This window comes from Mesorhizobium sp. B3-1-8, from assembly GCF_006439495.1.
In the GTDB taxonomy this organism is placed as follows: Bacteria; Pseudomonadota; Alphaproteobacteria; order Rhizobiales; family Rhizobiaceae; genus Mesorhizobium.
Window position 1 is genome coordinate 168514 of record NZ_VFTK01000004.1, and the last position, 57671, is coordinate 226184.

General features: G+C 60.1%; 50 protein-coding genes and 4 pseudogenes (2 of these 54 only partly in view). 19 read left to right on the forward strand and 35 right to left on the reverse strand.

Annotation, left to right across the window (positions count from 1 at the left end):
* The 5 genes in view from FJ424_RS05540 to FJ424_RS05560 are tightly spaced (each overlapping or abutting the next) and all read right to left on the reverse strand, a layout consistent with a single transcriptional unit that may run on beyond the window.
* Positions 1-367, reverse strand: the 5' portion of a protein-coding gene (locus tag FJ424_RS05540; protein ID WP_140652663.1) for a cytochrome c. 176 nt of this gene lie to the left of the window's left edge; the window shows 367 of its 543 coding nt (coding positions 1-367); it begins with the start codon at positions 365-367; its stop codon lies beyond the left edge, outside the window.
* Positions 364-891 (reverse strand): DUF3341 domain-containing protein, encoded by a 528-nt coding sequence (locus FJ424_RS05545; RefSeq protein ID WP_140652661.1) that lies wholly within the window; start codon positions 889-891, stop codon positions 364-366. The genes FJ424_RS05540 and FJ424_RS05545 overlap by 4 nt, the downstream gene beginning before the upstream one ends.
* Positions 888-2246 carry an NrfD/PsrC family molybdoenzyme membrane anchor subunit gene (nrfD, locus tag FJ424_RS05550; protein ID WP_140652659.1) on the reverse strand — a complete coding sequence of 453 codons (1359 nt, stop codon included), beginning with the start codon at positions 2244-2246 and terminating at the stop codon, positions 888-890. Before nrfD ends, FJ424_RS05545 begins: the two co-directional genes overlap by 4 nt.
* A complete protein-coding gene (locus FJ424_RS05555; protein WP_140652657.1) occupies positions 2239-5229 on the reverse strand; it encodes a TAT-variant-translocated molybdopterin oxidoreductase in 2991 nt (996 codons plus the stop codon). Before FJ424_RS05555 ends, nrfD begins: the two co-directional genes overlap by 8 nt.
* Entirely contained in the window at positions 5213-5932 is a 720-nt protein-coding gene (locus FJ424_RS05560; RefSeq protein WP_140652655.1) for a cytochrome c3 family protein, read from the reverse strand. The genes FJ424_RS05555 and FJ424_RS05560 overlap by 17 nt, the downstream gene beginning before the upstream one ends.
* Before the next feature lie 133 nt (positions 5933-6065).
* Here FJ424_RS05560 and FJ424_RS05565 point away from each other — a divergent pair, with 133 nt between their 5' ends.
* On the forward strand, positions 6066-8519 hold the full coding sequence (locus FJ424_RS05565) for a membrane-bound PQQ-dependent dehydrogenase, glucose/quinate/shikimate family (protein WP_140652653.1): 2454 nt from the start codon (positions 6066-6068) through the stop codon (positions 8517-8519).
* A gap of 223 nt (positions 8520-8742) precedes the next feature.
* On the opposite strand, the gene FJ424_RS05570 is transcribed toward FJ424_RS05565, so the two are convergent.
* The 3 genes from FJ424_RS05570 to FJ424_RS05580 are packed head-to-tail and all read right to left on the reverse strand — an operon-like array spanning position 8743 to position 12618.
* Positions 8743-11022, reverse strand: a complete 2280-nt coding sequence (locus FJ424_RS05570; protein ID WP_140652651.1) for a xanthine dehydrogenase family protein molybdopterin-binding subunit — start codon at positions 11020-11022, stop codon at positions 8743-8745.
* Positions 11023-11024: 2 nt separating this feature from the next.
* Positions 11025-12047: a xanthine dehydrogenase family protein subunit M gene (locus FJ424_RS05575; protein ID WP_140652649.1), complete on the reverse strand. Its 1023-nt coding sequence runs from the start codon at positions 12045-12047 to the stop codon at positions 11025-11027.
* A 1-nt stretch (position 12048) separates the two neighbouring features.
* Entirely contained in the window at positions 12049-12618 is a 570-nt protein-coding gene (locus FJ424_RS05580) for a (2Fe-2S)-binding protein (protein WP_181175250.1), read from the reverse strand.
* Between the two features lie 258 nt (positions 12619-12876).
* Between FJ424_RS05580 and FJ424_RS05585 the strand changes: the two genes are divergently transcribed.
* From FJ424_RS05585 to FJ424_RS05595, 3 genes are read left to right on the forward strand one after another with little or no spacing between them, the layout of a single operon-like run.
* Positions 12877-13320, forward strand: a complete 444-nt coding sequence (locus FJ424_RS05585) for a PPC domain-containing DNA-binding protein (RefSeq protein ID WP_140652647.1) — start codon at positions 12877-12879, stop codon at positions 13318-13320.
* A 47-nt stretch (positions 13321-13367) separates the two neighbouring features.
* On the forward strand, positions 13368-13799 hold the full coding sequence (locus FJ424_RS05590; protein WP_140652645.1) for a GFA family protein: 432 nt from the start codon (positions 13368-13370) through the stop codon (positions 13797-13799).
* A complete protein-coding gene (locus FJ424_RS05595; RefSeq protein WP_140652643.1) occupies positions 13793-14806 on the forward strand; it encodes an ATP-dependent DNA ligase in 1014 nt (337 codons plus the stop codon). Before FJ424_RS05590 ends, FJ424_RS05595 begins: the two co-directional genes overlap by 7 nt.
* A 33-nt stretch (positions 14807-14839) precedes the next feature.
* Here the strand turns inward: FJ424_RS05595 and FJ424_RS05600 are convergent, their stop codons facing one another.
* A complete protein-coding gene (locus FJ424_RS05600) occupies positions 14840-16051 on the reverse strand; it encodes an FAD-binding oxidoreductase (protein ID WP_140652641.1) in 1212 nt (403 codons plus the stop codon).
* A 136-nt stretch (positions 16052-16187) separates the two neighbouring features.
* Here FJ424_RS05600 and FJ424_RS05605 point away from each other — a divergent pair, with 136 nt between their 5' ends.
* Positions 16188-16469 (forward strand): hypothetical protein, encoded by a 282-nt coding sequence (locus tag FJ424_RS05605; protein ID WP_140640590.1) that lies wholly within the window; start codon positions 16188-16190, stop codon positions 16467-16469.
* 18 nt (positions 16470-16487) lie between these two features.
* On the opposite strand, the gene FJ424_RS05610 is transcribed toward FJ424_RS05605, so the two are convergent.
* The 3 genes from FJ424_RS05610 to FJ424_RS33465 are packed head-to-tail and all read right to left on the reverse strand — an operon-like array spanning position 16488 to position 18197.
* Positions 16488-17237 carry a metallophosphoesterase gene (locus tag FJ424_RS05610; RefSeq protein ID WP_140652639.1) on the reverse strand — a complete coding sequence of 250 codons (750 nt, stop codon included), beginning with the start codon at positions 17235-17237 and terminating at the stop codon, positions 16488-16490.
* Complete coding sequence (locus tag FJ424_RS05615; RefSeq protein WP_140652637.1) at positions 17230-18036, reverse strand: nucleotidyltransferase family protein; 807 nt, start codon at positions 18034-18036, stop codon at positions 17230-17232. Before FJ424_RS05615 ends, FJ424_RS05610 begins: the two co-directional genes overlap by 8 nt.
* The gene (locus FJ424_RS33465) at positions 18036-18197 is read right to left on the reverse strand and encodes a hypothetical protein (RefSeq protein WP_181182008.1); all 162 of its coding nucleotides are present in this window, start codon (positions 18195-18197) and stop codon (positions 18036-18038) included. Before FJ424_RS33465 ends, FJ424_RS05615 begins: the two co-directional genes overlap by 1 nt.
* Between FJ424_RS33465 and FJ424_RS05620 the strand changes: the two genes are divergently transcribed.
* Entirely contained in the window at positions 18196-20502 is a 2307-nt protein-coding gene (locus tag FJ424_RS05620; RefSeq protein WP_140652635.1) for an FdhF/YdeP family oxidoreductase, read from the forward strand. The two genes, FJ424_RS33465 and FJ424_RS05620, sit on opposite strands and share 2 nt — an antisense overlap.
* A 242-nt stretch (positions 20503-20744) precedes the next feature.
* Here FJ424_RS05620 and FJ424_RS05625 read toward each other — a convergent pair whose 3' ends face one another.
* Both FJ424_RS05625 and FJ424_RS33915 read right to left on the reverse strand, forming a co-directional pair.
* Entirely contained in the window at positions 20745-21404 is a 660-nt protein-coding gene (locus FJ424_RS05625) for a DUF6766 family protein (RefSeq protein ID WP_140652896.1), read from the reverse strand.
* Between the two features lie 195 nt (positions 21405-21599).
* The gene (locus tag FJ424_RS33915; RefSeq protein ID WP_281405425.1) at positions 21600-22220 is read right to left on the reverse strand and encodes an isochorismatase family cysteine hydrolase; all 621 of its coding nucleotides are present in this window, start codon (positions 22218-22220) and stop codon (positions 21600-21602) included.
* A gap of 5 nt (positions 22221-22225) precedes the next feature.
* Here FJ424_RS33915 and FJ424_RS33920 point away from each other — a divergent pair, with 5 nt between their 5' ends.
* Positions 22226-22396: a hypothetical protein gene (locus FJ424_RS33920; protein WP_226892176.1), complete on the forward strand. Its 171-nt coding sequence runs from the start codon at positions 22226-22228 to the stop codon at positions 22394-22396.
* A gap of 206 nt (positions 22397-22602) precedes the next feature.
* Here the strand turns inward: FJ424_RS33920 and FJ424_RS05635 are convergent, their stop codons facing one another.
* Complete coding sequence (locus tag FJ424_RS05635; protein WP_226892236.1) at positions 22603-23169, reverse strand: sigma-70 family RNA polymerase sigma factor; 567 nt, start codon at positions 23167-23169, stop codon at positions 22603-22605.
* A gap of 370 nt (positions 23170-23539) precedes the next feature.
* Between FJ424_RS05635 and FJ424_RS34280 the strand changes: the two genes are divergently transcribed.
* The gene (locus tag FJ424_RS34280) at positions 23540-23671 is read left to right on the forward strand and encodes a hypothetical protein (protein WP_281405426.1); all 132 of its coding nucleotides are present in this window, start codon (positions 23540-23542) and stop codon (positions 23669-23671) included.
* 160 nt (positions 23672-23831) lie between these two features.
* On the opposite strand, the pseudogene FJ424_RS05640 reads toward FJ424_RS34280, so the two are convergent.
* From FJ424_RS05640 to FJ424_RS05655, 4 genes and pseudogenes are all read right to left on the reverse strand, one after another.
* Positions 23832-24339 (reverse strand): annotated as a pseudogene (locus FJ424_RS05640) (ferritin-like domain-containing protein).
* 483 nt (positions 24340-24822) lie between these two features.
* Positions 24823-26229 carry an aldehyde dehydrogenase family protein gene (locus tag FJ424_RS05645; protein WP_140652629.1) on the reverse strand — a complete coding sequence of 469 codons (1407 nt, stop codon included), beginning with the start codon at positions 26227-26229 and terminating at the stop codon, positions 24823-24825.
* A 30-nt stretch (positions 26230-26259) separates the two neighbouring features.
* Positions 26260-27756: a nuclear transport factor 2 family protein gene (locus tag FJ424_RS05650; protein WP_140652627.1), complete on the reverse strand. Its 1497-nt coding sequence runs from the start codon at positions 27754-27756 to the stop codon at positions 26260-26262.
* A gap of 47 nt (positions 27757-27803) precedes the next feature.
* Positions 27804-28211: a nuclear transport factor 2 family protein gene (locus FJ424_RS05655; RefSeq protein WP_140652625.1), complete on the reverse strand. Its 408-nt coding sequence runs from the start codon at positions 28209-28211 to the stop codon at positions 27804-27806.
* An 81-nt stretch (positions 28212-28292) separates the two neighbouring features.
* On the opposite strand from FJ424_RS05655, the gene FJ424_RS05660 reads away from it, so the two are divergent.
* Positions 28293-29246, forward strand: a complete 954-nt coding sequence (locus FJ424_RS05660; protein ID WP_181182007.1) for a helix-turn-helix transcriptional regulator — start codon at positions 28293-28295, stop codon at positions 29244-29246.
* A gap of 58 nt (positions 29247-29304) precedes the next feature.
* Here FJ424_RS05660 and FJ424_RS05665 read toward each other — a convergent pair whose 3' ends face one another.
* From FJ424_RS05665 to FJ424_RS05675, 3 genes are all read right to left on the reverse strand, one after another.
* Positions 29305-30129 (reverse strand): ABC transporter permease, encoded by an 825-nt coding sequence (locus FJ424_RS05665; RefSeq protein WP_181183239.1) that lies wholly within the window; start codon positions 30127-30129, stop codon positions 29305-29307.
* 191 nt (positions 30130-30320) lie between these two features.
* Positions 30321-31841, reverse strand: a complete 1521-nt coding sequence (locus tag FJ424_RS05670; protein WP_140652619.1) for a sugar ABC transporter ATP-binding protein — start codon at positions 31839-31841, stop codon at positions 30321-30323.
* Positions 31838-32953, reverse strand: coding sequence for a substrate-binding domain-containing protein (locus FJ424_RS05675; RefSeq protein WP_181182006.1), 1116 nt, complete (start codon positions 32951-32953; stop codon positions 31838-31840). The genes FJ424_RS05670 and FJ424_RS05675 overlap by 4 nt, the downstream gene beginning before the upstream one ends.
* Positions 32954-33291: 338 nt before the next feature.
* On the opposite strand from FJ424_RS05675, the gene FJ424_RS05680 reads away from it, so the two are divergent.
* The gene (locus FJ424_RS05680) at positions 33292-33909 is read left to right on the forward strand and encodes a TetR/AcrR family transcriptional regulator (protein WP_140652615.1); all 618 of its coding nucleotides are present in this window, start codon (positions 33292-33294) and stop codon (positions 33907-33909) included.
* Between the two features lie 1629 nt (positions 33910-35538).
* Here the strand turns inward: FJ424_RS05680 and FJ424_RS05690 are convergent.
* Positions 35539-36492: a LysR family transcriptional regulator gene (locus FJ424_RS05690; RefSeq protein WP_140786346.1), complete on the reverse strand. Its 954-nt coding sequence runs from the start codon at positions 36490-36492 to the stop codon at positions 35539-35541.
* A 220-nt stretch (positions 36493-36712) separates the two neighbouring features.
* Here FJ424_RS05690 and FJ424_RS05695 point away from each other — a divergent pair, with 220 nt between their 5' ends.
* Both FJ424_RS05695 and FJ424_RS05700 read left to right on the forward strand, forming a co-directional pair.
* Positions 36713-37033, forward strand: a complete 321-nt coding sequence (locus tag FJ424_RS05695; protein ID WP_246677153.1) for a YdhR family protein — start codon at positions 36713-36715, stop codon at positions 37031-37033.
* A gap of 180 nt (positions 37034-37213) precedes the next feature.
* Positions 37214-38358: pseudogene (locus tag FJ424_RS05700) on the forward strand (integrase core domain-containing protein).
* Positions 38359-38674: 316 nt separating this feature from the next.
* Here the strand turns inward: FJ424_RS05700 and FJ424_RS05705 are convergent.
* The gene (locus FJ424_RS05705; protein WP_181182188.1) at positions 38675-39304 is read right to left on the reverse strand and encodes an HAD family phosphatase; all 630 of its coding nucleotides are present in this window, start codon (positions 39302-39304) and stop codon (positions 38675-38677) included.
* A 535-nt stretch (positions 39305-39839) separates the two neighbouring features.
* Between FJ424_RS05705 and ugpC the strand changes: the two genes are divergently transcribed.
* Positions 39840-40937 (forward strand): sn-glycerol-3-phosphate ABC transporter ATP-binding protein UgpC, encoded by a 1098-nt coding sequence (gene ugpC, locus FJ424_RS05710; protein WP_140659035.1) that lies wholly within the window; start codon positions 39840-39842, stop codon positions 40935-40937.
* Positions 40933-41706: pseudogene (locus tag FJ424_RS05715) on the forward strand (IS110 family transposase); the annotation flags it as partial. The gene ugpC and the pseudogene FJ424_RS05715, both read left to right, overlap by 5 nt.
* A gap of 103 nt (positions 41707-41809) precedes the next feature.
* Here the strand turns inward: FJ424_RS05715 and FJ424_RS33810 are convergent.
* The 4 genes and pseudogenes from FJ424_RS33810 to FJ424_RS05735 all read right to left on the reverse strand — a co-directional run.
* Positions 41810-41929, reverse strand: a pseudogene (locus FJ424_RS33810) (ATP-binding protein); the annotation flags it as partial.
* Between the two features lie 63 nt (positions 41930-41992).
* Entirely contained in the window at positions 41993-42793 is an 801-nt protein-coding gene (locus tag FJ424_RS05725; RefSeq protein WP_210239390.1) for a carbohydrate ABC transporter permease, read from the reverse strand.
* Between the two features lie 35 nt (positions 42794-42828).
* Entirely contained in the window at positions 42829-43659 is an 831-nt protein-coding gene (locus FJ424_RS05730) for a sugar ABC transporter permease (protein WP_181182187.1), read from the reverse strand.
* Between the two features lie 145 nt (positions 43660-43804).
* A complete protein-coding gene (locus FJ424_RS05735; RefSeq protein ID WP_140659032.1) occupies positions 43805-45211 on the reverse strand; it encodes an extracellular solute-binding protein in 1407 nt (468 codons plus the stop codon).
* A gap of 1416 nt (positions 45212-46627) precedes the next feature.
* On the opposite strand from FJ424_RS05735, the gene FJ424_RS05740 reads away from it, so the two are divergent.
* Positions 46628-47518: a LysR family transcriptional regulator gene (locus tag FJ424_RS05740; RefSeq protein ID WP_140659031.1), complete on the forward strand. Its 891-nt coding sequence runs from the start codon at positions 46628-46630 to the stop codon at positions 47516-47518.
* A 76-nt stretch (positions 47519-47594) separates the two neighbouring features.
* Here the strand turns inward: FJ424_RS05740 and FJ424_RS05745 are convergent, their stop codons facing one another.
* From FJ424_RS05745 to FJ424_RS05765, 5 genes are all read right to left on the reverse strand, one after another.
* Entirely contained in the window at positions 47595-49097 is a 1503-nt protein-coding gene (locus tag FJ424_RS05745) for an FGGY family carbohydrate kinase (RefSeq protein WP_246677157.1), read from the reverse strand.
* 126 nt (positions 49098-49223) lie between these two features.
* Positions 49224-49721, reverse strand: coding sequence for a secondary thiamine-phosphate synthase enzyme YjbQ (locus tag FJ424_RS05750; protein WP_140659029.1), 498 nt, complete (start codon positions 49719-49721; stop codon positions 49224-49226).
* Positions 49722-49737: 16 nt separating this feature from the next.
* Complete coding sequence (locus FJ424_RS05755) at positions 49738-50448, reverse strand: triose-phosphate isomerase (RefSeq protein WP_140659028.1); 711 nt, start codon at positions 50446-50448, stop codon at positions 49738-49740.
* A 3-nt stretch (positions 50449-50451) separates the two neighbouring features.
* Complete coding sequence (locus FJ424_RS05760) at positions 50452-51225, reverse strand: sugar phosphate isomerase/epimerase (RefSeq protein ID WP_181182186.1); 774 nt, start codon at positions 51223-51225, stop codon at positions 50452-50454.
* An 82-nt stretch (positions 51226-51307) separates the two neighbouring features.
* A complete protein-coding gene (locus FJ424_RS05765) occupies positions 51308-52141 on the reverse strand; it encodes an SDR family oxidoreductase (protein WP_210239391.1) in 834 nt (277 codons plus the stop codon).
* Between the two features lie 992 nt (positions 52142-53133).
* On the opposite strand from FJ424_RS05765, the gene FJ424_RS05770 reads away from it, so the two are divergent.
* A complete protein-coding gene (locus tag FJ424_RS05770) occupies positions 53134-53589 on the forward strand; it encodes a hypothetical protein (protein ID WP_140659026.1) in 456 nt (151 codons plus the stop codon).
* Positions 53590-53734: 145 nt separating this feature from the next.
* Positions 53735-54133, forward strand: a complete 399-nt coding sequence (locus tag FJ424_RS05775; protein WP_140659025.1) for an IclR family transcriptional regulator C-terminal domain-containing protein — start codon at positions 53735-53737, stop codon at positions 54131-54133.
* 61 nt (positions 54134-54194) lie between these two features.
* Here FJ424_RS05775 and FJ424_RS05780 read toward each other — a convergent pair whose 3' ends face one another.
* Positions 54195-55124 carry a LysR family transcriptional regulator gene (locus tag FJ424_RS05780; RefSeq protein ID WP_140659024.1) on the reverse strand — a complete coding sequence of 310 codons (930 nt, stop codon included), beginning with the start codon at positions 55122-55124 and terminating at the stop codon, positions 54195-54197.
* A gap of 98 nt (positions 55125-55222) precedes the next feature.
* On the opposite strand from FJ424_RS05780, the gene FJ424_RS05785 reads away from it, so the two are divergent.
* Positions 55223-55798 carry an NAD(P)H-dependent oxidoreductase gene (locus tag FJ424_RS05785; RefSeq protein ID WP_140659023.1) on the forward strand — a complete coding sequence of 192 codons (576 nt, stop codon included), beginning with the start codon at positions 55223-55225 and terminating at the stop codon, positions 55796-55798.
* Positions 55799-55810: 12 nt separating this feature from the next.
* On the forward strand, positions 55811-56731 hold the full coding sequence (locus FJ424_RS05790) for a DMT family transporter (protein ID WP_140659022.1): 921 nt from the start codon (positions 55811-55813) through the stop codon (positions 56729-56731).
* A 636-nt stretch (positions 56732-57367) separates the two neighbouring features.
* Here FJ424_RS05790 and FJ424_RS05800 read toward each other — a convergent pair.
* Positions 57368-57671: the final stretch of an SMP-30/gluconolactonase/LRE family protein gene (locus tag FJ424_RS05800; protein ID WP_140659021.1), read on the reverse strand. Its footprint extends 620 nt past the window's final position; the window shows 304 of its 924 coding nt (coding positions 621-924); its start codon lies beyond the right edge, outside the window; the stop codon is at positions 57368-57370.

The following is a 57671-nucleotide window of genomic DNA, read 5'->3' on the forward strand; positions in this document are numbered from 1 at the left end:
AGAAGTGGCGGTCCGAGGCCTTGCGCAGCGCATCCTGATGGTAGCTTGGCGGCGCCGGAAAGCCGCGCTGGACGATCATGCCGTGGCCGTCGCCGGTGCGGCCGTGACAGGGCGAACAGAATATGTCGAAACGCTGCTGGCCGCGCTGTAGCAGCTCGGTCGTGATCGGATAGGGGATTTTGTCCGGGACAGGCGAAAGATCGGCGTCGCGTGTGACAGTGCCCGTGACCGGCGTGCGTGCCGACATGCCGTCGGCGAATTGGCTGCTCGCCTCCAGCGGATCGTAGCGGGGCTGGTCCTCCATGTCCTGCCGGCAGCCGGCGACAGCCAGCGCTCCGAGCAGAAGCGTTAGGCCGAGACGGCTCACGCTTCGACCTCCTCGACCGTCTCGGCACCGAGCCGCGTCAGTTGGCCCCGGGTCACGCCCTTGCGGTATTTCGGATCGGCCGCTTCGATCAGCAGATAGAACTTGCCGCCGCGCGCGTAGCTGAAGCTCTGGGCGTTGAAGACCGGATGATGGTAGCGGGGCAGACCGTTGGCCGCGAGCACACCCAGAAAGCCGGCGAAGGCTGCGCCGAGAATGCCGGCCTCGAAGGCGATGACGACGAAAGGCGGCCAGGAATGCAGCGGCCGGCCGCCGACATTGATGGGATAGTCGATCTCGACGGAGTACCAGATCAGCGCATAGACAAGAGCGGCACCGGCAATGCCGCCGGCGAGCACGGCCCAGGGCAGGCGCGTGGCGCGAATTTCCAGTATCTCATCCAATTCCTTCAGCGGAAACGGCGAGAACGCATCCATGCGCCGGTAGCCGCGCTCGCGCATGCCGCGGGCTGCCTCGACAAGCGCTTCGGGTGCGGCAAACGCAGCCACGAGACCGTAGAGGCTCATCTGAGCTTGCCCTCCTCCTCAGCCAGTTCCTCGACCTCGAAGATGGTGATCGCCGGCAGGATGCGGATGAACAGGAAGACCAGCGCGAAAAAGGTGCCGATCGAGCCGAACAGGATGCCGAAATCGAGCCAGGTCAGCGACTGCTCGCCCCAGGCCGACGGCAGGTAGTCGCGGCTCGGCCCCGTCACGACGATGATGTAGCGTTCAATCCACATGCCGATGTTGATGGCAATGGCGATCGCGAACAGCAGCGGCATGTTGCGGCGGATGCGTCTGAACCACAGCAACTGCAGCACGCCACAGTTCAGGCCGAGCATCGTCCAGAACAGCGGCGCATAGGGACCTAGCGCGCGCTGCGCCATCATGGCGCGTTCGTAGGGCTCGCCCGAATACCAGGCGAAGAATGCTTCGGAGACATAGCCATAGGCGACAACCATGCCGGCGGCGATCATCAGCTTGGCGGCATTGTCCATATGCCTGACCGTGATCAGGTCCTCGACCGAAAAAGCCCAGCGCAGCGGAATGGCGATGGTGAGCACCATGGCGAAGCCTGAGAGCAGCGCGCCGGCGACGAAATAGGGCGGGAAGATCGTCGAGTGGTAGCCGGGCGTGATCGCGAAGGTGAAGTCGAGCGAAACGATCGAGTGGACCGAAACGACCAGCGGCGTGGCCAGGGCGGCTAGCAGGAAATAGACGACCTGATAGCGCGACCAATGATAGGCCGAGCCGCGCCAGCCAAGCGCCAATATGCCGTAGAAGAGCTGCGCCGGCCTTGCTCTCGCGCGGTCGCGCAGCACCGCCAGATCCGGCAGCAGACTCATATACCAGAAGAGCAGCGAGACGGTCGCATAGGTCGCGATCGCCGCGAAATCCCAGACGAGCGGGCTGCGCCATTGCGGCCAGTGCATATGCGCATTGGGCAGCGGCAGCAGCCAGTAGAAGAACCACGGCCGGCCGAGATGCAGGATCGGAAACAATCCCGCCATGGCGACGGCGAACAGCGTCATGGCTTCGGCGAAGCGGTTGATCGAGGCGCGCCATGGTTGGCGTAGCAGCAGGAGCACCGCCGAGATCAGCGTACCGGCATGGCCGATGCCGATCCACCAGACGAAGTTGGAGATCATCGTGCCCCAGGCCACCGGAATGTCGATACCATAGGCGCCGACACCGACGGCGATCAGGTAAGTGATCGAATAGAGCAGCAGCAGGACGAGCAGGAAGCAAAGGAAGAACGCCGTCCAGAAATGACGCGGCAGGCGGCCGTTGAGCACGATCGAGCCGATGCGCCCACTGATCTCGGGAAAGTCGTGGCGGCCGCGCAGGACAGCCGAGCTGTTCGCGCCGGCTTCAGCCATCGGTCGCCTCGCTTGGTCTGGCAAGCCTGCCGTTCGGATTGGAGATTTTGCCGAGATAGGAGGTGCGCGGCCGTGTGTTCAGCTCCTCCAGCAGCGCGTAGTTCTGCGGCGCGCTTTTCTCCCGAACGACCTTTGCGTCTTTCCTGTTGCGATCACCGAAGGTGATGGCCTGGGTTGGGCAGGCCTGTTGGCAGGCGGTAACCACTTCGCCATCGGCGATGTCGCGATTTTCGATCTGCGCCTGGATGCGCTTGGCGCTGATGCGCTGGACGCAGTAGGTGCATTTCTCCATCACGCCGCGCGAGCGCACGCTGACGTTCGGATTGTGCACGCCCTGCTCCGGCCCAGCTTCGTCCTTGTCGAACGACTGGTGGTCGAGGAAGTTGAAGCGCCGCACCTTGTAGGGGCAGTTCTGCGAGCAATAGCGCGTGCCGATGCAGCGGTTGTAGACCTGCGCATTCAGCCCATCATGCGTATGCACGGTGGCGTTGACCGGGCACACCACTTCGCAGGGCGCCTTTTCGCAATGCATGCACGGCACCGGCTGGAAAAAGGTCTCGGGCGCATCGACTGGCCCGGCATAGTAGCGGTCCACGCGCAGCCAGTGCATCTCATGGCCGCGCTCGCATTCCTCCGGCCCGACCGGCGCAATGTTGTTCTCGGCCTGGCAGGCCGAAACGCAGGCCATGCAGCCGATGCAGGCGGATAGATCGATCGCCATCGCCCAGGCTTCCTGATCGTAGCGCCAATCGGGGTAGAGCGATTCCGCCGGTGACGGCGGCGCATCCTTGCGCACGAAATCCGGGTTCTGCCGGAACGCGTCGAGCGAAGCATGGCGCACGATGGCGCGGCCTTCCATCGCCTGGTGAAGCTGTGTGGTGATGACGCGCATGCTGTTCTTGCGGGGCGCGATGGCCGCGCCGGTCGCGAACCATTCCGAACCACGGCGCAAATGGAAGGCGTCGTAGCCTTCCGACAGCGCGGCAACGGAACCGATCTTTCGCCCGAAGCCAAAGGAAAGCGTTATCGTTTCGTCCGGATGGCCGGGCGCGATCCAGGCCGGCGCATCGACGTCCGCGCCATTTGAGGCGACATTGACGACATCGCCGTTTTCGATTTTCAGTCGCTCGGCAGTGGCGGGCGATATGAGCGCAGCATTGCCCCACACGATCTTGGTCAGCGGTCGCGGCAGCTCCTGCAGCCACGACGCATTGGCAAAGCGGCCGTCACGCAGCCACGGATCAGCGACGAAGCGGACCTCGATGCCATTGCCCGCGTTTGCCGCCGGCTTCAGTCCCGCCAGATCCGGCGGCACTGTAACGGATGCCGGCCTGGCGGCACTGCTCGCTATAACGCCGTCGCGCAGAGCCTTTGTCCACGTGTCATCATCGAGCTCTGCCCAATGCTGCCGGACAAGCGACAGCGGATCAGTCTGGAATTGGCCGCCAAGCACGGCGAGCAGCTCATGCCCGGTCTTGCCGTCGTAAAGCGGCCTGATCAGCGGCTGCACCAGCGAGGCCGTGCCGTCATGGGCTCGGATGTCGCTCCAGCTCTCGAGTTCATGCGCCGCAGGCACATGCCAATGCGCCAGGAATGCCGTCTCGTCGCGATAGAGCCCCTGATGGACAAGCAGCTTCAGGCCGGAAAAGGCTTTGCGCACATCGAGGACTGCCGGCGCGGTGTGCAGCGGATTTGCGACGAGCACGATGACCGCGTCGATCGCCCCGTGGCCAATCGCTTCGCACATCGCCTCCAGATCGCCATCGACCTGCAGCGCATCCGGTGCCGCGATAAACTCCATCGTATTGCCGAGCGCGCCAAGCCTCGCATTGGCGGCAAACGCGGCAGCGTGAACGAACGCGCTCTGATGCGCACCCGGCACGACCAGTGCGTTGGGGCCGGCTGCCTTCAGATCATCGACCAGCGCATTCATCCATGGCGCGTCGATCGGAGTCTGGTCGATTGGCGCTACGAGCGCCCCGGCTTGGCCTTCCAGCGTGGCGTGAAGCCCGGCAGCCACGGCTTCGACCTCACTCGGCCGTATCGCTATCCTATGATCGGCCGCCGCGCCGGTGATCGTCGGCGTCGATTCCACCGCATAGAGCCGGCTCATCCCGTCGTTCGGGCTGCGCACACGTCGCCGCGCGGCGAAGTCGTGCGCGTAAGCCAGCCGCCCCGGCCCCTCGCCCAGGAAATCGGCGTCGAGACTGACGATCGTTTCGGCACGATCGAAGCGGTAGACCGGCGTCAGCGCCGATCCGAACAGTGCATGTGACGCCTCCGCCGCCGCCGGTATCGCCATCGGGTCGTGACGATGGATTTTCAGTTTCGGATAGCGTGCCCGCAGCGCATCCAACTGCGCCGCAAGAGTCGGCGAGGTAGTCGCTTCAACCAGCAGGGCTCCGCCCTGTCCTTGTGAGGCCGTCCAGCGCGAGACGAGTGCCGCCATGTCCTTGAGGAAATCGCCATAGGATGCCGGCTGTCCATCCTTGAGCGGGGTGCGCGAGCGATCAGGGTCGAACAGCGTCAGCACTGCTGCTTGCATCACAGCGTCGGTTGCGCCGCGCGACGCCGGATGATCCGGATTGCCCTCGATCTTTGTCGGCCGCCCTTCATGGCTTTCGACGATCGCGCCGATGCCGAAGCCGTCGCTCGACAATGTTGTCGCGTAATAGGCCGGCTTGCCGGGGATCAGCATTTCCGGCTGGCGCACATAAGGCACGATGCCTTCCGCCCTGCTGCAGGCGGCCAGCCCGGCAAGCGACAGCGAAGCGCCCATCAGCTTCAGCAGCGTGCGCCGGTTCGGCCTGGCCGGCAGGCGCTCCGCGATTGCCGGAAATTCGGCTTCGACGAAGCGCCGGAATTCCACGGTGCCGGCAATCTCGTCGAGGCTGCGCCACATGTCGTGGCCGCTCGTCAGCCGTCGGCGCAACGCTGCGATGTCGATAGCGGGCCGCGCCTTTCCTTCAGCGATGGCAGACATAGCAATCCGTCATCGTCTCGGGATGGATGTCGAGCATGCCGATAAGCCGTCGCCTGATCTCGGCGATGTCCTCAGGTGGCTGCCAGTGCATCAGGAACACGTCCCGTGGCGGACGCAGATTGGGTCCGGGATTGCGATGACAGCCGAGGCACCATTCCATGCTCAGCGTATGCGCTCGCCTGGTCAGCGGCATCTGGTCGACCTCGCCATGGCAGGTCTCGCAGGCGACGCCCTTATTAACGTGTATGGCGTGATTGAAGAACACAAAGTCGGGTACGCTGTTGACGCGCTGCCATTCGATCGGTTTGCCGCTAGCCAGACTTGCGCGCACGGGCGCCAACATCTCGGCGTTGGTGAAAAGCTGCGAATGACAGGTCATGCAGACTTCGGTCGCCGGTAGACCCGCCGAAGACGAGGTCTCGACACCGTTGTGGCAATAGCGGCAGTCGATGCCGAGCTGGCCGACATGGTGCTTGTGACTGAACGGCACCGGCTGCGCCAATGGCTCACCTACTCCCGTTACCAGGTCCGAACGGGGAAGGATTGTCCCGATCGCGGCGGCGATCAGCAGAACTGCACAACTTCCCCAGATGACAAAGCGCGCAACGCCATTGGCGTTTTTCGAGAAGATCTGCGGCATCCCCTCGCCGATTCTGCTGAAGGCAAACTCAGAGTTGACGACACCTAACGGTGCTTTCGCCACGAAGGTTCCGAAGCCGCAAAAGGATCACAGAATGGTGACCGGCAGCGACGGCGGATCCCGAATTTAATCCGCAACCACAGCCGGCTGCATGCGTTCGCCAGATATCACGATCTGTTTCACGCTGGAAAATGCCATGACCGACGCCGCTGAAAACAACCCCCATCGTCCTCTGCGCCATCGCGGCGTCGCGTACTGGTGGAGAGCGCTGGTCGGCATCCTATTGGTCGTTCTCGGCCTGCTGATCGGCTGCGGTGGCGCCTGGCTCGTCGCGCTCGGCGGCTCCTGGTATTATCTGCCCGCCGGCATCGCATTGCTGCTCGCGGGCATTCTGCTGCTCGCAGAAAATATGGCCGGTGTCTGGCTTTACGTCCTGACATGGCTCGCAACGCTTGCCTGGGCCTATTGGGAGGTCGGTCTCGACGGCTGGGCGCTGATGCCGCGCGTCTTGGCTCCCACGATCATCCTCATCTTCGTCCTGCTTGCCGTTCCAGCCTTCCGCGACATCGGCAGCCGAGGCAGCAGGAACGCCGCCTATGTGACAAGCCTGCTGCTGCCGGTCATTGCGCTGGGCGCGTTCACCTTCCTGCACATCGATGCCTTGGCGCAGTCACCGGCGCAACAGCCGGCGCCTGCCGCGCAGCCCGCGCCGAACGGAACGCCGGCCTCGCCGGACACCGCGACCCATCAGGCCGGCAATGACTGGCCGGTCTATGGCGGATCGGAACTGGGGACGCGCTATTCGCCGCTGAACCAGATCACCGCGACCAATGTTTCCAAGCTCACCCGCGCCTGGTCCTTCCACACCGGCGACATGCCGAACGAAGCGACCAAGGACCTCTACTCGCCCGAAAACACGCCGCTCGCGATCGGCGGCCATCTCTATGCCTGCTCGGCCAAGGACATCATCATTTCCGCCGATGCCCGCAGCGGCAAGGAAGAATGGCGTTACGACCCGAAGGTCCCCGACGACGCCATACCCTATGGCGCGAGCTGTCGCGGTGTTGCCTATTTCGCCGTGCCGGGCGCCAAGGCGGATCAAGCCTGCGCGACAAGGATTCTCATCGGAACACTGGACGCGCGCCTGATCGCCATCGATGCCAAGACCGGCAAACCCTGCACGGACTTCGGCCAGCAGGGCATCGTCGACCTCACGCAAGGCATCGGCGAGACGGTACCCGGTTGGTATTCTGTCACCGCGCCGCCAACCATCGTGCGCGGCATCGCGGTCGTCGGTGCGCAGGTCAAGGATGGCCAGGCCGAGAACGCGCCTTCGGGCGTCGTCCGCGGCTATGACGCCACCACCGGCAAGCTCGCCTGGGCATGGGACATGGGACATCCCGATCGGGCGGGCGCGCCGCCTGCCGGCGATACCTACACGCGTGGCACCCCGAACATGTGGACCGTCGCGGCCGCCGATCCGCAACTCGGCTATGTCTACCTGCCGCTCGGCAATGCCGCCGTCGACTACTATGGTATTGATCGCAAGGATTTCGAGAACCAGTTCAACTCATCGATCGTCGCCATCGACGTCATGACCGGCAAGCCGGCCTGGCATTTTCAGACGGTGCACCACGATCTTTGGGACTACGACCTCGGCTCACAGCCGACGCTCGTCGATTTCCCGACCGTGACCGGCAAGATCGCCGCCATCATCGTGCCCAGCAAGCAGGGCCAGATCTACGTGCTCGACCGCAAGACCGGCAAGCCGCTCTTCCCGGTCGAGGAGCGCAATGTGCCCTCGGGCGGCGTCGAACCGGACAAGCTCTCCAAGACGCAGCCCTATTCGGGCTACGCGCATCTCGACCAACCGGTGCTGACCGAAAAGGACATGTGGGGCATGAGCCCGCTGGATCAGCTCTACTGCCGCATCCAGTTCCATCGCGCCTCCTATCAGGGCGAGTACACGCCGCCGACGGTCGACCGGCCCTTCATCGAATATCCCGGCTACAATGGCGGCTCGGACTGGGGCAGCATCGCCGTCGACACCGACAGCGGGGTGCTGATCGCCAATTACAACGACATGCCGAACTACAATCAGTTGATCCCGCGCGAGAAGGCCGACCAGATGGGCTTCAAGCCGATAGACAAGGGCGGCAGCCCGAAAAAGGTGAAGGACATCGGCGATCCGCAGGCCGGATCGCCATACGCCATTGCCGTCAATGCCGGCTGGCGCTTGCCAACGGGCCTGCTGTGCTCGAAGCCACCCTATGGTCATATCCGCGCGATCGATCTCAAGACCGGCAGGACGCTGTGGGACGAGCCGCTCGGCAGCGCCGACAACAACGGGCCCTTCGGCCTTCCTTCCATGCTGCCGCTGACCATCGGAACGCCGAACAATGGCGGTCCGCTGGTGACGGCCGGCGGCCTGATCTTCATCGCCGCGACCACCGACAACAAGCTGCGCGCCATCGATATCAAGACGGGCAAGGAAGTATGGCACGCCGACCTTCCCGCCGGCGGCCAGACGACGCCGATGACCTATGAGGTCGATGGCAGGCAATACATCGTCATCGCGCCCGGCGGGCATCATTTCATGGAGACGAAAGTCGGCGACGAAGTCATCGCCTATGCCCTGCCTGCGAGCTGAATAGGTTTGGGGCCAGGCTCTCAAGCCTTAGCTTTCCCCATCGTTGCTCCGCACCGTCGCCTGCGGCGGCTCGCTCCTGTTCCTCGCCAACCGTCGGCTTCGGCGCCTGGCGAGAAAGTACATCCAGATCAGAATGAGGATGAGAGGGATGCCCGCGACAGGCAGCATCCATATGCCAATGTGAAACATTGGTCTCTCCCGGGGAGATCTTCATCCGACATGGTCAGGCGAGCAGTTGCTCTATCCTGATCGGCAGGTCGCGGATGCGCTTGCCGGTCGCATGGTAGACCGCGCTCGCAACGGCCGCGGCCGTGCCGACATTGCCGAGCTCGCCGAGGCCTTTCACCCCGGCCGGATTGACGGCGTGATCGACCTCCGGCACCAGGATCACCTGCAGGTCCTTGATGTCGGCATTGACCGGGACGAGGTAGTCCTGCAGGTCGCGGTTCACATAGCGGGCATAGCGACTGTCGACTTCGGTCGCCTCGTGCAGCGCCTGGCCGATGCCCCAGATCATGCCGCCCATCAACTGGCTGCGCGCGGTGCGCGTGTTCATGATGCGGCCGGCGGCAAAGGCGCCGACGATGCGTGGCACGCGGATTTCCCTGGTATAGCGGTTGATGCGGACCTCGACGAATTCGGCGCCGAAGGCGTATTTGACGGAGTCCTCGTCCTGGTCCGCGCCATGGAACTCCGGCGTGCCGGCATAGAGCTTCTTCAGCGCCTCGGGCGTCGCGCCCTTCGGCGCAAACTCGACATATTCCTCGATGGCGCCGACCTGCATGGTCTTCAGGACGTCCTCGACCTTGGCCGACGCACTGCCCTTTGCCATGATCTTTCCGTCGGCGAGGTCGAATTCCTCGTTATGGGAACCGGCCAGCGGACCACCCTCGGCGGTCGCGGCGGCATAGAGCTTGGTGCGGATCGCGTCGCATGCCTTGAGCACCGCCGAGCAGACACTGGCCGTGGAGATCGACCCGCCCGAGACCGGAGCCGGAGGCAGGCTGCTGTCGCCCATTTCGACGCTGATCTTGTCGATGCCGACGCCGAGGCGCTCCGACGCCATCTGAGCGGCCACGGTGCGCACGCCGGTGCCGATCTCGTGCGAACCGCATTGCACCCGAACTTCGCCGTCAGCTGTGAGGCGCACGCGTGCCGCGCATGGCGCTACCGCTGTCGGATAGATGGCCGTGGCGCAGCCCATGCCGATCAGCCAGTCGCCGTCGCGCATCGCGCCGACCTTGGGATCTCGCTTGGCCCATCCGAACGCATCCGCCGCCTGATCGTAGCATTGGGTCAGCGAGCGGCTGGAGAACGGTTTCTTGCCGATCGGCTCCGTCTTCGGCTCATTGATGCGACGGAACTCGACCGGATCCATGCCGAGCGCCACCGCCATTTCGTCCATGGCGTTCTCCAACGCGTAGACGTACGGGGTTTCGGGTGGCGAGCGCATATAGCCAGGCGTGTTGCGGTCGGCCTGCACCAGCGAGACATGCGTCAGCACCGAACCGTAGTCATACATCCGGCCAGTCGCCGAGGTGCCGCCGACGACATAAAGGTCCGGCCGCGACGTAACCTCCCAGCCCTCATGCGCGAAAGCGGTGATGCGGCCGTCCTTGCCGGCGCCGATGCGGATGCGGTGCCGCGTTTCGGCCCGATAGGTCTGAATGCCGAAAGCCTGCATGCGGCTGGTCACGCAACGCACCGGACGTCCGAGCCGCTTGGCGGCAACGGCCACGATCGCGGTGCGAGGCGTCATCGGTCCCTTCGAGCCGAAGGCGCCGCCGATGAAAGGGCTGACGATGCGCACCTTGCCGGGATCGATCTTCAATTGCCGGGCGAGCTCGACTTTCCAGCCGGTGACGTTCTGCGAGGCCTCGTGCACGACAAGCTGGTCGCCCTCCCAGAACGCGGTCGTTGAAAACAACTCGATCGGATTGTGGTGCTGGGTAGGCGTCGAATAACGCTGGTCGATCTTGACCGCTGCGGCGGCGTAAGCCGCGTCGAAATCGCCTGCCTTGACGTCCTCCTTGAACAATGGGCTCTTGCCGGCCGCCGGGACGGTTTTCGTGCCGGGGCTGTCGAAGCTCGCGGTTGGCTTGTCGTCCTCATACTCGGCGCGGATCAGCTGCGCCGCCTCTTCAGCCGCTTCGAAAGTCTCGGCGACGGCAAGCGCGATGATCTGCCCGTCATGGAAGATCGTACGGTCGTGCAATGGGCCGATCGAGGTGGCGCCGGAATTGCCGAATTTCGGTTTATCGACCTTGTCCATGTCGCCATAGGTGACGATGTCGAGCAGGCCGGGCACCGCGCGGGCTTTGTCCAGATCGAGCTTCGTCACCTTGCCTTTGGCGATGCTGCTGGCGGCCAGCGCGCCATAGGCGATGTTGGCGGTGGGCAAGTCGGCGGGATAGTGCGCCTGCCCGGTGACTTTCAGGCGCGCATCGACCCGCGGCAGCGGTGCGCCCTGGTTCTCTTTGGGTCTTGGAGCAGCTGTGTCCATGGTCACACCTCCATGTCGCGGGCTTCAAGCAGCGCGCGCACCAGCGTTCGCTTGCCGAGTTCGATCTTGAATGCGTTGTGCTGGCGCGGTTGTGCTTCGGCGAAGGCGGCATCCGCCGCAACTCCTGCCGATGCCTCGTCCAGCTTCTTGCCTTGCAGGGCTTCTTCGGCCGCGCGGGCGCGCCAAGGCACCGTCGCCACGCCGCCCAACGCGATGCGCGCTTCACGAACATTGTCGCCGTCGAGGTCGAGCGCAATGGCGGCTGAAGCCAGCGCAAAGGCATAGGATTCGCGGTCGCGAATCTTCAGATAGAGCGAGCGCCGCGCCCATGGGATAGCGGGTACTTCGATGGCGCTGACGATCTCGTCTGCTGCAAGGTCGGTCTCGATATAAGGCGTGTCGCCGGGCTGCCGATGCAACTTCGCGAATGGTAGCTTTCGCGCCCCGCGCGAGCCTTCGGCATGAACGACGGCATCGAGCGCGATCAGCGCCTGGGCGAAATCGCCGTGATAGGTGGCGATGCAGGCGTCGCTCGCGCCGAGCACCGCGTGCTGCCGATTGAAACCTTCCATTGCCGCGCAACCCGAACCGGGCACGCGCTTGTTGCAGTGCCAGGACGTCTCGCGAAAATATTCGCAGCGCGTGCGCTGCAGGATATTGCCGGCGAGGCTCGCCATGTTGCGGATCTGGCCGCTCGCGGCCAGCCGCAGGCTGTCGGCAATGACCGGATAGCGGCGCTTGACCTCCGCATGGTCGGCGGCCTCGCCCATCCGCACCAGGGCGCCGAAGCGGATACCATTATCGGTGACCCGGATTTGCCTGAGACCAGGGTCGGCAAGCCGGTTGAGGTCGAGCAGCCGGTTCGGCTCGGCAACGCCGAGCTTCATATAGTCGGCAAGATTGGTGCCGCCGGCGATGAACTGCGCATTCGCGCGTGTCGGCTGGTCGTCGTTGGTGGTGAAGCGTGAGGCGATCGCGACCGCAGCGGAAATGTCGGTCGGCTGTTCGTAGACGAAGGGGTGCATGTCACGCTCCCTTCATCTGATCGCGTGCCTGCAGGACAGCGGCGACAATGTTGGGATAGGCGGCGCAGCGACAGATGTTGCCGCTCATATATTCGCGGATGTCATCCTCGGATTCCGCGTGACCCTCATTCACGCAGCCGATCGCCGACAGGATCTGTCCCGGCGTGCAATAGCCGCACTGGAAAGCATCATGGTCGATGAAGGCCTGCTGCATCGGATGCAACTTGCCATCGCTGGAGGCGAGCCCTTCGACCGTCGTGATGTCCTTGCCGTCGTTCATCACAGCGAAGCTCAGACAGGACAGCACGCGCTTGCCGTCGACCAGCACCGTGCACGCGCCGCATTGGCCATGGTCGCAGCCCTTCTTGGTGCCGGTCAGTCCGACATGGTCCCGCAACGCATCGAGCAGGCTGGTTCTCGTATCGAGCGACAACTCATAAGCCTGCCTGTTGATCCGCAACGACGTGACGGCCGGTTGCCTCAATTTCGGCTGGGCTGCGCTCGGCGCTTCGGCCCGTGCATGCGAAGCAAGCAACGGCGCAGTGGCGGCCGCCGACACCGAACCTGCCATGAAACGCCTTCGACTGAGACCATTATTGGATAGGGCTGAGGGCTGGGACATGGCTCGCTCCTGGGCTGGCTGGGTCCGTGCGCTAACCTTTCAACGAAGCCAATGTTCCCATTGGCCACCCCAAAACCCGCGGCACTTCACGGAAGCGTGACTCCGCCGTTGACGGCTGGATCGTCGCTTGGGTCTCTCAACAGACTGGAACATGCGTCCTGATTAGGAGTTCTTGCCCAAGAGCCACCGGCACATCCAAAGGGCATCATGAAATCGAAACTGGTCGCAGAGACCCCCGGGCAAAGGACATTCGTGGTCGTGCTCGATCCGGGCGAGGAAGCCTTCGCGTCGCTCACCGACTTTGCCGGTCAGAAGGGAATTGCCGGCGCCTCCCTGACGGCGATCGGCGCGTTTGAAAAAGCGACGGTTGGCTGGTTCGACTTCCAATCGAAATCCTACCGCGAGATCCCGGTCGCCGAACAATGCGAGGTGCTGAGCGCGATCGGCGACATCGCCGTCGACGACAGCGGCAAGGCGAGCTTGCATCTCCATGCCGTTCTTGGCCTGAGCGATGGATCGACCCGCGGCGGACATCTGCTCGAAGGCATGGTGAAGCCGACACTGGAAGTCACGGTGACGGAATCGCCTGTGCATTTGCGGCGCACGAAACGACCAGCCCTCGGCATCGCCCTGATCGATCTTGACGCGTGAAATCCTGCGCTACCGAAACCGCATCTTCGATCAGGCGTTCAGACTTGATGGAACAACCGGACGTCTTTACGCGAAACGCAGCCGTCGAGCGATATGGCGGGTGCCTGTGCGGGAATATCCGTTACCGCCTGACGGGCGAGCCGCGCGTGCATTATTGCCATTGCGATATGTGCCGCCGCGCGACCGGCAGCGCCTTCGCCGTGCTTGGCTGGGTGCCAGTCGCCGGCCTCGCGTGGCTGACCGTGGAACCGACCTGTCGCCGCTCGTCGCCAATCGCCCGGAGATGTTTCTGCCAGTCCTGCGGTACGCCGCTTACCCTTGCCTATGACGCGAACCCTCGGGAAATCGCGATGCATATCGGGACCTTTGACGATCCCGCCGAGCTTGAGCCACGGCACAATTACGGGTCCTCGCAGCGGCTCGGCTGGGTCTGCTGCGGCATCGACTTGCCGCACCATGACACGGAAGAGCGATGGTAGTGGCCCAAAACAGCGGCTTCCCGCTGCCGTTGGACACGCCGCCGATGGAAGCGCGAACGGCGGAAGTGTTGCCGGAGGGAAACGGCCCTTGGCTTTATGAGCCGAAATGGGATGGATTTCGTTGTCTTGCCTTCAAGGACGGCAAGGCGGTCGATCTAAGGGCGAAGTCGGGCAAGCCGCTTGGCCGCTACTTTCCCGAATTGATCGCGACGATGCAAAGCCTCGATGCCGGGGATTTCGTCGTCGACGGCGAGATCGTCATCGAGATCGACAGTCGCGCTTCCTTTGACGCGTTGCAGATGCGGCTGCACCCGGCCGAGAGCCGCATCCGCAAGCTGAGCATCGAGACGCCGGCGCAGTTGATCCTCTTCGATATGCTCGTCGCCCCGGGCGGCAAGATCACGCTCGAACGCCCCTTGGGCGATCGGCGTAACGCTTTGGCGGCCTTCCTGGCCAAAGTACCCTCTGCCGGGCTCCGGCTGTCGCCATCCACCACTAATGTCGCCACCGCTAGGCAATGGCTGCAAGGCGCCGGCCACGGCTCGACCGACGGTGTCGTCGCCAAGATGCTCGACGAGCCATATCGGCCAGGCGAGCGCGCGATGGTCAAGGTCAAGCGGCTGCGCACGGCGGACTGTGTGGTCGGCGGCTTCCGCTATCTGAACGGCAAGCTGCAGGTCGGATCGTTGCTGCTCGGCCTCTACAACGGCCAGGGGCAGCTCGATCATGTCGGCTTCACATCGACCATTGCCAATGAGAGCCGCGCCGCGCTCACGACGAAGCTCGAGGCGTTGCGCGGAGGGCCGGGTTTCACCGGCAAGGCCCCCGGCGGACCGAGCCGCTGGAGCACAGAGCGCAGCGGCGAATGGGACGCGGTGAAGCCGGAACTGGTGGTCGAGGTTCGTTTCGATCATGTCACCGGCGACCGCTTCCGCCACGGCACCAGGCTCTTGCGCTGGCGACCCGACAAAGCGCCGCGCCAGTGCACGTTCGAGCAGATCGAGTAGCCTAACCTGCCGGCGGCTACAAAGTCTGGAGGATCATGTCTTGAACGCGAACAGACTTGCGTCCGCATCATCTTTGCCGGCGATGGACGCCGAGATGATCTCGGACGCGATCTGGGAAAAGATGATCCCGTTTCCGCCATAGCCCATCACCGCATGAACGCGCGGATGCCCCGGCACGCCGCCGATGATCGGCAGTCCGGTTCCGGTGGCGCCGAATGAGCCTGCCCAGGCGAAGTTCGCCGCTGTGTCCAGTTGCGGGAACATCTTCCCGAGTTTCTGCTCAAGGCGATCCGTCTTTTGCGCGGTCAGGGCGTCGCGCCGTTCCTCGTCGGTGAACTCCTCGTCTTCGCCGCCGCAGATCACGCGGCCGTCGGATGTGGCCCTGAGATAGAGGTAGGGATCGGAAGCCTCCCAGATCATGGCGGCGAGCGGCCAGAGTTTTTTCGGCTGCGGGCGCGTCGCGATCGCCCATGTAGAGATGATGCGATGGCCGGTATTCGGCACGATGTCGAGCAGTTCGTATCCGGTTGTGAGAATAAGATGGCGGGCTTTGATCACAGGGCCATCTCGGGTCGCCACCGTCACGCCGAGCCGATTGTCCTTGATCGCAGTCGCTTCCGCCTGCGCATAGAACCGCGCCTTGCGTTGCAGGGCCGCGCTCAGCAGTCCGGACGTCAATTTGCGCGGATCGAGCGCCAGATTGCCATGGCTCAGAATTGCTGCGGCGCGACCTATCCCGAAATCCTCTCTCAGCTTTTTTCGTGTTAGCAAGCACGCTCCAATGCCCGCCTCGCGGCGTGCCTCCGCCTCGCGGCGCAGGTCCGACGCATCGAGCCTATTGCCAGCCAGGTAAAGCGATGGCCTATCCGCCGCCCGGCAGCGGATATCGAGTTCCGCGATGCGTCCGCGCAGGTTGAGCAGCGACAGTCGCGAGCGCCGCCAAGCCTGTCGTGCGGCATCGCCTCCGATCATCCGGGACAGCCTGATGAGCGGTTGATCGATCTCGAACTGAACAAGCGCCGTCGTGGCTGCCGTCGACCCTTTCAGCGGCCCGCGCCTGTCGATGCAAATCACGGAATGGCCATCGCGGGTCAGCGCTTCGGCCATCATCGCGCCGCTGATGCCCATGCCGACGATCAGGATGTCGGTTTTTACATCTCGGGTCAGGCGGTCTGCCGGCACCGCAGTTGAGCGATAGGCAGCCCAGACAGGTGTGCCGCTTCTGAGATCGAGCTTGCGAGGCATGAAAGTTCCCGGTTCCGCACGATAAGTCACAAAGCGCGCTGCCGTTCCCGGTCGACGGCGTTCCGCGGCGGACAAGAAGCGGAACAACTCGTCTTGCGGCGGGTTCTCCAGTCGAAGCTGAGTATTGGAGAACGTCATGGACCCGCGCGACAAACAGCGGCCGGCAAAGACCGAAGAAACCGAAGCCCCGACCATCGAGCAGCAGGATTGGGACGCTCTTGAGGGTGGCAGAATCCTGCCGGACAGCGTTGCCGTAAACGGCGACCCGCAGGATGACGCCGAAGCGGAAGGAGATCTTCCCGAGGAAGATGACGACAACCCCTTCCAGGACAGCGACGAAGCCTTGCCCGACGACGAGGAGGAACGCGTCCTGTCGAAGGATCCTTCCAAGGAAGGCAGTCGTTTCGACGAGGTCTAGGTGCGGTCGCCAGCCAGTTCAGATTTCGAGCAGCGCGTAGGGCCGGCCCGTCGGCTTCGTGATGTGCATGGCGACATTGTAGACCTTGGCGCCGCCGGGGGTCTGGCCCTCATAGCTGCCGCGATGCGCATGGCCATGCACGACGGCGCTCACCTTGAACCGGTCGATCGTTTCGGCAAGGCGGGATGATCCGAGGAACGGGAAGATTTCCGGCGGCTCGCCGGCGACCGTCTCCGGGATCGGCGCATAGTGAAGAACCACCAGCGTGCGCTTGGCGCGAACCTGTCGCATGGCGTTCTCCAGCCGCATCGCTTCATTGACGCTCTCGGCCACCATGGCCTTGATTGCGGGCTCGCCGAAAGAGCCGAGCATCCTCGAGCCGAAGCCGCCGACAAAACCCTTGACGCCGACAAAGCCGACGTCCATCAGTTCCGTCGCCTGCCCGTCGAGGAGATAGACGCCTGCCTGGCGGAGCGTCGCCGCGATCTGGTCGACGCAGCCGGATTCGTAATCGTGGTTGCCGAGTACGGCGACGACGGGGATCGAGCAGGCCCGCAGGTCCTCGGCGAGAAGCTCGGCCTCTTTGGGCTTGCCGAGATTGGTGAGATCGCCGGTAAGCACGAGGATGTCGGCCTCGCGCGAAACCTCGCCGAACAGATCGCGGTAGGACGTCTGCGCATCTTCCTGGACATGCAGATCGCCCAGGGCAGCGACTTTGACTTTGCCGTTGCCGCTCGCTTTGCGATCTGCCTTGCTTCGTTCAGCCATCGCGGAATTCTCCAACGCCGCCGACGCCCGCAAAACCCCATTCCTTGACGTCGATCTCATAGTCGACCTGCGACAGCAGGCGGCCGCGGCAGATCTTCATCCTCGGCGAAGGCAATTGCCGCTGCCTGGCGAGCCGCTCGAGCAGATTGTCCAGCAGCCAGTCGGGAATGTGGTCGCGTTCACTGGGATAGATCCACCGGAAATTCAGTACCTGCATCAAGAGCACCTCCCAGTGGGTGTCGAGATAGGACAGCAACCTTTGCCAGTCGATCTGCTCATGCGCCTTGAGGATGGTGTGGGCGATGTCGGCGCCGTCATGCCGGCCCCTGTCCTGGATGAAGCATTTCGACCAGATGAGCTCGGTCGGCCCGATGATGCGGACCCGGTTGCCCAAGAGCTCGACCTGGCGGGCATTCTCCAGCCACTGGTCCTCGACCTGCATGGTGCCGTTGGCGGAAGCAAAGATCACATCGAAGAAATGCGGGCCTTCGAAGACCTTCCCCAGCCAGCGGTCGTCCTCGATCTCGACCGCGTAGCCGATATCCTTGAAATGGGCGAGAATACGCGGGCAATCGCCGGCCTTGCAGAAGATATCGAGGTCCTTGGTCTGGCGTACGACGCCCGTATAGGCGCTGACGGCGTAGGTTCCGGCGACCAGGAAAGGGATGTCGGTGGCAGCAAGTTCGCGGATCGCGTGCGTATAGAAGGCTTCCGCTTCGGCGCTCTTCAGCGTCGGCTCCGCCTTTGCGTCGATCACAGGCAGCGTCGCCAGCACTCCCGGCAACTCGTCATTGGCCATCAACCGTCGCTCCGGCTTTTTATCTTCTTCCACCTGTTTCGGTAAACAGCGGCGATCCGGTGTTGTTCCGCCGTCAGCGGCATCTTCATGGCGGAGGAGGCTGGAACATTGTGAAACCGTGCGGGTTGGAGATCAAAGCAATACGAGCCGAGCTCCACCATGAATCCCTCCACCACCGATCATGTCGAAATCCGCAAGTACAACCATCCGACCGGCGGATGGGGATCCCTCAAATCGTTGATCCGCAAGGCACGCGGCGAAGGCTTGCTGATGTCGGGCATCTGGAGCACGCTGCTCAAGCAGAACAAGGCCGACGGCTATATGTGCGTCTCCTGCTCCTGGGCGAAGCCCGCCAAGCCGCGCCCGTTCGAATTCTGCGAGAACGGCGCCAAGGCTACGATCTGGGACCAGACGAAACGGCGCTGCGGCCCGGAGTTCTTCGCTGCCCACTCCGTCAACGAGCTGCTCGATTGGCCCGATCACGACCTTGAGAAGCAGGGCCGGCTGCTCGAACCGATGCGCTACAACGAGGTCACCGACAAATATGAGCCGGTCGGGTGGGAGGCCGCGTTCCGCGACATCGGCGAGGAGCTCCGCAAGCTCGATCCGAGATCGGTCGTGTTCTACACCTCGGGCCGCGCCTCGCTCGAGGCGTCGTTCATGTATCAGCTTTTCGCGCGCACCTACGGCTCGGGCAATCTGCCGGACTCCTCCAACATGTGCCACGAGTCGACTTCGGTCGGCCTGCCCGAGTCCATCGGCTCGCCGGTCGGCACCGTGCAATTGGAGGACTTCGGCCATTGCGACCTGATGTTCTTCTTTGGCCACAACACCGGCGTGAGCGCGCCGCGATTGCTTCACCCGATCGAGGAGGCGCGCCAGCGCGGCATACCCGTCATCACCTTCAATCCACTGCCGGAGCGCGGCCTGAAGCGCTTCAAGAATCCACAGAGCCCGGTTGAAATGCTTTCGCCGGGCGCCGGCACCAGGATGTCGAGCGACTTCTTCCAGATTCGCGGCGGCGGCGACATCGCCGCCATGACGGGCATTGCGAAGGCCGTTTTGGCGCTCGACGACGCGGCAAAGAATGCTGGCGCGCCGCGTGTCCTCGACACGGCTTTCATCGAGAAACATACACACGGCTTCGATGCGTTCGAAGCCTATCTGCGCCGCACATCGTGGGACAGGATCGAAGCGCGTTCGGGCATTGCGCGCGCCGATCTGGAGCATGTGGCTGAGATCTACAGCAAGGCATCGGCGGTCATCGGCAATTACGGCATGGGCCTGACGCAGCACCGGCACGGGACCGAGAACGTCCACATGCTTTGCAATCTGCTGCTGATGCGCGGCAATGTCGGCAAGCCCGGCGCCGGCGTGTCGCCGCTTCGCGGTCACTCCAACGTCCAGGGCCAACGCACCGTCGGCATTTCCGAAAAGCCGGAACTTGTCCCGCTCGACAAGTTCGCCGAATTCTACAATTTCGAACCGCCGCGCGAGAAAGGGCGCGACACGGTCGAAACATGCGAAGGCGTGATCGACGGCTCGGTGAAGGGGTTCATCGGACTGGGCGGCAACTTCGTGCGGGCCGTTCCGGAAACCGGACTTGTCGAAGACGCCTGGCGGCACCTGAGATTGCATGTCCAGATCGCCACGAAACTGAACCGCAGTCACCTGATACCGGGAGCGGTCACCTATTTGCTGCCCTGTCTCTCACGCATCGAGAAGGATTTGCAGGCTACCGGCGAGCAGCATGTCTCGATGGAGGATTCCACAGCCTGCATCCACGGTTCCTTCGGCTATCGCCCGCCGGCCGGACCCAGTCTGCTCTCCGAGCCAAAGATCGTCGCCGAGCTCGCCAAGGCGACGGTCGCGGGAAGGAGTTCAATTCCCTGGGATGAATGGGTGGCCGACTATTCGCGCGTGCGCGACGAAATCGAACGTTGTTATCCAGACCACTTCAAGGACTTCAACAAACGCTTCCTGGTGCCGGGCGGTTTTCATCGCGACATCAAGGCCTCCAAGCGGGTGTGGCAGACCCCCAACAAGAAAGCCAACTTCAAGCCGCCGACGATGCTCGAAACGGATCCCGACATCGACGTCTCGCGGTCGGATGCGCTGACATTGATCACGGTTCGCTCCAACGACCAGTTCAACACCACCATCTATGGCTACCGGGATCGCCTTCGCGGCATCAGCGGGACGCGGATGGTGCTGCTGATGAACGCGCACGATATCGAACGGCTGGGCCTCCATGACGGCGAGGTGATCGACCTGGAGTCCGCGGCCGATGACGGTGTCGAACGACGGGTGCGCGGCCTTCGCGTTACGCCCTACTCAATTCCGCGCGGCGATTGCGCCGGCTATTATCCCGAGCTCAATCCGCTCATCCCGCTCTGGCATCGGGCCGAAAAGGCGCACGTGCCAGCGGCGAAATCGGTTCCGGTTCGGGTGGTCATACCGGGATGACGCTCGCCCATGAGCCCATGCGGATGAAGCTGGCGCAAAGCCCGGCCTGCGATCTCATTTGTGACACAGGAATGCAGGCCGGGCCTATCCCAAGGGAGGGCACAAAGGCCAGCCTATGTTGCACGGCAATTGAGGCCCTGCCTTGACATAGGTTGTTGAGGCCAGCGGCATGTCCATTCAGTCGATAAGACCGTCGCCAGCTTAGACAGCCAGCCGATCGGGGCGAGTGATGGTCGCTGCTGTCAATGGCCAGTTTTCGCATGCGGCGCGTGCACAGGCTTGCTCTCCGGGGAGCCGCGCTCCCTCAGCCAGATTGCCAGCAGCACCAGGACGCCCGTCGACAGAAACTCGCTCTGCCAGTTCTGAAAGCTCTCGAACCAGAATTGCCCGGAAACGAGATGCGCCAGAATGGTCTCCGCCGGCCGGTGATGCAGCGCGGCTTCTTCTGCCGCGTGGCGCGTGCTTTGCCAAAGATGGAAGACGAAGGTCGCGACGAAGATCAGGAAGAGCGCTGTTCCAAGCGAATGCGAATAGAGCCAGAGAATGATCCCACCGCGCCTTACCGGCCAGGGGGCATCGGGGTCTTCGCGATGTCTGGCGGGATCTTCGTTTTCCGGTGAGTCCGCATCGGGATCCCTGGACTCTGCCGAACCGCGCTGCACCAGATAAGCGGTGAGGAAAACATAGGCCCATTTTTCCAGGAATTCGCTTTCCCAGTTCTCGAAAACGCTTTCCTGAAATTCACCGGATCCGAGAAACGAGGCAAAGGACTGGTTCGCCAAGCCATGCATCGCCCTGTCCTGTTGGCTGGCGAAATAGCCCGAGATTGCCTGGCCGACCAGACATGCAACGAAGATGGCGAAGACGGTGATCAGCAGGCCGTTATTTCGAAAAAAACGCATCATCCATAACTCCTTGATTTCTCGCCGCCTGCTCTCTTCAACTCTCGAGTCCCGTCTCCTTTTCCAACCGATCGAGCTTCACCTTAATCTCCTTCGGGTCGGCATGCTCAAGTCCGACCACTGAGGTCGCCGCGAAATGTTCCCGGGTGGAAATGGAGCTTACCGTTCAGACGGCGCGGCCTATCAATGGGTCGCCTACTGCCAGCATTCGAGGATGGCTTCCACCGGCGCCACCTCGACATGATGCGAGTAGCGCTTGGTGAAAAGCTTGAGGATGTTCTCATAGGCCTCGTCCGACGTGCTGCAGATGGCGTCCTCGGCAAGGATGGTGCGGTAACCCAGATCGATCGAGCCCAGCAGCGTGGCCAGAACGCACATATCGGCCTCGCCACCGCTGACGATGATCTCTTCGACGCCTTCGGACTGGAGCACGCCCGACAGTTCGCCGCTTAGCCATGGCGAATAGATCGGCTTGTCGAACAGGCGCGCCGGCGGCAGATGGACGGCAAGCTCGGGCAACAGTTCGATCATTTCCTTGCCTGCACTTGCGATCGTCATTTGCGCCCAACGCTCATAATACTGCTTCCACTGGCCGTGGCCGTCGCCGGGATTTCTCGCGGGGATGAACCTGGTGAAGATGGTGGCTTCGGGCCGCTTGCCAACCAGCCTCTGCACCTGCGGCAGGATCGCGGGCAGCCATTCGACCGCCCAAGGACCCGGTGGCGCGAACATCCGCTGCATGTCGACGCAAATGTGTATGGCCTTCGCCGAAATCGGTGCGAGGTCGCTCAAATCACGGCCATCAAATGGCGGCACGTTCGATGCTGCCGGAAGCAGTTTGCGACTGGAGCCGCATCGGCAAGCCGGACTCCTTGATGCGACGCGCCAAGGCACGCATCGCGCGCCACCGGGTACATCTTGATGCGTTCGAATTCCATTGCCTGTGCCTCGGCCATGGCCGCGCACCGTTCCCGTTCGACGATTTCCGGTGAGGGAGTTCCGGCAGCGTATGCCATTGTGGGTTTCCAATCGTGTGTCTGCGACTAACTCGATGGAAGGCGGTCTGTTCCATAAAAGCGTAATGCATTCTTGCACTTGGAGCAGTTCAGCGTTTGATAGAATCGCCGAACTGCTCCAACTCATTGTTTTTACGCAATTCCGGACAGAAAAACCGCTGCGCACTTTTCTTGGAATTGCTCTAGCGCCGGCTGGAGGACGACCAGGAAGGCACCGCAACATTGGATGAGGTGTCCACGGCGGCGGCTGGAGACGTCTCCCCCAGGTCTTCAATCAATGACATGCGTGCTCGGTTCAACCGACTTTTGATCGTGCCGATGGCGCAACCGCAGATGCTCGCTGTTTCCTCATAGCTCACGCCCAGGATGGCGATCAGCACCAGGACCTCGCGCTGCTGGGGCGGCAATTTGCCGATGGCGGCGTGAACCTCCTGGCTGCGGATATGCCATTCCTGGTCGCCATAGCTGATTGAACGGGCCGATGCGCAGTCGGTCGCTCCTGGCGCCTCGCGCATATAGACCTTGTGCTTTGTGTAGAAGGTGTTGCGCATGATCGTGAACAGCCACGACTTCATTCGCGTGCCGGGTTCGAACTGATCGATATGCGCTATGCCCTTGAGGAGAGTTTCCTGCACGAGATCGTCCGCGTCGGTCTTGTCTCTACAGAAGGTGCGCGCAAAAGCTCTCAAAGCTGGGATCAGATCGAGAATCGTCGCCTCATTTTGGAGGGCTGACGAGCCGGAATTCATCGTCCGCAAAAACGCCTCCTGGAGGATAGCTTGGATTGGATGATCAAGGCTAATGCGCCGCGAACAGGTAGGTTCCTGTTGCGACCTCAATCGATGTTCAGCCGCTGCAAAAATTTCGAGCGCTGTCTTTACTTTGGCGATCGATCTTCGCCCTCGAAGCCAGGATCGCGCTTGACGCCGTGTGCAATCTCTCGCGGCATGCGCGACATAGCACCAGCCGGCCGCCGCAGTTTGCGCATCCATTTCGGCGTGCGCTCGGCAAGCAGATTTTAAAGCGGGCATCTATGCTCTCAAGCTTTGACGCCAGAAGCCTCCAACACCGCCAGACGGGATTTAACCCGGCTGGCGGTGCCACCTTGAAGTTTTGTCAGTGCAGCTTGCCGTCGGCTTTCGCCATCCGAGCAGCCGCTTCCAATTCCCGCGCCAACTCAACCAGCCGCTCAGGCGCTGGCTCGTCTGCGACGATCTCAAACGCGGCAAGCAGTTCCCCATCGAGCGTTGAACGCTTTGGAGCCGCGGTTTGGGTCTCTATCGGGATCACGGTGTGTCGACGCACGGGCCTGCTCATAACAAATGTTAACACACCCGGCGTAACCGGCAATCAAAGCAAAGTTCCCTTCCTGCCTTCCTCGGAGAGTTGAGCGGCGGAGCCGGGTGGCCTGTCATTCCGCCGCCATGGCATTGACCTTGCGCTCGGCAATTTCCGACAGCTTGTCGTCAGCCGCTTTCTCTTCCTTGAGGGTCTCGGCCAGGACAGCGGCGCAGTCGTCTCGGCCGAGTTGCTTGGCCCACGCTATCAGCGTTCCATAGCGCGTCATTTCGTAGTGCTCGACGGCTTGAGCCGACGCGATCAAAGCAGCGTCGAGAACCTCCTTGTCGTCGACATCGGCGCTGACATCGTCGGCCTCCTCGAGAATGCCGTCGATCGCGGGGCAATCGACCGCCTTAATCTTCTGGCCGTGCATCTCGAAGACCTCTTCGACCCGCGCGACATGGCCCTCCGTTTCGCGCAGATGCTTCTCGAACCCAAGCCTTCAAATTGCCGTCTGAAGCCTTCTCGATCATCTTTGGCAGCGCTTTTAGGATCTGCTGCTCCGCATAGTAGATGTCCTGAAGCGTATGGACGAACAGGTCGTCCAACGTTTTGATGTCCTTCGAGAAAAAACCCATGATGGCCGCCTTTCGTTTGTGACCGCAATTGCTGGACTTCCAGACCGTGATGGGCCCGGAAGCCGCCTAATCACGAGGTCTGCTGAATGTTCCCCAGGCTCGATTGAGCGACTGGCTCGGCCGTGAGGAGTCACAAGCCGGATTCGCAGGCGGACGAGATGGCTCGGCGCAGGCCTTGGCCAAGCCCTTCGTAACGATTGATAAAATAACGACAATGGAGCAATTATGGGGAAGGTCGCCGCCGAGCGACGCTCGGCATGATTGATCCGCGGGTGAGTCGTGGGCGTAATGTGAAGGCGCCGCGCCTCCGCCCAGCGAGCGAAACAAGCTCTCAGCCTGACTTTACCCGCTCGACCAGAGGTCTGGACTGCCATAAATCCCAAAAATTCCGCCATTATACTTGGCAATTCGATTACGCTTCAGCTGGTTTGAATTGATAGGGAGATTACTCTTCGTATTTTATTGATTTATCTTTAGCTGCAGTCATGAAAAGATGACTTGGACCGAACTGTTCTCCTCAAGTCCAAGTTGGCCAAATTCGACGCCGATGCCGGAAGATTTGACGCCCCCGAACGGTGCGTTCGGCTGGATGGCGCCGTGCTTGTTGATCCAGACCGAGCCGCATTCGAGGTGCGATGCGATCCGTTTGGCTTCCCTGACATCCCTGGACCATACCGAGCCACCAAGGCCGTTCACACTGTTGTTGGCCTCTCGGATCGCATCGTTGACGTCGGCATAGCGGATGATCGGCAGGACGGGGCCGAACTGCTCCTCATCGACCAATGGATCCCCATTGGCGAGGCCGGAGATAAGGGTGATCGGATAGAAGTGGCCTGGGCCTTCCTTGGCGCTTCCGCCGAGCAGAACTTTCCCGCCACGCGTCTTGGCGTCTTCCACCAGCCGCGTCACCTTGTCGAACTGGACCCTGTTCTGGATTGGTCCCAGCAAGTTGGCCTCGTCCATGCCGTCGCCCATCGTGACCTTTGCGGCAAAGGAAACCAGGTTCTCGCAGACCACGTCATGAACGTCGGCGTGCACATAAAGCCGCTTCATGGCAGCGCAGGTCTGCCCGTTGTTGATGAAGGCGCCCCAAAAAAGCCCTTCGGCAATCGCGGCCGGATCGACATCTGGAAGGACGATGCCCGCGTCATTGCCTCCAAGCTCGAGCGTCAGGCGCTTGAGCGTATCAGAGGCCGACCGCATCACTTTCTTGCCGGTCGATGTCGAGCCCGTGAAGACCAGCTTGCTGATTCCGGGATGTCCGGAAATCAAATCGCCGACATTGTCCTGGCCGGTGACGACGTTGACCACGCCGGCCGGCAGGCACCCGTTTAGAATCTCGACCATACGGATGGTTGACAGCGGCGTGTAGGGCGACGGCTTGATGACGACGGTGTTGCCCGCACGGATCGCCGGCATGATATGCCAGCAAGCAATCATCAGTGGCCAGTTCCAGGGAGTGATCGAGCCGACCACGCCGAGCGGCTTTCGATGGAGCTCGACGCGGCCTTCATCGTTGTCCTGAAGGATTTGCACCGGAAGTTCGAGGTCCGCGGTGTAACGGGTCCAGGCCATGGCGCCTGCGAGTTCGAAGCGTGAGCCCATCCCGCCAAGCGGCTTACCCTGTTCCAGGGTCAGCAGTGTCGCGAGCTCTTCCAGATGCTTTTCGATGGCATTGGCGGCATCATGAACGGCCTTCTTGCGGACTTCATTCGACGTCCTGCTCCAGCCTTCGAACGCCGCCCGCGCCGCCGAGACTGCGTTGTCGATATCCGTTTTCTCTGCCTCAGGAGCTCTGCCTGCGATCGCCGCCGTCGACGGGTTGTACACGTTGAAATGGTTGCGCGCCGTGACCTGCACGCCGTTTATGATGTGACAGAAATCGTTCATCGCTCTCTCCCGGGTACGATGCCTGTGCGCTCAGGACGATTTGCCAACGAACGGAACCGTGGTGACCTCGGCCTTCACGACGCCGAGCGGGTGGCTGACTTCGATCACATCGCCGACTTCGACCGAGGCATCGACCAGCGCGATACCGAGGCTGCGGTCGAGCGCGAATGAGTGCGCCGCCCATCGCACGACGCCGGGATTGCCTCTCGCGTCCTTGGCATCCCAGAACCACTCCATGCGCGGAACCGGTCCTTCGATGAACAGGCCAACCGACTTGCGCCTGACGCCATCGGCCCTGATCCGTTTCAGCGCATCCTTGCCTATGAAATCGGCCTCGACGTCGAGATGGACGAACTTGTTGCCAAGATCCTCAAGCGCGTTCATGCCCGAATTGGTATAGTAGCTGATGTCGGTCACACCCCGCTCGAGCGCACGGAAGATGTTGGGGCCCATGACCATGATATCGTACGGCTCGCCCGCTTCCTTGACCGCGTCCCAGATGTCGGTCGCGCCCACGGACGACAGGGGATAGATTTCGAAGCCTTCGCCGCTGCTCCAGCCCGTGCGCGAAACGACCACATCCTTGCCGAGCACCGTTGTCCGCATGCATGTGTAGTTCTTCAGCTCCCACACTGGATCCGCGCATATCGCCTTCATGACCTCGATGGAGAGCGGGCCCTGAATCTGCATGGGGGCGATGTCCGGTTCGGACACTTCCACCTTCCAGTCCGAGCCCATCACGATGCCGCGCGCCCAAAGCGTGATGTCGGTGTTTCCGTGCGAGATCCAGATCGTGTCTTCCGATGGACGCAGCACGACCGGATCGCACAGGCAGATACCGTTCTCGTCGGTCAGCAATGTGTAACGGCATTGGCCGACCTTCATGGTGGACATGTCCCGGCATGACAGATAGTCCATGAACCGCAGCGCGTCCGGACCCTTGAGCTGGGTCTGCCGCTCAAGGCCGACATCCCACAGCGTAACGCCATTGAGCAGGGTGTCGTATTCTTGGAAGGGCATTCGCCCGTAGATCATCGGAAAATGCATGTTGTTGTAGACCATCCACTCCATGCAGCCCTCTTCCACGGACTTACCGAAATAGGGCGAGAGTCGATTGACGGTGAAGACCCGCTGGCGCTCTTCGGGGAACATCGGTCGGCGGTCCAGGTACTCCGTAAGCCGCTTGATCTTGCCGTCGACGAGCGTGATCTCGCCGACCATACGAAAATCGACGCGATGCGGCGTGCCATCAAGCTTGCCGCCGGTCCCGACAACCTCTGCGGAGTAGTTGGCCTCAACAAAACCGGTCGCACCGGCGTCGATCGCCGCAGTGACCTCCACCTGTATATTCTTTTGGCTGAGGGCCGCCTGCCGCATCTCCTTTTCGATCCTGGCGCGGCCTTTAGCCGGCTTGTCGGCCATGGGTACGATGAACTCCCCATCATCGGTGAACATTGAAGCGATCGCCGCGGCATCGCCGGCGATGAAATGGTCGCAATATCTGCGGAACGCTTGTGTGGGGGTCATGGCTATTGGTGCTTTCGATGCGTTTTCGACGGGAAAAGTGCGGGAGCCTAAAGGATCGCCTTATCTGACCAGAGGCGCTGATTGCGGCCGTCCATATAGAGACTGAGACGCATCAGGCGCTCCGAATCGACTTCCGCCACAATGGCGACGGGATGCACGTGCTGGACGCCGCCCCGCTCCGTTTTCAGCCTGCCGCTTGCAATGGCAACGATATCGTTGACCGCTGGCTCAGACAGTTCGAAGCGTGACGAAGAGACGGCCTCGAAAATCGCTTCATGACCGCGGCGCAGTTCTGTCTGTCCGAACAGCCGGTTCGGCTTCAGCATGGGAATCTCGACGAGTCCGCCATTGGAAAACAGCTCCATGATCGCGCCAATATCCTTCCGCGCGAAGGCGCGCACGTAGGCTTGCAGCGCGTGTCCCGGGTTGGAAAAAGCTTCTGTCTTCACAGCCATCCAGCGTTCCTCGCTATCTTCTTGCGGCGCGCAATTGCGACGCTCTCGGGTCTTGACTAAGCTATGGAGAAGACAGGCAAAATGCATGATGACCCCAGTACCCATGCGCCGTTTGTCGGAGGAACCACGACCTATGCGGAAGGAGGCTTTTTCGGACGCGGGCGTGTACGCCGATCCAGGCGGGAGCGCTTGGCGAAAGCCAGGGAAATGGTGACGCGATCCTCGGAAGTCACATTGGGACTGTTATCGCGTGCACTCGACCACCGGGCCAAGGCTGACTTCCAGTTCCAACTCCTGGAAGCGTTGAGCTCCCTGCTGCATTGGAACTATCGCTATATTTTCCGCTATGGCCCCAACGAGCCGCCAGTTTGCCTGTTTCGAGAAGGCGGCGATTTTCATTCGTTCGATGTTTACCTGAGCGGTTTCTACCGGTTCGATCCGTTCTACCGGCTGTGCCTGAATGGCCCCCAACTCGGCGTTGAGCTGTTTCGCGACCACACCGTTGCCGAAAGAGGATTTCAGACCTACCACGACCTGCTGACATCGGAAGGCGTGTCCGACGATATCGTCGTCATGCTTCCGGATTCGAATGGCGCTACCCTGGTTCTCTGCTGGGATCGCGCCGAGGGGCAGTTCTCCATGCGGACGGTGCTCTTGCTGCGCACCTATCTGGCGCTGGCAAACTCGATTCATCAGACGCATCTCGGTACGCCCAACGCGAACCCGACGGCTCAAACAGACCGAGTCTCAGACGGCTTGTCCGCCACGCGCGGCGCGCCGCCTTCGCTTCTGTTCGATGTCGCGGTCGAAACCTACAGTCCTGGTAACCTTGCCCCGCGTGAACTCCAGATCGTGCGTCTATCGCTTCGAGGCTATCACAATGCCGCCATCGCGAAGGCCATGGGCATCAGCCATCAGGTGGTCAAGAACCGCAAGCGAATGGTCTATGACAAACTGGACATCACCTCCGAGCGCGAACTGTTCCGGCTCTTTCTCGACCACATCATGAGTGACGTTCGGGAGGACGCCGTTTGAGGCAAGTTGAGCCGCGTCGCGCCGCAGACGGCCAAGCTCCCTTGAGAGCGGCGGCACTTCAGGCGCGGTTGCGACCCAGGAACTTGGAAAGACCGACACCGAGGATGAGGGCAAAGCCGTTGACCAGATCGTTGACGTAGACCTCGGCGCCGGCAAGGTTGAGACCGCTGTTGATGGTCGCCAGGAAGAACACGGCGACGATAACTCCGGCGACGTTGTAGGTGCCCGGCAGAATTGCGGAGGCGCTAAGAAACGCCGCCGCGAGGGCCGGCAAGGTGAAGGATTCGCCGACACGCGGGTTTGCGCCGCCCGTCCTGGCGATCTGGATGAAACCGGCGAAGCCCGACAGGGCACCGGATATCACGAAACTGAGGATCACCATGCGGGTCGTATTGATGCCGACGAGTTTGGCTGCCGAGATGTTTGAGCCGATCGCATAGAGATAGCGGCCGAACGGTGTGAAGATGATCACATATCCGAGAAGCAGCGCGACGATGAGAAGAGCGAAGAAGGGCAGCGGTATCCCGAACAGGGTGCCCGATCCGAATTTGGACAGGATCGGCGGAATGTTGCTGACGACGCTGACGCCGCCAGTCTTCCAGGTCACGATTCCATGGATAATGATCGATATGCCGAGTGTCGAAATCAACGAGTTGATTCCGGCGCGCGTGACCAGGACGCCGTTTACGACACCGATGGATGTGCCGATCGCGACCGCAAGCAACAGCGCCAGGAACCAAGGCATGCCTGCTGACATCGCGACCGCTGCAAAAATAGAAGAAAGCCCGAGATTTGCGCCCACGCTGACGTCGAACTCGTTGACGATCAGCGGGACGAAGGCTGCCAGCGCTACGATCGCCAAGACCGCCTGATTGGCGATCACGATGCGCAGATTGGCCGACGTCGGGAAGGTCTCGCGTGTCGCCGGCAAGAGCGTGAAGAAAATCGCGATCAGAGCCAGGAGTGCCACAAGAGCGTAGGCCTCGCCATAAAGGCGGAAGAACCTACGGGCGCCATACTCCTGCGACGCGGGCTTTGCATTGTTCGTGCCGGTTGCGGCGAGAGCTGGTTCGGTCATGCTGCCACTCGCAGTTGGGTGAGTTCATGGAGGTATTGTGTCGTGAGCTCGTTTCCGGACACATGGGCGCAGACCCTGCCACCGTTCAGCACCAGGACGCGATCGCACAGGTCGACAAGTTCAGAAAAATCCGATGAGACGACAATGGCCGCCGCGCCTTCCATCGCGGCGGCGCGGATCAGTCGGTGGATCTCCGCCCTGGCGCCGATGTCGACACCCTGCGTCGGCTCATCGAGAAGCAGCAAGCGGGGTTTGCGCGACAGCCATCGTCCGATCGCTACCTTTTGCTGATTGCCACCGGATAGTTTGTCGACGGCGAGATCGACGCGACGCGGTTTGAGACCGACCAGATCGGCAAGGCGGAGCGCCTCCCGCTTTTCGGCGTCGAAGCGCAGGCGCAATCCCGACCAGTATCGATCAAGGCTTGCAACGCTGAAATTGTTCATGACCGACAGGCTGGCAAATATTCCGTCTGCCATCCGATCCTCGGGAACGAAGGCCATGCCGGCACGCACAGCGGCCCTGGGATCGACCGCGGTATACGGATGTCCGTCGAGCAGTATTGCACCCCCGGTCGGCCTGATTATGCCGAAGAGGGTACGCAGCAGCGCGCTTCGGCCGCTGCCCAACAGTCCGGCGATACCGATGATTTCGCCGGCTCGTGCCGACAGGTCGACGCCGCGAAGCGGCCCGCCCTTAAGCCCTCTTGTCTCCAGCAGCATCGCGCCGGGGACCACACCCGCCGGCCTGCTGACAGCAGTGTGGTTGGGGCCCGCGATGAGCCGGACAAGCATCGCCTTGGTTATTGAATCGCCGGAAAGATTCCCCGCGACCTTTCCATCACGCAGCACCGTGACGTGGTCGGCAAGATCCATGACCTCGTGAAGATGATGGGTGACGATGATGATGGTCTGGCCGGCAGCCGAGAAGCGGCGGAGTGCTGCGGCGAGCCTGTCCGCTTCCGCCGCCGACAGCGCCGAAGTGGGCTCGTCCAGAACCAGCAATCCGCTCGATTCGCCCTCCTGATCCTGCAGGGCTCGGGCGATCGCCACCATCATCTGGGCCGCCGGGCGCAAATTCGAGAGAAGTTGATCCGGATATGCCTCGATGCCGAAGCGCTCGAGCACCTTGTCGGCCCTCCGCCTGACACTCGACCAGGAAATGCGTCCAAACCCGGCCGTCTCGAAGCCCCTGCCTATTGAAAGATTTTCTGCCACCGACAGATGCGGGAATGTCGAGGAATGTTGGTGCACGACGTGGATCGAGCATTTCTTCGCCGTTGCCGCCGAAAAAGTGGACGCGGCAAACTCGACGCCCCCGAGGTCGATCCGACCTGCGTCGGCTCCGACGACACCGGCCAGGATCTTGATCAGTGTCGATTTGCCCGATCCGTTGCCGCCGAGCAGCGCATGGATGCTTCCCGAGGATACATCGAACGATACATCCTCCAAAGCCCGGGTCGCTCCATAGGCCTTCGAGATTGCGTGCAACCTGACGGCGAATTTAGCCGCATTCATTCCTTGATGCCCCAGGCTTTCTTGTAGGCGGCGACGAAATCCGTCGAAGCATTGAACGCACCAGCGGTGCCAGCGTTGTGATCCTTGTCGAAAACTTGCAGGCCAGCCCCCGAATTGACGGCCGGTTGCCCGTTGAAGACCCTGTTTAACGCGTCAACCGCGGCATAGCCTTCCCAGGCGCTGGGAATACCGACGCCCGCACTGACCTGCCGGCTGCCCGCCCGTACAAGATTCATCGTTGCCTCCTGGCCCTCCGCGGCCACAACAACCAAATCTCGTCCGGACGCTTCGATCGCCGGTCCGACTCCGCTCAGGATAACGGAATCCGCGGGAACAATGAGGCTGTTCGCATTGGGGAAGCGCAACAATGCCTGTTCAGCAAGCTGTTGCAGTTGCGGGCCTTGGGAACCGTAGCTGAACGACACTTCGTGGACAGTGCAGCCCGGGCAGCGTTTCAACTCTTCGATCGTGGCTTCGCTCGTCAGCTTTGAAACGAGCACCTCGTCGCTGACCAACACAATGGCCTCAGCCTTGCCCCCGGTCTTGGCGATGACGTAGTCGGCCTGCCAGGCACCATATTTCTTGACCCAGGGAATGAGATCGCCCTCGACATAGGTGACGTTAGCGTCGAACAGGGAAGGCTCGCCCGGATCGCTGACGCTGCAGTCCACCCCCTCGATACTGACGATCTTCAGGCCGGAGTCCCTGGCCTCCGCCAAAGGTCCCTTGACGCCATTGCAGTCGGCGCCGGCGAGAACAACCGCATCGAACTTGCCGGCGATCGCCTGCCTGATGCCGTTGGCCATGACGGCCGGATCGTATTTTCCATCGAAGATCGTGGTGTCCCATCCCAACAGCCGGCCCGCTTCCTGAGTACCTGCTGCCTCCGCCGCGCAGAGACTGACGTCCTGGCTGCAGGAAACGAACCAAATCTTCTTGCCGGTGACCGGTTTGGGGCTTTCAGACGGCGGCAGCCGATAGCTTCCCGTGTAGAGATCCTGAAGAGACGGGAAATCCGAAGCGCCCGCCTGACCCGGCATGAGCCAGCCTGAGAAGGCTCCAATCAACGCCGCGCCAAATCCGGATAGCGGTGGCCATGAACGATGCGACATGTTCTTCCCCTTGGTTGGTTTCGTGAACCGCATGATGGTTGGTAAATGGTTGTCTGCCTGGTCCCGCCTCTCCCGGCGAAAGAGCGGCCAACGTCAGGGCGATGAGCGGACGCCCAATACCGTCTGTGGATTGAATTTGTATCGAGCCTGCCGTCCTCCTCCGACGTGAACCCAAAAATCTCGCCACCGCCGCGGCCGAGCGGTAGTTAATGTGTTAACAAATGCCGCTCAATGTGTCAATTGACCTATAAACAATACGCCGAATACCGTCTATACCGTTCTCGTGAACGCGATGACGCAAACGCCTCGAACTGCTAGTCGAGGAAACGGAGGGCAAGATGGATCAGCGGGTCAAGGGCAAGAAGAGGATGGCGGCCGGCGAGCGCAGCGCCCAGATCGTAGACGTCGCGCGTGCGATCATGATCGGCGACGGCTATGGCGCCCTCACCCTGCGGGCCGTTGCCTCCGGCTGCGATGTGAGAATAGCCACCGTCCAACATTTCTTCGGCAACAAGGCAAAACTCTTCGAGGCCGTCATCGACTCCATTACGCATGACTACAACGAAGCCTTTGGCCGCCTCGAAAGCGAGACTCTCGGCAATGCAGAGACCAAGCTTCGGCGCATGCTGCATTTCCTCATCGAGGACAACAAGAACGCCCACACCGCCGGGTTCTTCTACGAACTTTGGAACCTGGCGCATCGCGACCCCATCGCCAGCAAAGCGCTGGATCGGCTGTGCGACGAGCAGCTCGTCCGATTCCGCGATCTGATCCTGCGCATAAGACCGGAACTCTCCTTGGACGCCGGGCTGCAACGCGCTGCTGTCATCATGGCCGCTACGGATGGACTGCTGCTGACGGTTGGTTACGGTCGGAGTCCGCCGGAAGCGCTTCGAGGGTCGGGCCAGGATCGTCTGGTGGATATTTTGATGCACGTGGCAACGGCACAGGCCTGAGGACATCTTGCCCGCTACTTGAGGGCCGTTTGTCGTGATCGCGCCTGCATGACGAAGGTGGAAAAGTGGGCCAGGTCGGCGTCGCTTGGTTCCTGCCCCGTGAAGCTGCGCAGATAGGCCGCAAGGTGGCCAAGGCGAGTCTCCGCCGGGAGGCGCTTTACACTGGTAGCTGGACCCGTTCCTTGAGTCGACTTTTGGCGAACCGCTTCGCAAGCTACTGATTTATAACGATTATGTTAGTCGCTGAGGGTGTGAGACTCCCTAAAAATCAATGGTTTAGCGGATGGTTAGCCAACCCATATCCTTCGCATCGTCTCGTATGGTCCGGCGAACCGAACAACAACAACACAGGGTGAGCTGCGCCTCACCTCCCGCTACGAAAACAATGCATGCGGTACTGCGTACGTTGGTTGCGGGACACGCAAGCACCAACGCCGACATTCGCTGATCGTGCCGTTTGAGAACCGTCTGATCTTTTTCCGTCTTCAAAGGCCGCTCCGCCGGAATGCGAGCAGCCACGTGCATTCCGATCGGGAGTGAGCAGATGGTCAACTGCTACCAGCGCACGCTGAAGCCGCCACGGCTGATTTTTGCTCGATCGGCGGCGGAACTCCGGCGTTGCCGCCATCGACAGCATGACATAAGCGGGATTCGTGAGCAGAGAACGGTCGCGGTCGGCCAGCCGCTAGCCGCCTCTTCGAACTCTCAGCAGCCCACCGCAAAGTCAATAAAATCAAGGCGATGCGCGGAGGTTCGCCAAAGGAACTCGGCTAACCGAAGGAAGAAATAGACGCCAAATCATTGATAAATAACGACAATGGTGGTGCTGGCAGTCACCAGCGAACCAGTCTCTGGTCGGTTTTCCCTGTTAGGCGCCCAAAAACAGCGAAATTTCGGTCGTTTTGAGTGCCTTGGCAAATTTTGGTCAGGAATCTCGCCGGAGATTCAACACTTTGAGGGAAATTTCCCTACGCAAGCTAACAGGGAACTGACCATTGCCTAACAGGGAAGTGCAAGGCAGATCACCCCGGCCATGGGCCACGGATACCTCACTGTTCATTGACTGCCCGAACTGGGGCTGGAAGTTGCGTGAGTTCGAAAGCCTGCCCGCCGGAGTCCAAGCCGGCCAAAGTCTTCATGGCGGTGCCCCCCACGGCATTAGGCTTCGGGAGACAGGGGGTAAGAAGCGAATTGTTCTGCAGTCCCGCGCGGACTCTATCGCGCTACGCGACTTGCTGTCTGGCTAGAACCTGCATCCGACGCTCGACCGCTATCTCGCGACCCATAAACGATCCCGAGCACAAGCACAAAATATCCGACTTGCAGAAGCACCAACGTGAGAATGGCCCAGACGGCCGCGATCCATAGGGAGCCTGTCGCGCCATATGCCCGCGCCGCTAAGGCGCCCGACGTCACCACCATTCCCGTGAGAAACTGAGGAAAATACATGCCACCCAATTCCCTGCCATCATCCCCTCGCGGGCCGTATTTCATTATTTTAGCATGTACGCAAGTGCGTCGTATTGACGTGCCAACTGCCTCAGGAGCGCAGGAAGAACGGACATTCAAAAACCGCCGCCTAGGGCCAGAAGGCGGCATATTGCGCCGCAACGGCAACGGAGGCCAACTCTATTTCACGCTGGCCGCAGCCTGTCGTCCGTGGCGTTTCGGCTGCGGCGACGACATCGTGCCGAGATTGTTCCGGCCGTCACGTCGCGGCTTCAAACCGTCGAACAGCTCCCGCTGGCTCACCATTTCCGCCAGCATGTGTTCGCGAAACAGTCGCACACGCTTGGTGCGTCGGAGATTGGGATGGTAGAGCAGCCAGAGGCCGACATCATGATGCGGCTCCGGGGCGAGATAACGGAGCAGTCGGGCGTCATTGTCGCCCATGAAGCACGGCAGATAGGCGAGGCCCATTCCCTCGCGCAGCGCCGCGAGAGTCAACAAAGTATCGTCGACAAAAAAGCTGTAGTCGCGGTTGGGGCACGCGGCATTTGTCAACGACTGGTGGAAGGCGCAGCATTCCACGCCCAGCCATTTCGGCGTCGCGCCGGAGCGCAATGAGACTACATAGTCGCGCTCGCCATAGACGGCAGAGGCAACCTTGCCGAGCAACGTGCCGACCAGTGTCTCTTGCGGCGTGTTGGTCTGGCGGATCGCAACATCGGCCTGGCGCTCGGCCAGGCTGACATACTTGTTCGAGACGTGCACGTGCAGCTCGATTTCTGGATATTTTGCGCTGAAGCGCGCGAATATCGGCATCAGCACCGACGAGGCCATGTTGTTGATCGCAGCGACGCGGAGTACGCCTGTTGGACGATCTTCTTCGCCGCCGAGCGCGCCTTCGACCTCCAGCACCTCGACTTCCATTTTGACGGCAGCGAGCTTCAGCTCCTCGCCCGCGCTGGTGAGCTCGTAGCCCGACGCCTTGCGCTCGATCAGGCGCGTGCCGAGCTGCTGTTCCAGCGCCTTGATGCGGCGCGAGACCGTCGAATGCTGCACGTCGATCCGTTTTGCCGCGCCGCTGATCGATCCATCGCGCGCGACAGCGAGGAAGATCCTCAAATCATCCCACTGCATGGCGAGCCTCCGTCCTGTGCAAATTTGCACAAAGCGCGTCGAGTTTTCGCGAATTCAGCCCTGGCTTTGCTGCTGCTAGCGTAACCGTCCTCCGGCAGGCGATTATGGTACAAGAACAGGCAGCGGCCAAGTCTCTCTTACGTAGGCTATGCCGTGTCTGGGCGCCTTACGGTCAGGATGAATGCCAGGTCGCATGACCCGATCAGAGAGGAGAAACATCGTGCGCAATACTATCACCACAGTGGTGCAATTCCGCCTGCCACAGCCGATCAGCCTCGAGGAGGCGACGCGCCGTTTCGAGTCGAGTGCCCCGAGCTACCGCAATTTGCCGGGATTGATCCGGAAATATTACCTGCGGGCGGAGGATGGGCGCACGGCCGGCGGCGTCTATCTATGGGAATCGCGCGCCGCGGCCGAGGCGGCCTACAGCACGGAGTGGCGCGAGCACGTCGCAAAGCTCTTTGGCGGCGCGCCTGAGATCACCTGGTTCGACACGCCGCTGATCGTCGACAACGCAGCGCCGGCCAGCAAGGCGGCCTAGCGGCCCAAGAAGTCTTCAGGATTGGCGCGGGCCGTGCCTTATCGGCGGCCCGGTCGCCCTGCCGCGCTCATAGCGCGGCAGGGATAGTGTGCTGAGAGTTCTGCAAATTCGCTGAGAGGGGCGGTCATGGCAGGCTGGTGATGTTCAACGTCACCTGATACCCGCGACGGAACGGCCCCCATGACCAAGACTGAAAATAAGACTGCCAGCGCCGCCGTCAAAGACATTCTGCTTTCGAACGCAGAGGGTTTGCGCGAAGTGATCCGTACGGTGATGCAGGAGGGGCTCGAGGCCCATGCGACCGCTCGCGCCGGCCGGGCCGCTACGCCAACCAACTGCCCGACCAGATCGAGCGGCTGATCGTCGAGGCCAAGCGCGACAAGCCGCATTGGGGCGCCCGGAAGATCAGGGAGTTCCTGGTGCGCAAGCTGGCCGGGGACGTGCGTATTCCCGCCAAGAGCACGGTGCACGCGGTGCTCGACAGTCACGGCCTTGTGAGCGAGGCCCGCAAGAGGAACCGGGCGAACAAGGCCGAGGGCACGCCGCTCTCGCAGGCTGTCCAGCCCAATGACCTGTGGTGCGCCGATTTCAAGGGCGAGTTCAAGCTCGGCGACGGCCGATACTGTTACCCCTTGACGGTCACCGATCAGGCCTCGCGCTACCTGCTTCTCGCCGAAGCGCTTGAAGCGACAAAGGAAGCTCCGGTCATCGAGCCCTTCGTCCGGCTCTTCAAGGAACGCGGCCTACCGCATGCCATCCGCTCCGACAACGGCGTCCCCTTCGCCAGCCCCAATGGCCTCTACAATCTCTCGAGGCTCTCCGTCTGGTGGCTGCGGCTGGGGATCGCAATCGAGCGCATCAGGCCCGGTCATCCGCAGCAGAACGGCCGCCACGAGCGCATGCACCGCATCTTGAAGCAGGAGACCACGCGGCCGCCGGGCATGAATGCTCTCCAGCAGCAGGCCAGGTTCGACGCCTTCATCAGCGAATTCAATGAGAAACGGCCCCACGAAGCCATCGACATGAAGGTGCCGGCCGAACTCTATGGCCCCTCGTCACGGCCCTATGATGGCCTGCCGGAGCTGACCTACCCCTTCCATGACAAGGACACCATGGTCACCACCTGCGGCCGCATCTGCATGATGAGGAAGAAGATCAACGTCTCGACCGTGCTCGCCGGCCAGAGGCTCGGCATAAAGGAGGTGGACGACGGCATTTGGCTCTTAAGCTTCATGCACTACGATCTGGGGTATATCGACCTGGAACAGAGGACCTTGCAGACCATCGACAATCCGTTCGGCACGAGATTGTCACCCATGTCATAGGTACGAACTGCTACCATGTCTCCGGGCTGTACACAGACTGAATGGTGGGCCCGGAGGGTGTGGGATTGCCAAAGAAAATCAATGGCTTACAGGATGGTTAGCCAACCCATATCCTTCGTATTCTCTCGTATGGTCTGGCGAACCCACAGATCAGGAAGAGGAGTAGTTTTCAATGCAGTCGGTGGCCCTTTCCTATCCTCCAAAAGGTCGATGAACACATGTTGACGGGGGGGTGAGCGTGACCAATTTCGGGCCGGAAGCTGGCTCTTGCCGCGCAGCGGCCGCCCAGAGCCACGGACCCTCTTTTGGCGATTGATCAAAGCACGATCTGCTGTAACTGCCGCAAGTCCGTAACTGAAAAGTCAGCCTCAAAGTGAGCAGCATCATTGATAGAGTAAAAGGCCGTCATCAGCCCTGCCGCGCGGGCGGATCGTAATCCTGTAAGGCTATCTTCCACAGCGAGCACTTGGGTTGGTCGGAGATTGAGCTTGGCACATGCCGTGGCATACGGCTCAGGGTCCGGCTTACCGTATCGAACGTCATCTAAACTTATTGAGAACATCATGCGTTCCCTTATGCCCAGAGCAAGCATATTGGCATCAACGATCTTGCGACCCGAGTTTGAAACGCAGACCTGTGCAAAGCCACTAGCGGCGAGGACGTCGATTGTTTCAATCGCGCCAAACATTGGCTCAAGGTCGCGACATCTATCGGCGTAATAGTCGACGATCGCATCATGCCAAGCCTGCTCCGTGAGCGTCGGCGGCATCCGATGCGAAAGGGAAAGCCATACTTCTAGCATGTGCACGCCACAGAACCGGTCGTGCGGAATGTCCGAAAGGTCGACCTGCCAACGATTGCAGACGGTGACCAGCGCCTCATGATGCAGAGGTTCGCTATCGACCAGGGTGCCATCAATATCCCATGCAATGGCACGTATGGTCACGCTCGATTCCTTTCTGCTAGTTCTTGCTGTCACAAATTTGGCAGTTAGTCACTATCGATTGACGACTGTCGCTAACAAGGACGAACAACAGATGGATTAATTCATGTTACTTAAGAATCGTCTCTTCGACACCTCTTCGAACAGCGCAAGCGCAATCAACAAAGGAAGCTGTCGACAGGTCGAATAGTTGTTGCTGCGGCCGAACGTCGGAGAAGCCCAAGAACCGATCTGATCTGAACCTCGCCGCCGGTTCTTTCGCCTTCTTGCCCTTAAAACGACATGTGGGTCACGGCCTATTCATAAGCGCGATGAAATAATCGTTTAGCAATTCGTCCTTGTTGTCCATGACCTGCCGGGCGAAAGCTCGAATGAGCAGCAGTTGAGGTAACCAGGACCGTCGGTGGGGCAAATGAGGTTATTGAGCGAGGGAAGATGTCACTGATCCATGCTTTCTGTTCGCAGCTCCCCACCCGATCCAGAGCGGTTCGGGCTCACCGCTTCGGCCGATCCAGTTCCTTTAGGTTGGACCAAAACCATGTCTAAGGTAAGCCTCAGCGGCGTGTGCAAGCGATTTGGGTCACATGAGGTAGTCAGTGACATCAACCTCGAAATCGGCGACGCGGAGTTCGTCGTCTTCGTTGGCCCATCAGGCTGCGGGAAGTCCACTTTGCTGCGCATGATTGCCGGCCTGGAAGACATTTCGCAGGGCGAGATCAGCATTGACGGCACGGTCGTCAATGACCTTCCGCCGTCGAAACGGCAGATTTCGATGGTCTTCCAGAACTATGCGCTCTACCCGCACAAGACCGTCCGCGAAAACATCGGCTTCGCCCTTCGGCTCGCCAAGGTCGACAAGCAGACGATCCGCGATAAGGTCGAAGATGTCGCACGCGTTCTTGAACTTGATGCCCTTCTGGAGCGAAAGCCAAGACAACTCTCAGGCGGGCAGCGGCAACGCGTGGCAATCGGACGCGCCATTGTGCGCGAGCCGAGGCTCTTTCTGTTTGACGAGCCCCTGTCAAACCTTGACGCCGCGTTGCGCGGTCAAATGCGCATTGAGATTGCGCGTCTTCACCAGAGGTTGAAGACGACCATGATCTTCGTGACCCACGACCAGGTCGAAGCGATGACACTTGCCGACAAGATTGTTGTCTTGAACAAGGGCCAGATCGAGCAGGTGGGAAGTCCGATGGAGCTGTATTTGCATCCATCGAGCCGCTTCGTAGCCAGCTTTATCGGCTCCCCGAAGATGAATTTCATGAAGGCCTGTGTCGATTCCGTGGCGGATGGCAGCGCCCACCTGCTGGCTGCTGCCGGGACCGCGTTGACCTGCCCGATCGGCACGGACCACGGTCTGTCGCGCAAGGACGAAGTGACGATCGGCATCCGCCCGGAAGATTTGTCACTCGGCGAGCAGGGCCTGACCTTTCGTGGTGTGGCGCAGGTGGTCGAGCATCTCGGTGCCGAAACACATGCGATCGTCGAAATGCCGCAGAACGAAGTGATCACCGCAGTCCTCGACGGCAAGTCGTCGGTCAAGGTCGGAGATGTGCTCTCCCTAAGCGCAGCCACGGATCATCTGCACCTCTTCGATTCAAACGGCAAAGCAATCGCGACTAGGGGTCGGCCTTGAAACGACGCCGAACAAAGCCGATCGCAACGATGCCGCCCCTTGGCGCGGATCATGCGGACTGGCTGGTATCGGCAGGTGAAGAGCCAGCAGTGTCGGCTCTGGCGATCTCTCCTCGTCGCACGACGCACGGTCCTCAATGAAACGCGGACCATCGAGAACGTCGTTAGGGCGATTCTGCGGGAGGCCGGTATCAAGCTCGGCACTCCAGGCCGCGCAGCCTTCGCGCTGATTGGCGCGGCATACGGTCATCATGCGCTTGTCGAGCCGCTTCTGGCGATCGTGGCAACGATGTTGCGCGAGTCCGGGCGACTGACAAAGCAGGTCCTCAATATCGCCCGCAAGGAGCAAGTCTGCCGGCGGCTTATGTCCGTGCCCGGTGTGGGACCGATCACCGCGTTCGCTGCGCATTTCGTGCCACGGTCGATCAGCCGGACCGCTTTCTCCGATCGAGGGATGTCGGAGCGCACTTGGGTCTGACCCCGGCACGCTATCAATCTGGCGAGACGGACATTCAGGACAAGGTAAGCCGTTGCGGTGACGAGCTCGCCCGCACGGTCCTCTATGAGGCGGCTTATTCGCTGCTTGTGCTCAGCAAGAAATGGTCGAGCCTCAGAGCGTGGGGTATGAAACGTTGCCAAGCGGCGTGGTATGGCCCAAGCCCAAGTAGCTGTTGCTTTGCAAGCTCGCTGTCATCCTGCATCGCATGTGGAGCCATGCGACAGAATTCCGCTTTGGCAAGGCGCCGGGCTCCGTATCGGCCATGAAATAGGCTCAACGGACCAACGAAGGAGGGGTTGATTCCGCCCGAAAGGGCTGATGACACCGGTGTCGGGATCGACGACCGATACGGTGTGCGCGGCGTAGTCGGTTTGCCTGTAGGCTGGGAAGGGCGCAGCCTTCATGTGATAGGCGATGGAACGTACTTCCCGTTCGGGCAGTTCAGCCTTGAGCAGTTGTGACTGGATCGGCACGGCGACCGCGAAGGCCAGCGCGGTTCACAACGCCAAGTGCGGTGGGCACGCGCATACCATCAAACCGTGGGATCAAACACCTGCCTACTCGCCAGCTATCGCACCGCCGGTCATTCCGGCAACCATATAGCGCTGCACGGCGAACGCGAAGATCACTACTGGCAACACCGTCACGGTGCCGACCGCCGCGATCTGGCCCCAGAACGTCCCGATGGGAGTGAGCAAGTTTGGCACCGCCACCGGGATAGTTGCCGTATTCCGTGAGGTAAGGACCAGCGCGAAAAGGAACTCGTTCCAGGAGTTGATCAGGCAGAAGATGCTCGTTGCAGCAAGCCCGCCCCGGGTCAGTGGCAGCACGATGCGCAAGAACGCTCCAAGGTGGCTGCATCCGTCCAATCGAGCGGCTTCGTCGAGCGACGTCGGCACCGCCATGAAGAACCCGCGCATCATCCACACGGTGAAGGGGATCGAGAATGTCAGGTATGCGGCGATGACCGCCGTATAGGTGCCGCTGAGCCCCAATTGATAGGCCAGCAGGAACAGAGGCACCGACAGGACCATCGCCGGCAGCAACCGCGTGCCAAGCAACATAAGAAGGTAGACACCCTGCAACCGCCCGCTCCGCCGGCTCAGGCTGTAAGCGGCAGGAACGCCCACCACGAGCGCGATTGCAGTGGACGCAAGAGCAACCACAACCGAGTTGATAAGGTTCCTGTTAAATCCCTTATTTTGGAACGCCTCGCGGTAGTTGTCGAGCGTCGGCGTGAAGGTCAGCTTAGGAGTCAAGGCGAAGATGTCCACGCGATTCTTGAACGAGGTGAGCACCAGCCATAGCAACGGTGACAGGTAGGCAAGGATTGCCACTGTGACGATGGCCAGGATCACCGCTTGGCCTATGCCACTGCGAGTTCGCGCTGATGTCATTGACGCATGTCCTTGCGCAGAAGGAAGTGGAACATCACGGCAGCCAAGGCCATGATCACGACAAAGGTAACAAGGCTAAGCGCCGCACCGTAGCTGAGATCCCAATTGGCGAAACTTACACGGTATTGGTACAGGTCGTTCACGACGGTCGATGACCCCGGCCCGCCGCCAGTAAGAATGTAGACCTTGTCGAACTCTCTCACGGCTTCCGTGGTGCGGAACAGGACGGCCACAGCGAGAATCGGGGTGAGCATCGGCAAGACCACGAGCCAATACTTCTGAAACGTTGTTGCCCCGTCGATTTCGGCTGCCTCCAGCGGCTCGGTCGGAAGCGCCCGCAATCCGGCAACCACCATCAGCGCGACAAACGGGAACCATTCCCACACATCCGCCGCGATAAGAGCCACAAGGGCCGTAGACCCTTGGCTCAGCATACCGCCCGTCGGCCCGATACCCAGCCCGCTCAGGATCCAGGTCAGGTACCCGAACTGGGCGTTGAACGCAAAGTTGAACATCAAGCCGACGATCAGCGGGGCCAGGATCATCGGCAACAGCAATGCCGAAGTGACCAGCCGCTGGAAGACCTTCAGCCGATGCAGCCAGATTCCGACTAGAGTGCCGATTACAGTTTCAAGGACAACCGACGAAACCACGAAGATAATGGTGGTCAGGATGGCGTTGCCAAAGGCGGCATCCTGAATGAGTCGTTCATAATTGGCCAGACCGACCCATTGGCCGGTCTTGCCGGGAATGACGAGGCTGTAGCTGTGGAAGCTCAGTTGGATACTGTAGATCACCGGGGCCACAACAACGATCAGCAGGATCAACAAACTCGGCATCTGCATCGAGAAGTAGAACCATTGCCCGTGCTTCTGCCGCCGACCGCTGCGTCGCGCTGAGCGGGGGGGTATCACCCCCCCATCTGCCGCCTTGTCACGTAGAATTGTGCTATTTCCCATGCCCAAGCCCACCTTATTGGTATGTCACCGGGAGAGCGCCGTTCAACAGCTTGGTGATCTCGTTCTGCGCATCGTCCAAAGCGGCTTGTGAGGACACCTGGCCGTTGAGGGCCTGTGAGAGGTGGTTGCTCAGCACGTCGTTCATGCCTCCCCATTGTGGGATGCGCGGACGCGCCTTAGCCTGTTGCTGGCTAGAGAGCTCCTGGTTCCAGTACGGCAATTTTGCCTGCAGCTGAGGGTCTTGGAAGACGGATGTCAAAGCCGGCAAGCCGCCAAGTTCGGCGAGCTTGGTCTGAGTGGGCTTTGAAAGGGCCCACGCCATGAACAGTTCCGCGGCCCCCTTGTTGGCGGAGTCCGCATTCACTGTCCATGTCCAACTGCCCAAGAGCGCCTCGGGATGATCGCCAACGGCTTTAGTTGGAATGGCGGCGTAGCCCATTTTACCGACGACCTTTGACTGGGAAGGGTCCTCAATAGCGCCTGGGGTGTCGCCCCAGGTAATGGACTGTGCAGCAATGCCCTGCTGGAGTTGAGTGGTGACCTCGTCCCATGTTGCCGAGGTGTAGCCGGGCGGCGCGTACGCCGTGAGCGACTTCTCGAAGTCGAGCGCCGCCACGTTCGCTGCAGAATTCACGGCCGGATTACCAGACGAGTCGAATAGGCCGCCACCGAAGGTCCACATGTAGTTCATCCACTCTAGGACAGTGGCGGTGTGCCGCTTGCCCGCGAGCGCCACTCCGTACAGGGGCGAGGAGAGTTCCGTACCGGCCAGCTTGTCTCCGCTCTTTCGGGTGAAGAACTCCGCGATGTCCTTGTATTGCTGCCATGTTTTAGCGGGGGCGAGGTCATAGCCGTACTTCGCCTTGAAGGCCTGCTGCTCAGTCGGGTCCGAAAACAGGTCCTTACGGTAGAACATCATCATCAATCCACTGTTGGACGGCACGCCGTAGCAATGCTCTTTCCACTGGGACGACGCCTTCCAGAGCACAGGAATGATGTCCGCGCTGCTATAGGTGGGCGCACCCTTCGGCGGAGCATTGCAGAAATCATCCTCGATTTGGATATAGTTCTGTTCAGCAAAGCTCCCGAGATATTCGTAAGGAATGGAGAGGACGTCGTACGTACCACTCTTTGTCGCGAAATTGAGCACCGCTTTCTGAACCAAACCGTCATAGGGCGCCTGCTCGAGCGTCACCTCGATCCCGGTCTTTTTCTGGAAGTCCGCGAGGAGCTCCTGTAGAGCTTGCGAATTTGTCGCCGCCTCAGCGATGATATGCAACTGTGTTCCTTTATACGCTTGGCTCCAGCCGTCCGGACCAGTTCCGGTTTCGTCCGCGTGGCCGCCCACCGCGAAAAGAAGGGCTCCCAGCATGCCCAGCGAGAGCTTAGTTGGTAAATTCTTGCAGTGCTTCCGTCCCATTAGTCTTCTCCATTTCTTTGTTGCAGTCCGGTAGTATTCAAAGGCTCGGCGTGTCCGTTCCACTTCGATCAGGATGCTCTCGCAATTCGTCGGGAGAGCGGGCCGTCCAATCTGCAGGTTCCGTGCCTGTCGTGGAGTAACAGACGAGCCTTCGGCATCCGGGTTCTGCGCCGGCCGACCAGCCGCGAAGAAGCGCTTCTTTATCCGCTTTGAGCCCGGAAGCGCTGACCCTCTCAGACCCAATCAGGCTTCCATTGGTTTTTCTGTACCCCATGTTCGGCAGTCTAGAAGTTGCGCCGAGGGCTGAGAATGTGAAACTTGCGATCGATTTATAAGCAGGGGATATGAATGGCCGCCAGTTTCGGGGGGGCACCAATGAAGGGTGATCCAGACAGTCCGGGAGAAGTCACCTGCCGGGGTTGCGAGAGGATCAGCCAACCGCCGGCGCCACTCCATCCGACCGGGGCTCGGCGGGGCCGAACCTGGTGGCCATGATTGCCTTCGAGAAGTTCGGCCATGGCGTTGCCGCCTGGACCTATAGGCCGTAGATCTGTAATTTGCAGAGCTTGGCGGTGTATCCCTTCAGGGTTTCAAGGTTCTGTCCGCACTGGCCGAGCCGGAGCTGGTCGTGCCGTATCGGGTCTCACTAGGCCGGACGTTGCGTTGACTCGAAGCGGACCGTCAGGCCCATCTGACTACCTTCGCATATCGTCCGTCCCTGCGTTCCCTCGCGGGACACCGCCCTGGGATCAGCGCTAGCACCTCACCACCCGCTGGCAAACTGTTTCTACCTCACCTCAAGTCTTCGAACAAAGGCTCATCGCGCAGCATGGCATGCATAGAATGCGTTCCGCACGGCGGTTCGCCGAGAATTCCGAGTAGGACTCCCATTCTCCGCGACGGTCCTACAGATAAACCAAGTCCCTGCGGAAGTCGGCGTACCACGCTCCGAGCTGTCGCCGATCAAGTTTCGCGGCAAGCGCTGTTGTCCTTGCAAGCACGTCCTTGCCGACTCCATCGGCATGCCCGAGCAGAGCGGCTGAATGCTCGAGGAAGAAAGTCACAGAGGCAAAACCTCTTCGAGGAAACGGTCCATATCGCCGTGCCACCAGTAGGACACACGGGCCGCGTCATTTCACTGAAAAGCTCATCGAGCGCGGTCAGAATGACATATTGTTCGTCTTTGAACTGACGCGAGCCGCCGAATTGTAGGGCTGCCGTGCCGGCAAATTACGCATTCCAAGCCGGATAGGTGCAGCGCGTAGCAGCCCGTCGACACCATCTACGGGGACAGAAGAACTCCGGGGAGGGTCTCAAGTTCACGGTGCGCCTCGGGGTTCGTTCCTGCTAGCGATTAACCACCCGAAGCCATTGACAAAAAGGATGAAATAGCGGAACGATTAATTGGTGACGGTTATGAATATCCAGTTCCGGCATGTACGGTCCTTCATTGTCGTGGCGCAAGAGAAGAGCTTCTCTCGAGCGGCAGAGCGCCTGAATGTATCGCAGCCTGCCCTCTCGCAGACCATCATCCAGCTCGAAGAGAACGCCGGCTTTCCTTTGTTCGAACGTACGACACGCGCCGTGAGCCTTACCGAGTCAGGCGAGAAGCTGCTCGCAAAGGCATTGGCGCTCAGCCGCTCCATGGACCAGTTCCAAGACGAAGCGCGGCGGCTGCAACTGGCCCTCAAAAGCGAGCTTCGCGTCGGCTTCATGATCGGTACCGCAGTCCAATTCATTCCGGCGATCGTCAGGGAGTTCGAGCGGGTGCGGCCAGACGCGATCTTGCGATTGAAGGAGTATGATTTCTCCGACCCCAGCGCCGGGCTCATTGCCGGTGAGGTCGATTGCGGCATTATCCGCCCGCCGATCGGGGCGGAAGATATCGACATCGTCGAGATCGCCTATGAGAAATGTGTTGCCTGCCTGCCCACCGGCCATCCGCTCACGGCCAAGCCGACCGTCCTGCTCAATGACATATTGGACGAACCTCTCATCACTTCGCCTACGCCCGGGATCTGGCGGGAGTATTGGCTGGCGAGCGAGTATCGCGACAGCAGTCGGCCGGCGACGGTCGCGCTCGAAGTGGCGACTGTCGAATCTGAACTGCAGGCCGTTGCAATGGGCCGCGGCATCAGCATCACCGCAGACAGCACTGCGCGCTACTATGCCCGTCCTGGTGTCGTCTTCCGCGACATCACCGATATGCGCGAATGCGTGATTGGCATCGGCCATCGGGGCTCGCCCAACCGGCTCGTCGAAGATTTCATCTCAGTCGTCAAGCGGGTATCAGCCAATCGCACATAAGTATGGCGTGTTAGAATGGACAGCGCAGGTCGCCGCCCCCTCATCCCTTCAGGGTGTTGAGCTTCCCGGGCGCATACTACCCGTTTGCTGGGAATTCCTTGAAAACAGGCCCCAGCGAATCGTATAAGCGACGAAATAGCTGGTATTGCTTTTCAAACGCTTTACCGTTCGATTCCGGATCGTATACCGTTCCGACCTTAACGCATTGCGAAGCAGCCTCTCCATAGCTCGCATATTCACCTGCCGTGACAGCTCCAATTATAGCCGCACCTAGACTTGGTGCCTCTTCGTCGGCGGGGATGGCAACCGGCAAGCCGCAAATGTTGGCCTTGATCTGAGACCACAGTGACGATTTAGCGCCACCGCCTGTCGAGATGATCTTTTCGACGCCTATACCGGCCGCTCTGAAGTTGTCTATATTCTTACGAAGCAGACAGGCAACCCCATACATAATTGCCAAGGCGAAGTCGTAAGAGTCGTGTGCGACTGTTACGCCAAAGAATACACCCGTTGCGTTCCGGTCAAACTCAGGTGGATTAACGCCCGTAAGGTATGGCAAAAACGTCAGGCGGCGGTCGACTTCTTTCTTACTTGCTACCGCGTCTATCCCTCCAAATGACACGCCCGGTACAAATTCCTTCCTAAACCATTCCAAACTAATACCACCAGATTCACATACCGGAAGATAAATATAGCTATCAGCGAACGGCCCACAGTATAACGGAATACGCGACGATGAGGCAAATGGCTCTTCAACAATCGTCGCAATAGAAGAGACCGTCCCAGCAGACTCGCTGACAATTCCTTGAGCAATATTCCCCGTCCCAATCATGCCCGCGAAATGATCGAGCGTGCCCGAATTGACGGTGCACCCTGTTGGAAAATCAAGCTTCTTTCGCACACCTGGCAGTATCTCTCCGACAATCGAGCAGGGCTCTATCAACTTGGGCAATTGCCATATTTCGACACTACAATACCGCAGCGGCGCCTCCCAATATACCCGTCTTGTCACATCGAAATAGTGAGAGAATGGGTAAATCGAATGCTCTCCAACGAACTGACCGGTCAAGTGGTATATAACATAGTCCTTGAGCAGAAAGAGCTTACGTGCCTTGCCGAAACACTCCGGTTCGTTATGTTTAATCCACAACAACTTCGTCAACGGCCAAGTCGGGATAATTTCAGGCTGCCCGGTTATACGATAACATGTATCTCGGTCGAACAATGCCGACAACTCATCGCATTCACTTTGAGAGCGCATGTCCAGCCAAGAAATGCCGTTCCGCAAGGGTCTTCCCGACTCATCGGCCACGATGAGCGACTCTGCCTGGCCGGTTAAAACCAATTGTACCGGCCGCTCCCGCCCAAGAATCGGCTGCGCTTTCCTGTAACACGCTGCCACGAGGTCCAAAATTCGAGCTAGATAGTGCTCTGCATCGAACTCGACGGTCGTGTTTTTCCGGAGGTAAGAAACCCCCGAACTCTCCAACGCGACGAGGGTCAAGTTATCGGTATACGCACCTACCTTGATATTCGTAGTTCCTAGATCAACCGTAATAATCCCCATCGTTGCCACCACTCCCAATCGCTTCTCGTCCTTCGACTTTCGCTCAAAAAGACTTGGCCCTGCGAAGATTATGAAGACTGAGGCTGCTGTCGCCGCTGGGCGTGACGAAGCGCCCACCGGTTTGCTTGGCTCTCTCGACTACTCGCCGACGATCTGAACCCGAACGACGCGTTCCCTCTCGCGAGTTTGATCGAGGTCTGCGAAATAGATCCGCCCGAAAAGACCCAGGGTCATTTTACCGTCTAGCAGCGGTATTGCCTCCGAACGACCGAGCAAACAGGAACGTATATGCCCATCCGTATTCAGGCACCATTCATTCAGTTCCCCCCGAAGCGCCAGCGCCTGTTGCGTGTGGAACTCCCCCGGATGCAGATACTGTCCTTCGTATTTGCAGTCCGGAATAATCTTTTCGAGACAATTGATGGTGTCCTGAAGAATGAGCGGGATCTTTCCGTAGGTCTCCCCCTCAGAGTCTTCTTGAATAAGCACGCTGCAGCTGGTGTGCTGACTGAATACGACCACTATACCATTTTGAATCCCGGCCGCAGTAACAATCGTGGTTACTTGGTCGGTGACGTCCTCAAAATGGATGCCGTGCCGCGATTTGATTGGTATCGTCTCATGAAACACTGCCATAGTGGCTAAGCTCCCTTCAATTTCCGACTCTCTCGCGATATGCGCGACTCATTTCCCTTATCATTCGTTCGAGCATGTCCTTTGGATCTGCGGCACACATCACAGCACTGGTGGAACCAGTGCCGTCGGCGCCCGCACGAACGATTTGGTAGACATCATTCTCGTCGCTAATCCCTGCTCCGTGCAGCACCTGGATTTCCTTGTCCACCTCACTCACAGCCAGATTGATTCTCTCAATCTCCTGAATGTCATTTGCGCTACGCTTCCCGCCCCCGATCAACGCCGGAGATTCTGCCAGAACAATATTGGGTCTGAGCCTAGCGACAGCGGCACTTTCTTCGACCGATCCCGCGCAAACCAGCGTAGCGAGCCCAACTTCATCCGCTCGACGGATTGTTGCATTGAGTAACGAAAGACTTAAGGGTTTCTCTGCGTGGTTCAGCAAAACACCTACTGCACCCGCTTCTCTAAGGGCTTCAGGCAATACCGCGCCTACACCACGACCGATGCTGTTTGCATCCATGTGTTGAGCAAATACTTTTAGGCGAGTTGTCTTCTGCGCGATACGGTAGATGTCCGTGTACTGTGCCGTGCAGATGATATCCACGCCATAGTCGTCACACAGCTTGTCAGCATACAATGCGAGCTCAATAGCTCTGTCACCGTATAAATAAACTTTCGGCCCAAGTTCGAAGAAAGGCCTCCTGAGCGAAAAGGCTTCTATCATTGTCTATATCCGACGGAGAATACCGGTCAAAAAATCGGCTGCTGCGGGCAGTGTGATCTCTGGCCGCCCCATCGTGCTACATTCCAAATTGATGAATCGGCTATATCCGCACACCTTGAGAGCTCTAAGCCCGCGTTCCCAGTCAATGCTTCCGGATCCTGGGGTACAGCGGTTGTTGTCGCCCAAATGCACATGTCGAATGGCATCGCCGTGAGCAACGGCCGTTATAGCGTCAGCTATATCGGCCTCCTCGATCGACATGTGAAAGAAATCGGGCAAAATCCCGGTTTCCTTCAAGCCAACCTTGGACGCTACCCGCGCGCAGTCCACAATGCTGTTCAAATAGGGGCTTTCATAACGGTTAATCCCCTCAAGGAGGACGGCCCCGTTGGTTCCGACCACCGCTCGAGCGATATCCCGGTAGATCGATACGAAGTGATCCTCTTGCTCCGGCGTCATCTGCCGATATATGTCGAACAATGGCAGAGGATCCTGAGGTCCCAGAAGATATTCGATTTCGGTAATAGCCCCGATTTGCGCGCACACCTTAGCCGCCTGGATATAGAGTGCCTTTGTGGCCGCTCTCTCACCGGCATCATTACTCATCAGTTTCCCGGCGGCGGGCGACACAAACAGGAATTCACAAGGTGTAATGCCGGTGTTTTCTTCGAGATGAAGCAATTCATCCATCTTCTCATCGTTCCATGAGCTATGATTGGCAAATACAGAGATACCTTTGTAACCCCAGCTCCGCAATAGAGTTGCCTTGTCAGTCAAACTTTCTCCTGGGACTATTATGTTGGTGCACGAAAGTAACATAGCGATTCCCCTATTTGCTACTGACCGCCAAATGAAGATCTTAAAAACACGTATACGCACCGTCGACGATGAAGTCGGCTCCAGTCGTAAACGAACTAGTGTCGCCTGCGAGATACACGGCAATCGATTGTAATTCTTCCGGCCTCCCCATGCGGCGAAGTGGCGACAGTTGCTCCCACTGCTCGATCAGAGGTCTTAACGCGGGCGACTTCAATGTCATTTCTGTCGCCATATACCCAGGGCTTATGGTGTTTACTCGCACGTTCCTAGTCGCCCATTCGATGGCCATTGCCTTGGACATCTGGATGACCGCTGCTTTTGATGCTGCATATGACGCTTCGCGCTGGGGAATGTTGACAATATGAGCCGACATAGATGCTGTGCAGACGATTGAACCGCCTCCCTGTTTCAGCATGACCCGCCCGGCAGCTTGGGCGGTCAAGAAGGTACCGTTTAGGTTCACTTCAATGATCTTCTTCCAATCCTCGTACGTGTCGTCCTCTACCGCAACTTCGTTTGAGATTCCCGCGTTGCAGAAAGCAATATCGAGGCGACCGAAATCTTCGAGAATGCTGTCTATCATCGCATTTACCTGTCGTGGGTCTGTAATATCTGCCTTAATGGCAATCAGCCTGCTACTGTTTGCGGCCGATATCTCCGCGCATGCCTTCTTCGCTTCATCCAGATCAAGGTCTACAATGGCGACCTGCGCCCCGGCTTCGGCTAATGCACTGGCGATTGCTTTGCCAATACCGCGGGCGCCCCCTGTTACGAAAGCGGCCTTCCCGTCCAAACGCATTCTTTCTAGAATACCCACTTTAGAAATCTCCACTTCTGAGCCTCGCGATTTGGCCAATGGGGAAAAAGACGTCATTGCTTGCGATTCCGCATGCTCTTTCGCGCAACCAGGAAAACAGTCAGCGCCATAAGAACGCCGAGAGCAGAGGTCGCGACTGCGTTCAGTTCAGGCGCGATACCGCGTTTTCACAGAGGCGAACTTAAGGATGGGAAGCGTTGGATTCGGTCTGGACACGAAGAATGCTATGATGAATTCGTCGAAACTCAGAACGAACGATAGAAGTGCCCCGGCCAGCAAAACTCCCAACACAGGCATGATCGTGACCTAAGCTCTCAAGCTGAGACATGTCGGTCTGGGTAATGTTCATGGCTGTCTCAACCCGTTGGCGGAGTTGGAATTATCCATGTGAAGCCATGGACAACAATGATAAAGAATAGATGGATTAATAGGCATAGGTTATGAATTACCAGCGGAGCTATTGCTCCATGCTGTCAGCAGTAATGCTTATTCCGCGGCGGGAGCCCACTGGCTTGCAGAAGCTCGGGTGCGACTGTTGTCGCTCTAACACGACATTGGCCGACCAGACGAGTTCGTCCACCCCGTTGGCAGGCACACGACGCATTTTTTGGTTGCTACCGAATAGCGGATATTCATAGGCGTTGCCAATTAATCGTTCCGCCAATCGTCATTGTTGTCATTCGGTCCGCATGAATAATCGCAAGGCAAGCCAATGAGTTGAGCTGAGCCATGAATATCAGCCGCAAAGACGTCTCCCCAGAAATGGGAGTGCGTCTGGCGGAATGTCCAGGCAGCCTGATTCACAGTCCGTCCTAACTCCCAAGCGACGGCTGTTTCCTCTGGCGGGGCTCTCGAGATCCCCGCCAGAGGAGCCAATGTCCAGATGGAGCATCCATGAGCTTGAGCCTTTGACGGCGTTGCTACGCCCCGCCTTCACATTGGCGGGCGCCCTAACACGGCCAGGTCCGTGCCCCGCACAAATCTGCCCATCGACATCGCCAAACACGAATTCATCCCCATCCCCGGCCCCAGCGGCCCTGGGCAAGAGCATGCCGCTTCGACTAATCGCTGGGCGCGAACGACCGAGCACATGGGCAGCATGGTATTCGAAGGGGCCGACGTCACCGATCTGCCGCAGCACAAGGGTCGTCATCAATTGGGAACGGGCGACGTGCTTCTTCCAAGACATATCCGTCAAGGATTTCGTCGCTCTTGAGATCGAGGACAATCTGGCGGTCGACGCGCGGGATCCGCTGGCGCTCGTGGAGGTTTACAAGAAACTCGACATCAGAGGTATCGGCACCCTTGTCCTCTCAGCGTGCGTTCAGATGCCTTCCCTGGCAGCAGTTCCAAAGGTGGAGGCCGAATGCGGTGTTCCCGTCATCGCCGCCGCAATCGCCACAACGCACCAGATGCTGAGGGTGTTGGACCTCGAAGCGAAACTCCCTAACGCGGGCCATCTGCTGTCGGGTGCGTGTGGCCAGACTCGTCCAAGGAGAACCTAGCCGACATGGTGGCGGTTCGTGCAACGCCCCGGGAACGGCTTACGTGGACAAAACCGACACAAAAAAGAGTACTCGAAAAGGCGTACAGTCCAACGAGATTGGATTTCGGTAATCGACTTCCTGGTAGGCGTATCTTCCCAATGCCATGACCTCATCCCATGTTGACGCGGAGCTGATGGACCTATCGCGCCGCCCCTCGCCGACGGACCTGGTCGACGTGGCGCGCGGTTGGAAGGAAGTGCGTGAACTCGTTTCGACTATCAGGGAGAATGGGATTAGCCGCAGCCGATCCGGCCTGCTCTCGGACTATACCGCGATCTCGGCTCCCATCTTTGATCATACTGGCACCATCATTGCGGCTATCATGGTCATGGGGCTGCGCGGCGTCCTCGATGGTGACTTGACCGGACCAAACGCTGCGGCGCTACAGTCGCTGGCACGCGCCATTTCCAGTGATGCCGGCCAAAGAACCACAAGCTATATCCCTTATATTTCAAAACCTAGCTTCCACCTGCGGCCGCTCGCAAATTCGAGACGTCGATAAAGGCATATCGCAGCCCGCTCTCGCCGCGCCGCGGGAGGCACCCATCACCAGGATTCCTAGGTCAAAGTTCGAACGCGGTGGCCTTGCTGGCTATGACTTGCTCCAGGGCGGTTCTCAGAAGCTTGGCGGCTGGGCGAAGCGGTCGATCCAGCCGATGAGCCAAGTAGACCCAGCTAAGGATCTCGCCCTTACCCCCCAATGCAGCCGTCAGAACCCGGCCCAATCTTCCCTCGGCCAGGTCTTGCCGGACAATCCAGTAAGGAAGTCGTCCCCAGCCCGCCCCCGCCCTGATCAGGGCAAGCTTGGTTTGTTGGTCACCGACCCGCCAGGTTCGCGGTGACAGAACGCCGAAGTCTCGTCCTGGAGCGGCTTCAGAAGGATCCTCGATCACGATCTGAATGTGGTCGGTCAACTCGGCAGATTGAACGCGTGCCGAGTTCTTGCGGGCGACCAGGGGATGAGCCGATGCCGCCACAGCCACCATGGTCAATCGCGCGATCGATTCAAACTCGATCCGAGGATCGCGGAGGTCCTCACCAACGGTGACGGCCAAATCGGCGCGTCTTTCCTTGAGCGCTTCCAGTGGCTCACCCAAGGTGCCGACCCTAACGCGGACGCTTACCATTGGAAAGGCGAGCTGCATCTTCGCGAGTGCCTCGGCAACGATGTCAGTCGAGAACAAGGTATCCACGACGATCGACAGTTCGACCTCGACCCCCTCTCCCATTCCCTGCGCCTTCGCGCGCAGAAGATCCGTTCGTAACAGCAAGGAGCGTGCGTCCTCGAGCAGGGCTCGTCCCTCGATGGTGAGCGTCGGGCGGTGAGAGTTCCTGTCGAAGAGCGAGACACCGATCTCGGTTTCCAGCCTGGCGATTGCGTGGCTTATGGCCGACTGGGCGCGGCCGAGCTTGAGGCCTGCCTTGCGGAAGCTTCCGGTATCTGCGACCGCCACGAAAGTGCGTACCTGATCGAGCGTCAGCGCATCAAGCATGATCTATTCAATCGATCAAACTGAACTAAATTTTCCGCATATTATTGATCGATCATATATGCGACTTCTGGTGCATCGGCAACTCGCATGGTGCTCCAATGTCCTCTGGTCTCGGGCTCGTCGTTATTATCGGAAGCACCCGCGAAGGCCGTCGCGGCGACAAAGTCGCTAGGTGGTTCGTGTCCGAAGCCACAAGGCACGCTGGCTTTGACATCGACGTGATCGATCTCGCTGATATTCGTTTGCCTACATTTCATCCGGCAAGTCGCGGGAGCGAAATGCAGGCGCTGGCCGGCCGACTGGAAGCTGCGGATGCTTTCGTCATCGTCACTCCCGAGTACAACCACAGCTTCCCCGGACACCTGAAGCATGCCATCGACCAGGCAGACCTGGAATGGCGCGGCAAACCGGTTGGTTTTGTGTCCTATGGCGGGACCTCCGGCGGACTGCGTGCGGTCGAGCATCTTCGGCAGGTCTTTGCCGAGCTGCACGCTGTGAGCGTGCGCGACTGCATCAGCTTCCACGGCGTCTGGGATGAATTCGACGAGAACGGAGCGTTGAAGGATATAGAAGGGCGTCGGAAGGCAGCTGACAACCTGCTTGATCATCTCTGTTGGTGGGCCGCACCGTTGAGGGATGCCAGGCGAAGCATTCCGTACGGCACACGGGCCTAGGAAAGAAGCGACATGCAGTCGAGCAGATTTGTCGCCGGCGCCAGCCTGTTCCTGGCCATGTCGCTGGTCGGATCGGGAGTCGTCGCGAGCAAGCTCATCGCGAACGGCATGAACCCGTTTTTCGCAGTGCCACTGCGGTTTGCGATTTCGACACCGCTCTTTGGATTTTTGATGCTCGCCACGAAGACACCGTGGCCGAAGGTGCATCGGTCCGAATTTGCCATCATCGCCCTGCAGGCTGTAGCAGGGAGTGCCGCCTACAGCATCCTGATGATCGTCGGGTTGAAAATGACGACAAGCTCGGCTGCCGGAATCATCTCGGGTCTGCTTCCCGTTCTGACGGCCTTGGTCGCGACCATAGTGCTGCGCGAACGATTGACGGCTCGACTATGGATGTCAATTGCGGCCGTGACATCCGGCGCGGTCCTGGTCAGCTTTGTCCCCTCGGAGAGTGGAGGGTCCTATTGGCTTCAACTCGTCGGAAACCTGATCGTCGTGCTCGCGGTGACGGGAGAGGCACTGTTCAGCATCCTCAACAAAAAGATCGCGCGGCCGCTACCGCCCCTAAGCTTGGCGACATTGATGAGCGCTATCTCGCTGGCTCTCACAGTCCCCTTGGGCCTGCTTGTGCTGATGTTCGAGCCGGTGGTCGCAACGCCCGAGGCACTCGCCGCCACCGTCTATATCGCTTTGTTCCCGACGGTCCTTGGCTTCTGGTTGTGGTATTCGGGAACGGCGTGCATGTCAGGCGGCGAGGCGAGCGTCTTCATGGCGGTTCTCCCGGTTTCCGCACTTTTGCTGTCTTGCGTATTTCTCGGCGAGGAAGTCAGCGTCAGCCATCTCATGGGCATCGCGCTGGTGATCTTCGGGATCGTCTATGCCAGCGCGCCTACCCGCCAGGCTGCAAGCATAGACTGGAGCGAACGCGGCTGATCCCACCGGCAACATCTACTTCCGTGATCCGGAAAGCGCGAAGGACGCGATGCTATCGCACCTCAGAACCGTCGAGCGCAATCTCTTAGGGAGGTAGATCTGCGCATCTTTTATCGGCCGTCAGTAACTCAGGCGACATAGTTTTCGGCAGCCGCCCATCGACGCCCTCGTGGACTGCACGAATAAAATCGAGCCCGGCAATTTGAATGCGCCAAACCGGAAGTCGCCACTATCTGGAAAGCGGTCAGCATCGTCGTCATTCGCCGAGCGGCAGGCTCGGGCTTCTTGAATCGAATTCGGCAAACCGCTTTGTAAGCTATTGATTTACGACGATTATGTTAGTCGCTGAGGGTGTGAGACCTTCGAAGAAAATCAATGGCTTAGCGGATGGTTAGCCAACCCATATCCTTCGTATCGTCTCGTATGGTCTGGCGAACCCGAAAACAACAAACGAGATTGATTGCTGGCTCGACACATCAATTTAACCTGAGTTGGCCATGAACTCATCGTGAATGGCCGAAATGGGGCGGTGAACTCAACCGATCACCACACCTTCTGTAGTCTATCGGCCACGGGTCAGAATGGGAAGCGCATTTGAACCCTGTGGTCGGATGGCCAACATCCCTCTCTTCGAACTCACGCTCGTGCTGCCGCATTGGCGACGACAAACACCGAATAGAGCGACTGCCGCGCCGTGATGAACAGACGGTTGCGCTTGGCGCCGCCGAAGGTGAGGTTCGCCACCGTCTCCGGAATGCGGATCTTGCCGATCAGCGTGCCGTCGGGATCGAAGCAGTGGACGCCGTCACCGGCGCCCGCCCAGATGCGGCCGGCTGTGTCCACGCGGAACCCGTCGAACAGGCCGGCCGAGCAAGTTGCCAAAACGCCGAGATCCTTGAGCACCGCGCCCTCGATAGCGAACTTGCGGATGTGCCGCGGC

Bases quoted from the DNA above. Each gene is read 5' to 3' on its own strand.
- FJ424_RS05545 (WP_140652661.1), bottom strand. From the start codon at position 891: ATGAGCCTCTACGGTCTCGTGGCTGCGTTTGCCGCACCCGAAGCGCTT.
- nrfD (WP_140652659.1), bottom strand. From the start codon at position 2,246: ATGGCTGAAGCCGGCGCGAACAGCTCGGCTGTCCTGCGCGGCCGCCAC.
- FJ424_RS05555 (WP_140652657.1), bottom strand. From the start codon at position 5,229: ATGTCTGCCATCGCTGAAGGAAAGGCGCGGCCCGCTATCGACATCGCA.
- FJ424_RS05565 (WP_140652653.1), top strand. From the start codon at position 6,066: ATGACCGACGCCGCTGAAAACAACCCCCATCGTCCTCTGCGCCATCGC.
- FJ424_RS05570 (WP_140652651.1), bottom strand. From the start codon at position 11,022: ATGGACACAGCTGCTCCAAGACCCAAAGAGAACCAGGGCGCACCGCTG.
- FJ424_RS05575 (WP_140652649.1), bottom strand. From the start codon at position 12,047: ATGCACCCCTTCGTCTACGAACAGCCGACCGACATTTCCGCTGCGGTC.
- FJ424_RS05580 (WP_181175250.1), bottom strand. From the start codon at position 12,618: ATGGCAGGTTCGGTGTCGGCGGCCGCCACTGCGCCGTTGCTTGCTTCG.
- FJ424_RS05585 (WP_140652647.1), top strand. From the start codon at position 12,877: ATGAAATCGAAACTGGTCGCAGAGACCCCCGGGCAAAGGACATTCGTG.
- FJ424_RS05590 (WP_140652645.1), top strand. From the start codon at position 13,368: ATGGAACAACCGGACGTCTTTACGCGAAACGCAGCCGTCGAGCGATAT.
- FJ424_RS05595 (WP_140652643.1), top strand. From the start codon at position 13,793: ATGGTAGTGGCCCAAAACAGCGGCTTCCCGCTGCCGTTGGACACGCCG.
- FJ424_RS05600 (WP_140652641.1), bottom strand. From the start codon at position 16,051: ATGCCTCGCAAGCTCGATCTCAGAAGCGGCACACCTGTCTGGGCTGCC.
- FJ424_RS05605 (WP_140640590.1), top strand. From the start codon at position 16,188: ATGGACCCGCGCGACAAACAGCGGCCGGCAAAGACCGAAGAAACCGAA.
- FJ424_RS05610 (WP_140652639.1), bottom strand. From the start codon at position 17,237: ATGGCTGAACGAAGCAAGGCAGATCGCAAAGCGAGCGGCAACGGCAAA.
- FJ424_RS05615 (WP_140652637.1), bottom strand. From the start codon at position 18,036: ATGGCCAATGACGAGTTGCCGGGAGTGCTGGCGACGCTGCCTGTGATC.
- FJ424_RS05620 (WP_140652635.1), top strand. From the start codon at position 18,196: ATGAATCCCTCCACCACCGATCATGTCGAAATCCGCAAGTACAACCAT.
- FJ424_RS33465 (WP_181182008.1), bottom strand. From the start codon at position 18,197: ATGGTGGAGCTCGGCTCGTATTGCTTTGATCTCCAACCCGCACGGTTT.
- FJ424_RS05625 (WP_140652896.1), bottom strand. From the start codon at position 21,404: ATGCGTTTTTTTCGAAATAACGGCCTGCTGATCACCGTCTTCGCCATC.
- FJ424_RS33920 (WP_226892176.1), top strand. From the start codon at position 22,226: ATGCTGCCGGAAGCAGTTTGCGACTGGAGCCGCATCGGCAAGCCGGAC.
- FJ424_RS05635 (WP_226892236.1), bottom strand. From the start codon at position 23,169: ATGAATTCCGGCTCGTCAGCCCTCCAAAATGAGGCGACGATTCTCGAT.
- FJ424_RS05645 (WP_140652629.1), bottom strand. From the start codon at position 26,229: ATGAACGATTTCTGTCACATCATAAACGGCGTGCAGGTCACGGCGCGC.
- FJ424_RS05650 (WP_140652627.1), bottom strand. From the start codon at position 27,756: ATGACCCCCACACAAGCGTTCCGCAGATATTGCGACCATTTCATCGCC.
- FJ424_RS05655 (WP_140652625.1), bottom strand. From the start codon at position 28,211: ATGGCTGTGAAGACAGAAGCTTTTTCCAACCCGGGACACGCGCTGCAA.
- FJ424_RS05660 (WP_181182007.1), top strand. From the start codon at position 28,293: ATGCATGATGACCCCAGTACCCATGCGCCGTTTGTCGGAGGAACCACG.
- FJ424_RS05670 (WP_140652619.1), bottom strand. From the start codon at position 31,841: ATGAATGCGGCTAAATTCGCCGTCAGGTTGCACGCAATCTCGAAGGCC.
- FJ424_RS05675 (WP_181182006.1), bottom strand. From the start codon at position 32,953: ATGTCGCATCGTTCATGGCCACCGCTATCCGGATTTGGCGCGGCGTTG.
- FJ424_RS05680 (WP_140652615.1), top strand. From the start codon at position 33,292: ATGGATCAGCGGGTCAAGGGCAAGAAGAGGATGGCGGCCGGCGAGCGC.
- FJ424_RS05690 (WP_140786346.1), bottom strand. From the start codon at position 36,492: ATGCAGTGGGATGATTTGAGGATCTTCCTCGCTGTCGCGCGCGATGGA.
- ugpC (WP_140659035.1), top strand. From the start codon at position 39,840: ATGTCTAAGGTAAGCCTCAGCGGCGTGTGCAAGCGATTTGGGTCACAT.
- FJ424_RS05735 (WP_140659032.1), bottom strand. From the start codon at position 45,211: ATGGGACGGAAGCACTGCAAGAATTTACCAACTAAGCTCTCGCTGGGC.
- FJ424_RS05740 (WP_140659031.1), top strand. From the start codon at position 46,628: ATGAATATCCAGTTCCGGCATGTACGGTCCTTCATTGTCGTGGCGCAA.
- FJ424_RS05750 (WP_140659029.1), bottom strand. From the start codon at position 49,721: ATGGCAGTGTTTCATGAGACGATACCAATCAAATCGCGGCACGGCATC.
- FJ424_RS05755 (WP_140659028.1), bottom strand. From the start codon at position 50,448: ATGATAGAAGCCTTTTCGCTCAGGAGGCCTTTCTTCGAACTTGGGCCG.
- FJ424_RS05765 (WP_210239391.1), bottom strand. From the start codon at position 52,141: ATGACGTCTTTTTCCCCATTGGCCAAATCGCGAGGCTCAGAAGTGGAG.
- FJ424_RS05770 (WP_140659026.1), top strand. From the start codon at position 53,134: ATGCCGCTTCGACTAATCGCTGGGCGCGAACGACCGAGCACATGGGCA.
- FJ424_RS05775 (WP_140659025.1), top strand. From the start codon at position 53,735: ATGACCTCATCCCATGTTGACGCGGAGCTGATGGACCTATCGCGCCGC.
- FJ424_RS05780 (WP_140659024.1), bottom strand. From the start codon at position 55,124: ATGCTTGATGCGCTGACGCTCGATCAGGTACGCACTTTCGTGGCGGTC.
- FJ424_RS05785 (WP_140659023.1), top strand. From the start codon at position 55,223: ATGTCCTCTGGTCTCGGGCTCGTCGTTATTATCGGAAGCACCCGCGAA.
- FJ424_RS05790 (WP_140659022.1), top strand. From the start codon at position 55,811: ATGCAGTCGAGCAGATTTGTCGCCGGCGCCAGCCTGTTCCTGGCCATG.